Below are 55190 nucleotides of genomic sequence, written 5' to 3' on the forward strand. Positions count from 1 at the left end.
GGGAGCCGGCGCCGGCGACGGTGGCGAAGCTGGGCAGGACGTGCAGCCGGGACTCGAGGGTGTAGCGCAGTTCGTCGGGGTCGGTGGCGGGGATGCCCGCGCCGATGCCGAGGTGGTAGAGCTGCACGTCCTTGGAGGTCCAGGTGATCTCGCCGGTCCGGGGTTCGGCCGCGAGGGCCGAGGCTTCGTCGATGGGCATGGGGCTCCTGACGGTCGAGACCTCGGTGCGGCCGTCCGCACCGTCGGCCGCACCGAGGTCGTCACGGGCAGAACAGGAACGCGTTCCAGTCCGGCGGACCCTGTATAGCCCAGCGGTCCTGCGTTGTGAAGGCTCCCGGCATCGCGCCCTGACGTCGTGTCAGCTCGACCTGTCCGGGACAGCAGCGGGACATTTGTCCTGCCGGATCGCTGACAAACGCCTCTGCCGGGCAGTACCGCGCCCCGCATAGCGTCGTACGCATGACGAAGACGACTGGGACACCACCGGCGGTGTCCTTCACGGGGGCGGTCAAGACCTACGGTGCCGTGCGCGCCGTGGACGGCATCGACCTGCGGCTGGAGCACGGCGGGACGGTCGCGCTGCTCGGCCGCAACGGCGCAGGGAAGTCGACGACGATCTCGCTGCTGCTCGGCCTGAACGAGCCGGACGAGGGGGCCGTCGAGCTCTTCGGCGCGCCCCCGGAGCACGCCGTGCGCGCGGGCCGGGTGAGCGCCATGCTCCAGGAGGCGCGTGCGGTCCCCCGGGTCACCGTTCGCGAGCTGGTCTCCTTCGTGGCCGGCCGTTACCCCGACCCGATGCCCGTCGCCCGGGCCCTGGAGCTGGCCGGGATCGCGGACCTGGGCGGGCGGCGCGTGGACCGGCTCTCCGGCGGCCAGACCCAGCGGGTGCGGTTCGCCGTGGCGCTCGCCGGGAATCCCTCGCTGCTCGTGCTGGACGAGCCGACCGCCGCGCTGGACGTGGAGGCGCGGCACGCCTTCTGGGACTCGATGCGGGCCTACGCCCGGCGCGGCCACACCGTCCTGTTCTCCACTCATTACCTGGAGGAGGCGGACGCGCACGCCGACCGGATCGTCGTCATCGACCGGGGCCGGGTCGTCGCGGACGGCACGGGCGAGCAGCTGAGGCGGGCCGCGGGCGGCAACCTGGTCTCCTTCGACCTGGCGGGGCGCGGCACGGCGGGCCTGGAGCTGCTGCCCGGCGTGCGGTCGGTGGAGGTGCGCGGGGACCGGGCGCTGCTGCGCACGGACGACTCCGACGCGACCGTGATCGCCCTGGCCCGACTGGACGCGATACGGGGCCTGGAGGTCGTCCCGGCGTCGCTGGACGACGCGTTCCTCGCCCTGACCTCACGTGAGAAGGAGACGGTGTGATGTGGGACTACCTGCGGCTCGAGGTGCGCCGGACCCTGCGCGACGTGGGCTTTGTGATCGGCGGGGTCGCGATGCCGGTGATGATGTACCTGCTGTTCACCAACATCGGTGACAACGAAGGCAGTTGGAGGACCGCCTCCATGGTGGGCATGGCCGCGTACGGCGCGGTCGGCTCGGCGCTGAACACCGGCGGCGGGGTGGCCGAGGACCGGGCGATCGGCTGGCTGCGGCAGCTGAGGGTGACCCCGATGACCCCGCGCCAGGTCGTCGCCGGCCGGGCGCTGACCGGATCGGTGACCGTGCTGCCCGCGATCGTCGCGGTGCTCGCGGCGGGCGGCCTGGTCAACGGCGTGCGCCTGGCGGCCTGGCAGTGGGCGGCGATCGCGCTGCTGCTGTGGCTCGGCTCGATCCCCTTCACCCTGCTCGGGCTCGGCAACGGCTACCGGATGACCGCGCAGACCACGGGCGTGACGAACATGATCTGCAACCTGGGTCTGGCGGTGCTCGGCGGCCTGTGGTTCCCGCTGTCCCTGTTCCCGGGCTGGCTGCGCTCGGTCTCCGAGTACACCCCGACCCACCGCTTCGCCGAGCTCGGCACATCGGTGGCGGACGGTCATGCCCCGGCACTGGGCGCGATCGTCGTCCTCGCAGCCTGGCTGCTGGCGTTCGGTTCCTACGCTGTGCTGTCCTACCGCAGGACCGCGGGGAACATCTGACCGGGGGGAACGGGGGAAAGAGGGACATGTCCTGGGTGCGAAACGTCTCGTGCCGTCTCGGTGCCTGGCAGCAGGCGCGGCAGACGTGGAAAGAGGACAAGGAGCGGCTCAAGGCCGAGCAGAAGGCCGCCCGGAAGGCCGGGACGGTGCCCGAGAACCCGGGGCCGCCGCCCACCGGATTCTCCCTGCTGCCCTGGCTGCTGATGGGGATGGGCGCCTTCTCCAACCTCTTCCAGGGCAAGACCCCCAACCCGTGGATCGGCGCTCTGGGCCTGCTCGCCTTCAACTCCTGCTACATCTACGTGGTGTTCCGGGCCTTCCACAAGCAGACGCGTCAGGCCGGCTCCACACGGGCGGCGCTGGTCGTGATGGGCGTGGTGACCTTCGGCCTGGCCATCGGGTACGGCGGCAGTTGGCTGCTGTTCTTCCCGCTGCTGGGCCTTGCGACGGGAGCGGTCGTGCGAGGCCCCTGGCTCGGCAGGACGGGCCTCGCCCTCACCGCGGTCGCGGGTGCCGTCTCCTGCCTGCGCGACGGCTGGGACGGGCTGAACGTCGCCTACGGCACGTTCCTGTCGACGATGGTGACCGCGGCGATCCTGTCCCTCTCCGAGGCGGTACGGGAACTGCGCGCCGCCCGTGAGGAGCTGGCCCACCGCGCCGTGGAGCAGGAACGCCTGCGCTTCTCCCGCGACCTGCACGATCTGCTCGGCCACACGCTCTCGGTGATCGTGGTGAAGTCGGAGGCGGCCCGGCGCCTGGCCCCGCGTGACTTGGAGGCGGCGCTGGCCCAGGTGACGGACATCGAGTCGGTCGGCCGGCAGGCGCTCACCGAGATACGCGAGGCGGTGACCGGCTACCGCGAGGGCAGCCTCGGCACGGAACTGGACCGGGCCGGCTCGGCCCTGACCGCCGCCGGTATCGAGCCCGTGGTACGCCGCTCCGGTCCTCCCCTGGTCTCGCAGACCGAGGCGCTGCTGGGCTGGGTCGTGCGCGAGGCGGTCACCAACGCCGTACGGCACAGCGGCGCGACCCGCTGCGAGATCACCGTCGACGGGACCGTGGAGCGCGTCCGGCTGACGGTCGCGGACAACGGGAGCGGCGCGCCCACCGTGCCGGCCCCGGCGGGTGTCGGCGGGACCGGTCTGAAGGGCCTGACCGAACGGCTCGCGGCGGCGGGCGGCTCCCTGCGGGCAGGCCCGTCGCCGCGGGGCGGCTTCACGGTCACCGCCGAACTCCCGGTGGAGTCCGCGTCGCCCGTTCAGCCGCCCCCCTCAGTCGCCGTCCCCGGCGGCTACGGCGCCCACGGCTGACTGACCGAGAACAAGGGAGAGTCATTGATTTCCGGATGGCGTCGGCGAGTCGGCGGCACGCTCGGCCTGCGCCCCCGGACCTCGGCCCGCTGCCCGTACCCTTGGCCCGTGGACGAGATGCCCCGAAGTCACCGGCCGACGCGATGCATCCGGGTACTGCTTGCCGAGGACCAGGGCATGATGCGCGGCGCCCTCGCCCTGCTGCTCGGCATGGAGGAGGACATCGAGGTGGTCGCACAGGTCGCGGCGGGTGACGCGATCGTGGACGCCGTGCTCACCCACCGCCCGGACGTGGCGCTGCTGGACATCGAGCTCCCCGGGAAGAGCGGCCTGGACGCCGCGGCCGAGCTGCGGGAGGAGGCTCCGGGCTGCCGAGTGCTGATCCTCACCACCTTCGGGCGCCCCGGCTATCTGCGCCGCGCCCTGGAGGCGGGCGCCGCCGGCTTCCTGGTCAAGGACGGGCCGGTGGAGGAGCTGGCCGCGGCGATCCGGCGGGTGCTCACCGGCGAGACGGTCGTCGACCCGGCCCTGGCCGCGGCGGCCCTGAGCGCCGGCCCCAATCCGCTGACCGCCCGCGAGTGCGACGTGCTGAAGGCCTCCGTGGACGGGGCGACGGTCGCCGACATCGCCGCCAGGCTCCACCTCTCGGAGTCGACGGTCCGCAACTACCTCTCCTCCGCCATCGGCAAGACGGGCACCCGCAACCGCATGGAGGCGATGCGGGAGGCCCGGCAGCAGGGGTGGCTGTAGGGCCGGTTGCGGAGGTGGGTCACCCCTGGCCGGTCCGCGTCCGCGGCAGCCACGCCAGCATCAGCACGGCCCCCACCAGCAGCACGTACCCGCTCGTCCGGAACGCCTCGGCGTACCCCTCCGTGAGGGCATCGGCCGAGCCGCGTGCCCCGGTGCGCGTCGCCGCGATGGTGGACATCACCGCGAGGCCGAGGGAACCCCCCATGGTGCGCGAGGTGTTGACGAGTCCCGACACCAGTCCGGCGTCCCCCGGCGCGGCCCCCGATGTCGCGAGGGCGGCGAGCGGGGTACCCGCAAGGCCGGCGCCCAGCATCATCAGGATGCCCGGGAACATGATCGCCGTCGTGTACGAGCCGTTCGCCGTCATCGTCGACTGCCAGCCGAACCCGGCCGCCGCGATCAGCGTCCCGAGCACCGCCAGGTTCCGCGCCCCCACGCTCCGCATCACCTGCGGCGCGACCTTCGAGCCGAGCACCACGGCCAGTGAGCTGGGCACCAGGGCGAGTCCGGCGTCCAGGGGCGAGTAGCCGAGCACGTTCTGCGCGTACAGCGTCATGAAGAACCACATGCAGAACATCGCGGAGCCCGAGACGAACATGGCCGCGTTCGCCGAGGACACCGACCGCACCCGCAGCAGCTTCAGCGGCATCAGGGGCGCCTTCGCCCGCGCCTCGACGGCCAGGAAGATGCCGATGAGGGCGAGTCCGGCGGCGAGCGGCACCAGCGTCGCCGCCGCCGTCCAACCCTCGGCCTCCGTCTGCACGATCCCGTAGGCGAGCGTGCCGAGGCCCGCCGTCACCAGCAGGGCGCCCGGCAGGTCCAGGCGCCGCCCGTCCCCCGCCCGGCTCTCCACCAGCCACCGTGCCGACCCGGCCAGGACGACCGCGCCGACCGGCACGTTGATCAGCAGCACCCAGCGCCACGACAGCACGTCCACCAGCACTCCCCCGACGAGCCCGCCCGCCGCGCCGCCGCCGGCGCCCACCGCGGTCCAGGTGGCGATGGCCCGGGCCCGTGCGGCACCCTCCGGGACCGCCGCGGTGAGCAGCGTCAGCGTCGAGGGTGCGAGCACCGCCGCCCCGAGCCCCTGGACGGCCCGGCCGACCAGCAGCTCCCAGTCCTGCTGGGCCAGCCCGCCGGCGAGGGAGGCCAGCGTGAAGAGGGCGAGTCCTATGAGGAACATCCGCTTGCGTCCGTAGAGGTCCCCGGCCCGCCCGCCGAGCAGCATGAACCCGGCGAAGGCGATCGCGTACGCGTTCACCACCCACTGCAGTCCCGCCGCGCTCAGCCCGAGGTCGGCCCGCATCGACGGCAGCGCCACATTGACGACGGACACGTCGAGCACGACGAGGAACTGCCCGGCACACGCGAGCGCGACCACCACCCAGGTGGGCGGCGCGGTACGACGGGTGGGCACGGTGTCTTCGACGGCTCGCAGCATGCGCGCCATGCTCCCAACCCGGCCCCGCCGTCCGCATCGGGATTTCGCCCCAAGCCGCCTCGGGCCTGGGACGTACGACGCCCCTGGACGCGTCTCCCGACACATCCCCTGGCACGTCCCCGACGCACCCCCTGGCCCATCCCCGCCGCGTCCCCGACGCATCCCCTGGCACGTCCCCGGCGCGTCCACGGACACACCCCCTGACACGCCGTCAGCAGGCGAACCCATGACGCACGCTCAGAAACCCATGAAACGGTCAAGGATTCGTTAGTACGCCAAAGCATCGGAATAGTTGCCTGTGCATACGTGGTTCACCCACCACGTGTCGGCTCGGCTCCCCCTGTCCCGAGCGACCGTTCCGCACGACACCGACCAGGCCCGGAGGCCCCGATCCATGACGCACCCAACGACCGACCAGCCCGCACCGAGGCCGTCCGGCGCGATCGTGCCGGTGCTCGCCTTCGCGGGCATCGTGGTCGCGGTGATGCAGACGCTGCTCGTCCCGGTCATCAAGGATCTGCCCCAGCTGCTGCACACCACGCCCAGCAACGCCACCTGGGTCCTGACCTCCACCCTCCTCTCGGGCGCCGTGGCCACCCCGATCATGGGCCGTCTCGGCGACCTGTACGGCAAGCGGCGCATGCTGCTCACCAGCCTGGCCGTGATGGTGGTCGGCGCCCTGATCAGCGCCGTCACCAGCACCCTGATGCCCATGATCGTCGGCCGTACGCTCCAGGGCTTCGCGATGGGCGCGATCCCGCTCGGCATCGGCCTGATGCGTGACATGCTGCCCCGCGAGCGGCTCGGCTCGGCGATGGCCCTGATGAGCTCCTCCATCGGCGTCGGCGGCGGCCTGGCGCTGCCCGCCGCCGCCCTGGTCGCCCAGCACACGAACTGGCACGCCCTGTTCTACGGCTCCGCCGGACTCGGCGCCCTCTCCATCGTCCTCACGCTCCTCGCCGTACCGGAGTCCCCGATGCGCGCGAAGGGCTCCTTCGACCTGCTGGGCGCACTCGGCCTGTCCGCCGGTCTGGTGCTGCTCCTGCTCCCCATCACCAAGGGCAGCGACTGGGGCTGGTCCTCCGGCACCACACTCGGCCTGTTCGGCGCGTCCGTCGCGGTCCTGCTCCTGTGGGGCGTGCTCGAGCTGCGCATCAGCGCTCCGCTGGTGGACCTGCGCACCACCGCCCGCCGCGAGGTGCTGCTCACCAACCTCGCCTCGATCATGGTCGGCGTCAGCTTCTACGTCGTCTCGCTGGTCCTGCCGCAGCTGCTCCAGCTGCCCACCGCCACCGGCTACGGCCTCGGCCAGTCGATGGTCGTCGCGGGCCTGTGCGTGGCTCCGCTGGGCCTGACGATGATGTTCACCGCCCCGGTCTACGCCCGTCTGTCCGCCCGCTACGGCCCCAAGGTCACCCTGATCATCGGCCTGCTGGTCATCGCCCTCGGCTACGGCGGCGGCCTCGGCCTGATGGACGCCGCGTGGCAGACCGTGATCACCTCGGTGGTCCTGGGCGCCGGCATCGGCCTCGCCTACTCCTCGCTGCCCGCCCTGATCGTCGGCGCCGTCCCGGCCTCGGAGACGGGCGCGGCCAACGGCCTGAACACCCTGATGCGGTCCATCGGCACGTCGGTGTCCAGCGCCGTGATCGGCATGGTGCTGGCGAACACGGCGAACCACGTGAACGGTCTGGCCATGCCGACCATGCACGGCTTCCGGGTCTCCTTCCTGATCGCGACGGCCGCGGTCGCCCTCGGTCTGCTGCTCGCCCTCTTCCTGCCCGGCCGCCTCCCCGCGGCCCGGCCCCAGCTGCGCGCGAGCAGCGAGGAGGACGCGAACCTGGAGCGCGCCGAGGAGGTGCTGCGGGCCTTCCGCGGCCGGGTCCTGGACGCCGAGGGCGCCCCGGTCGCCCGCGCCAAGGTCACGCTGATCGATCGCCGGGGCCGCCAGGCGGGCGCCACGCTGTCCGCGCAGGACGGCAGCTACACGCTGGCGGTGCCGTCCGAGGGCCCGTACGTCCTGGCCGCCAGGGCCTCGGGCCACGCCCCGGTCGCCTCGTCGGCCACCCACTCGGGCGACGACCGCCCGGTGGACCTGGACCTGTCCCTTCCGGGCGAGCCGGTCCCGGTGGCGGAGGCCTGAGCAGCCCGCCCTCCACGCCACACACGCCACCCGCACCCCCCGTCGCCACGCCGCCGGGGGGTGCGGCAGCATGGGGCGTCCACACGCTCGTACGACCGAAAGGACGCCCCATGCCCGCGGCGCCCAAGCCCGAGATCCTGGCCGCGTTCGAGGCCGCGAAGGGGTTCATGCCACGGCACGAGGGGCTCGCGCTGTACGAGGCCGCCGTAGAGGCCGGGCGGCTCGGGCTGCCGCTGCTGGAGGTCGGCACGTACTGCGGCCGGTCCACGATCCTGCTCGCCGACGCGGCCCGCGCCGCCGGGGTCCCCGCGCTCACCGTCGACCACCACCGCGGCAGCGAGGAGCAGCAGCCGGGCTGGGACTACCACGACCCGGAGACGGTCGACCCCGAGGTCGGCCTGATGGACACGCTGCCCACCTTCCGGCGCACCCTGCACAGGGCCGGCCTGGAGGACCACGTGATCGCACTGGTGGGCCGTTCGCCGCAGGTGGCCAGGGTGTGGAACACCCCGCTCGGCCTGGTCTTCATCGACGGCGGCCACACCGACGAACACGCGAACGCCGACTACGAGGGCTGGGCCCCCCATGTGGCCCAGGACGGCCTCCTCGTCATCCACGACGTGTTCCCCGACCCGGAGGACGAGTTCACCGGCCAGGCCCCGTACCGTGTCTACCTGAGGGCCCTTCAGTCCGGAGAGTTCTCGGAGGTCTCGGCGGCCGACTCGCTGCGCGTCCTGCGGCGAACGCGGGCAAGGAGCGAATCGTCCCGTTAGGGTCGCAGGCATGTCGTACGTTGGACCGGACTTCGATGCCCCCGAACCCCGCCGCCGTCGGCGCGGGCCGCTGACGGTCGCGGTGGCCGCACTGGTGCCGGCGGCGCTGCTCGGCTGGCTGGTCTACGAGGCGGTGGCCGACAGCGGCGGTGGATCGGCGGGCGGGACGCCCACGACGAGGTCCGCGGGTACCGCGCCGTCCGCCGTCGCCCCGGGCTCCCCGGCCTCCCCGGCCGGTGGCGCGGACAGCGCCGAGCAGCCGGACGCGTCGTCCACCGCACGGGCCGGTTCCAAGCCGCTCGCGGGCAAGGTCGTCGTCGTCGACCCCGGACACAACCCCGGCAACGTCCACCACACGGCCGAGATCAACCGCAAGGTCGACATCGGTACGAACTCCAAGGAGTGCGACACCACCGGCACGTCCACCAACTCGGGTTACACGGAGGCCCAGTTCACCCTGGACGTGGCGCGCCGGCTGCGCACGCTCCTGGAGCAGCAGGGTGCCACGGTGAAGTTCACGCAGGACGGCGACCGGTCGTGGGGGCCGTGCGTGGACGAGCGGGCGCGGATCGGCAACGAGGCGCACGCGGACGCGGCGATCTCCCTCCACGCGGACGGCGCGGCCCAGGGCGACCGCGGCTTCCACGTCATCCTGCCGGCCTCGGTGCACAAGGGCGCCGCGGACACCCGTCGCATCGTCGGCCCCTCCCGCGACCTCGGCGAGCGCGTGGCGGGCGACTTCGTCCGCGTCACCGGGAGCGCGCCCTCCAACTACGTGGGCGACGGGACCGGTCTCGTCGTACGGAGCGATCTCGGCGGTCTCAATCTGTCAACGGTTCCCAAGGTCTTCATCGAGTGCGGCAACATGCGCGACAGCAAGGACGCGGCACAGCTGACCAGCGGATCGTGGCGGCAGAAGGCGGCGCAGGGCATCTCTGAGGGAATCGTGAGTTTCCTGCGCGGGTAGCGATCATCGGCTCCGACCCGGCGGACACCCCGACCGGGCTGACGATAGTGTCATCCCTACGATGAGGGGTCACCCCCGCGCTTCACACCGCGGCCCGAGGTCGACATGGTGACAGCGACGCCTCCTCCGACGACGAGACGACAGACGAAGGACCCGAAGTGAATATCCGCTCCCTCACGAGAGGCGACGGCGTGGTGATCGGAGCAGCGGTATTGCTGTTCATCGCGTCGTTCCTCGACATCTACTCGATCGACGGGGCGCCCAGCAGCGCGGACATCCCGAGCGCCTGGGCCAGCGGACCGCTCCTGCTGAGCGTCTTCCTGGCCGGCATCATCGGCGCCGCGCTGGTCGTCGTCGCCCACGGTCTGCCGCAGGTGCCCAAGGTCGCCGGTCTCGACCTCGGTCAGTTCGGCGTCGCCTTCACGGTCTTCGCCGCCTGGAGCGCGCTCGGCAACGTCTTCGACCCGATCGGCGGTGTCGACAACCTCGGTGGCGGCGGCAGCGTCAGCGCCGGCACCGGCCTGATCCTCGGCCTCGTCGCCACTGTCGTCATGGCCGCCGCCGCGATCGCCACGCCGCTGGTGCCGGCCCTGCAGGCCGCCCTCGTCCCGGCCCCCAAGCCCGCAGCCCCGCAGCCCTACGGCGGGCAGCCGCAGGGCGGGTACGGCTACCCGGGTGCGCAGCAGTCGCCCTACGGTCAGCCGCAGCAGGGGCAACCGTTCGGCGGGCAGCAGCCGCAGCAGACGGTTCCCGCCGCGGACTTCTCGCCGTTCTGGTTCGCGGTGCCGGTGCCGCGCCCGCTGTTCCCGGAGGACGGCTCGCCCACGCCGATCGCCGAACTGGCGCCCGGCACCTGGTACCTGGCCGTCGAGCAGCGCGGCCCCGCCCTGGTGGCGCAGACGCAGGACGGCCGCCGCGGTGTGCTCCAGGACACGAGCGGCATCCAGCGCGGCTGAGCCCCACCGCCCGTCGGCACGGCCCCTCGCCCTTCCGGGCGGGGGGCCGTTGTCGTAGAGTCGCTGCCACTCCTTGGATCTGATACTTCATCAGAGAAGTGGGTGGCGGGATGCGGCTCGGACTCGCGCTCGGCTACTGGGGTCGGGGCCCCGCGACGGACCATGTCGCGCTGGCGCGGGAGGCGGAACGGCTCGGCTACGACTCGGTGTGGACCGCCGAGTCCTGGGGGTCGGACGCGTTCACGCCGCTCACCTGGATCGCCGCGCGGACGTCGAGGATCAAGCTGGGTACGGCGGTTGCCCAGATGGCGGCCCGCTCCCCCACCACCACCGCGATGCACGCCCTCACCCTGGACCACCTCTCGGGCGGGCGCATGATGCTGGGCCTCGGCCTGTCGGGGCCGCAGGTGGTGGAGGGCTGGTACGGGCGCCCGTTCCCGAGCTCACCGCTCACCGCGACCCGCGAGTACGTCGAGGTCGTACGTCAAGTGCTGCGCCGCGAGGCGCCGGTGGAGCTGGACGGCCGCTTCCATCCCCTGCCCTACCCGGGCCCGGACGGCACCGGCCTCGGCAAGCCCCTGAAGCCGATCACGCACCCTCTGCGCGCCGACCTGCCCGTCCTGCTGGGCGCGGAGGGCCCGAAGAACGTGGCGCAGACGGTGCGGATCGCGGACGGCTGGCTGCCGCTGTACTGGTCGCCGACCCGCCCGCAGGTGTACGGGGCGGCGCCGGCCGATCTGCGTGAGGGGTTCGTCGTGGCCCCGATGACGCGGGTGAAGGTATGCGACGACGTCGCCGAAGGGCTGCTGCCGGTGAAGGCGATGCTCGGCTTCTACATCGGCGGGATGGGGCACGCGGCCCGGAACTTCCATGCCGACCTGATGGCGCGCATGGGGTACGAGGAGGAGGCGCGCCGTATCCAGCGGCTGTTCCTTCAGGGGCGGCGCGAGGAGGCGGTGCTGGCGGTGCCGGACGCCTTCGCCGATGAGATCTCGCTGGTCGGGCCGCGTGGACGCATCGCGGAGCGGCTGGAGTTGTGGCGCAAGGGCCCGGTGACGGACCTGCTGGCGCTGGCCCCGGACCCGTACACGCTGCGGGTGCTGGCCGAGCTGAACTGACCGCAGGTGGGTAGGGCACCGCCGCGGAGCGCTGCACGGCGGTGCCCCGTTGGCCCCGTCAGCCGCGTGCGAGCTGCGCGGCGGACGGGAGCTGGTTGCGGACGGGGACGCCCGCTTTCCTGGCCGCGGCCTTCACCTTGTCGACGAGGCCGGCGTAGGACGCCACGGCCGACTCGTCGCCCTTGCTCAGGCGGGACGGCAGGTCCTTGAGCCCGTCGATGCCCGGCGCGAGCGGGGCGAGGCCCTTGGCCAGCGCGGGGTCGCCCTGGGCGTTGCGTGCGGCGGCTCCGAGCCGGTTGTAGGCGAAGGTGCCGGCGAGTCCGGCCTTGGCCAGGGCGGTCCTGCGTCCCCTGGCGCCCTTCTTGAACGTACCGGCCTTCCATGGCTTCACGATCCACTCGTGGACCGCCCCGGCCGCGAGCCCCGCGTTCGCCGCGAACCGCGCCCTGGCGAACTTCTGCCGCTCCGCCGGGGTGGTCGGCGTGGGCGTGGGGACCGCGATGTACGCGGCGGCCCGCTGCGCGGCGCTCCCGTCACCGCAGGCGGCGGCACCGGCGAACAGCGCGGAGCAGAGGAAGAGCGCCACGACGAGTGGGGGTACCCCCTGCTCGAAGAGCTTGGGGGTGGGGGCACCCCCTGCTCGAAGAGCTCGGGGGAGTATCGGTGCGGGCACGGGAGCCTCCGGGACCGGGAAGCCGACTGATCCACCGACAGCTTCACCCACACCGCCCGGCCTTGCCGCCCGGGCGTGGCGATCGGGTGATCCCGGCCGCGCACGGTCGTCCCCGGACCTCCACGAGTTTGACGGGGAATCGCCGGGCAACCCGGAGGGCATGTCCCCTCGATATCGCAACGGTGCGAATCAGGCCGGTACGGTCATCGCCGTGATCGCGGACATCATGGCCGTCATCCTGGGCCTGTGGATCCTGATGTACCTGCTGAACGCGAACCCCGGCAACGATCTGGTGCAGTTCGTCCACAACGCGGCGGCATGGCTGGCCGGCTGGTCCCACGACCTGTTCACGTTCCACGAGGCGTGGGCGCGGGTGGTCGCGGGCTACGGCCTCGCCGCGGTGGTCTACCTCTTCGTGGGCCACGCCATCGCCAACCGCATCCACCGCCACTGAACGCGGCCACTGAGCGCGGCCACCGAGTGCTGCCGCTTGCCACTGAGTGCTGCCGCTGAACGCGACAGCCCTGGGGCACCCCACCGGCACCGAGCAGTCCGCGGAGCTATGGACAGCAGTCGGTGTCCAGGCCCCGGGGCAGCTGTTCGCCGCTGAAGACCGTGCAGGTCGGTTCGTCGCCGCCCAGGGCGGCCACGGCGAGCAGCAGTGAGCCGGCCGTCCAGGTGGTGAGTTCCTCGGGCCAGATCGCGCCGTCCTCGAAGACGTAGCCCGTCCAGTACAGGCCCGTCTTCGGATCCCGCAGGTGCTGGATCGACTGGAGGATCTCCAGGGCGCGGTCGGACTCGCCCATCGCCCACAGGGTCAGGGCGAGTTCGGCCGACTCGCCGCCGGTCACCCACGGGTTGGGGACGACGCAGCGCACACCGAGGCCGGGGACGACGAAACGGTCCCACTCCGCCTCGATGCGCTCCTTGGCCTCGGCGCCCGTCAGCGCGCCGCCCAGCACCGGGTAGTACCAGTCCATCGAGTAGCGGTCCTTGTCCAGGAACCGCTCCGGGTGCCGGCGTATGGCGTGCCTGAGCGCGCCCACCGCCAACTCCCAGTCCGGCTGCGGCTCCTCGCGCTGCTCGGCGATCGCGAGCGCGCAGCGCAGCGCGTGGTGGATGGAGGAGCAGCCGGTCAGCAGCGCGTCGGTGACGTCCGTGCCGTCGTCCTCCAGCTTCCAGCCGATCTGCCCGCCCGGCTGCTGCAACCGCAGCACGAACTCGACCGCCGCGTACACCGTCGGCCACATGCGGTCCAGGAACGTGTCGTCGCCGGTGGCGAGGTAGTGGTGCCAGACGCCGACGGCCACGTACGCGACGAAGTTCGTCTCACGGCCGCGGTCGGTGATCTGCTCCGGGTCGCCGTCGGCGTAGGCCGCGTACCAGGACCCGTCCTCGTTCTGGTTTCGTGCCAGCCAGTCGTAGGCCCGCTCGGCCGCCGTGTGCTCGCCCGCCGCGTCCAGCGCCATCGCCGCCTCGACGTGGTCCCACGGGTCCAGGTGGTGCCCGCGGAACCACGGTATGGCGCCGTCCTCCCGCTGTACGGCGAGGATCCCGGCGACGGTCGCGGCGGCCTGCTCGGCGGTGAGGACCCCGGGCAGGACGAGGTGTTCTGTCCGGGGGGTGGTCACTTGGCGGCCGCCTCGGAGGTCTCTGCGGTCCTGGCGCCCTCGGCGAGAGGCGGCAGGTGCGGCTTGGTCGCGTACGCCACGAAGCTCTTGCCGATCAGCGGGTTCAGCGCCTGCTCGGCGACGCGGGTGGCGAGCGGCTTCTTCATGATGTCCCAGACGAGCAGCTTGTGGTACGCGCGCACCGGCAGCGCCTTGTCGTTGTCGACGCCGAACGCGCACTTCAGCCACCAGTACGGCGAGTGCAGCGCGTGCGCGTGGTGCGTGCCGTACGGCTTCAGGCCCGCCTCCCGCATCTTCGCCAGCAGTTCGTCGGCCTTGTAGATGCGGATGTGGCCGCCCTCGACCTCGTGGTAGGCGTCGGACAGCGCCCAGCAGACCTTCTCGGGGCCGTAGCGCGGCACGGTGACGGCGATACGGCCGCCCGGCTTGAGCACCCGGACCATCTCGGCGAGGACGCCCTTGTCGTCCGGGATGTGCTCCATGACCTCAGAGATGATCACGACGTCGAAGGACTCGTCGGGGAAGGGCAGGGCGAGCGCGTCGCCCTCCATCGCCGTCGCGGTGGCGCCGGCCGGGGCCTCGCCCGCCTCCTTCATCGCCGCGAACCACTTGGCGACCTCGCGGATCTCCTCCCCGTTCCGGTCCAGCGCCACGACCTGCGCGCCGCGGCGGTAGCACTCGAACGCGTGCCGTCCGGCACCGCAGCCGAGGTCCAGGACGCGGTCGCCCGGGGCGAGCGGGAACCGGGAGAAGTCGACGGTCAGCACGTGGCCCTGCTTTCGCGGTTGGGTACGACGATGTCTTCGGCGGCGGCTGCGGGGGCGGCGACTGTTTCGGCGGCGGCGCCCCCGAGCGGGCCGAGCCGGGTCTGGGTGAGGGCGATGGCCTCGCGGTACCGCGCCACCGTCCCCTCCGCCGCCTTCGCCCAGGTGAAGTGCCGCAGCACCCGTTCGCGGCCCGCCGCGCCGAGCCGTGCCCTCAGCTCCGGGTCCGCCAGGAGCCGGCTCAGGCCCGCGGCCAGCGCCCCGGCGTCACCGGGCGGGACCGCCAGGCACGTCTCCCCGTCGCGGCCCGTGACCTCCGGTATGGCACCGCCCGTGGTGGCCACCAGCGGCGTACCGGTCGCCATCGCCTCGGCCGCGGGCAGCGAGAACCCCTCGTACAGCGACGGCACGCACGCCACCTCGGCCGACCGCACCAGGTCGACCAGCTCCGCGTCGGAGATGCCCTTCACGAACTCGACGGCGCCCTCGAGCCCGTACCGCTCGATGGCCTGAGCGACGGGCCCGTCCTCGGCGCGCTTGCCGACCACGACGAGATGCGCCCCGGGGTGCTCGGTCCGCACCTTGGCGAGCGCCTCGACGAGGAAGACGAGGCCCTTGAGCGGCACGTCCGCGCTGGAGGTGGTGACGATCCGGCCGGGCACCTGCGGCACCGACGCATCCGGCGAGAACAGGTCGGTGTCGGCGCCGATGTGGACGACGTGGACGCGGTCCCGGTCGACTCCCAGGTGGTCCACGATCTCCTGGCGGGAGGTGCCGGAGACGGTGAGCACCGACGGCAGCCGGCGCGCGACCCGCTTCTGCATGCGCGTGAACGCGTACCAGCGCCGTACGGACAGCCGCCGCCGCCAGCCCTCGGCAGCGTCCAGCTCCAACTGCCGGTCCACGGTGATGGGGTGGTGGATGGTGGTCACCAGCGGCGCGCCCACATCGCCCAGCAGGCCGTAGCCGAGCGTCTGGTTGTCGTGCACGACGTCGAAGTCGCCGCGTCGGGCGCGCAGATGGCGGCGGGCGCGCAGGGAGAACGTCAGGGGCTCGGGGAAGCCGCCGGTCCACATCGTGGCGACCTCGAGGGCGTCGATCCAGTCCCGGTACTCGTCGCGCTTGGGGGTGCGGAAGGGGTCGGGCTGGCGGTACAGGTCGAGGCTGGGCAGTTCGGTGAGGGACAGGCCCTGAAGGCCCTCGCCCTCGTCGAGCACCGGGTAGGGCTGCGCGCCGATGACCTCGACCTGGTGGCCGAGCCTGACCAGCTCACGGGAGAGGTGCCGTACGTACACGCCCTGACCGCCGCAGAACGGGTTCCCTTTGTACGTCAGGAGTGCGATGCGCAGCGGCCGGCCTCCCCCAAGTTCTCGATTGCGCTCGAACAGGGAGGGACCCCCACCGGCGGCGGAACCCCCCTCGGGACCCGCCTCCCTGCCCTCAGCGGTCACTCTCGGCCCCTTCTTCCCTGCAGTTTCCCGCGAGACTACGCGGGGACGGTAATCTAGAACAAGTTACAGACTTGATCGTTCAAGAGCCTCTGAATCTACCGGCAGGTAGCGCCACTGTGAGCGGCGGATCGGGTGATTCGCGCCACGGCCGACGCCCTGCCATGCTGTCCGACCGCCACCCCTCACCGACCTGATCATCACCCTCACCGACTGTCACGGAACGGGACCCATGCCTGCGGAAGCCAAGGTGCCAGCCAGTACCGCGAGACCGGCGGCGCAGCCGGCCTCACCTCCGCTCACCGAGCGGCAGGAGGCACGCCGCCGCAGGATCCTGCACACGAGCGCGCAGTTGGCGAGCCGGGGCGGTTTCGACGCGGTGCAGATGCGGGAAGTGGCGGAGTCCTCACAGGTGGCGCTGGGCACGCTGTACCGCTACTTCCCCTCCAAGGTGCACCTGCTGGTCGCGACCATGCAGGACCAACTGGAGCGCATGCACGGCACATTGCGGAAGAAGCCGCCGGCCGGTCGGACCGCGGCAGAGCGGGTGGCGGAGACCCTGATGCGCGCCTTCCGCGCCCTCCAGCGCGAGCCGCACCTGGCCGACGCCATGGTCCGCGCCCTCACCTTCGCCGACCGCAGCGTCTCCCCCGAGGTGGACCAGGTCTCCCGGCAGACGACGGCGATCATCCTGGACGCGATGGGCCTGGACGGCGACCCGACGCCGGACCAGCTCTCGGCGGTGCGGGTCATCGAGCACACCTGGCACTCGGCGCTGATCACCTGGCTCTCCGGCCGCGCCTCCATCGCGCAGGTGAGGATCGACATCGAGACGGTGTGCCGACTGATCGACCTCACGGACGCCCGAGCGCGCGACTAGGACACACAAGGACCACGGAACCAGGGCACGAAAAGACCTACGAGACGGGTTCCGGTCGACCTTCCGGTCTTTCGACCTTCCAGCCTGTCGACCGTCGATGTCGGCCACAGCGGAAGCCTAAACTTCACGCCCCAGTCGGCATCTCCGGTCGAGTTCCTTCACTCGCCTCGTAGGCAACTTCTAGGTTAGGACTTCTGCGGCCGGATGGAAGACCCCGAACCATGATTTTTATATTTTTTTCGGGCATATCACCCACCCGTAGCCCGGACCCGTCGCCCGGACCCGTCACCCCGCCTACTCCCCCGGCGGGAACACCGGCTCCCCGCTTCCCGCCAGCGTGATCACGATGGCCTCCACCGGGCAGTTCTCCGCCGCCTGAAGGATCTGCTCCCCCGCGTCGGCGTACGGTGTGACGGGATGGGACTGGCGGGCCGAGTCGAGGCGGAAGGCGCCGGACGCCTGGTGCACGCACTGCGCCGAGCCGATGCAGACCGAGCGGTCGACCTCGATGCGCCAACGGTCTCCCATGGGCTACGCCTCCCCGTACCCGGCCGGCAGATGGATCATCTTGTGCTCCAGGTACTCGCCGTACCCCTCGGGGCCGAACTCCCGCCCGAGCCCGGAGTTCTTGTAGCCGCCGAAGGGGCCGAGCATGTCGAGACTGAAGGTGTTCACCGAGTACGTCCCGGTACGGACCTGCCGGGCGACCTCGATGCCGTGCTCCACGTCCGCCGTCCACACGCTGCCGCTCAGCCCGTAGTCGGAGTCGTTCGCGATCTTCACGGCCTCGCTCTCGTCACCGTAGGGCAGCAGGCATATGACGGGCCCGAAGATCTCCTCCCGGGCGATCCGCATGGAGTTGTCCACGTCGCCGAAGAGCGTCGGCTCCACGTACCAGCCACGCTCCAGACCCGCGGGCCGCCCGCCGCCGGTGAGGATCTTCGCCCCCTCCTCCTGGCCGATGCGGATGTAGTCGAGGTTGCGCTGCTGCTGCCGCCGCGCCACCAGCGGCCCGACCTGCGTCGCGGGGTCCAGCGGGTCACCGACGACGAGGGCGCTCGCCGCGGCGGCGAAGGCGTCGGCGAACTCGTCGTAGCGCGAGCGCGGCACCAGGATGCGGGTCTGGGCGACGCAGGCCTGGCCGTTGTTCATCCAGGCGGCCGGGACGACCCCCGCCACGGTCGTCCCGACGTCCGCGTCCGGCAGCACCACGGCCGCCGACTTCCCACCCAGCTCCAGGGTCACGCGCGTCAGGTTCCGCGCGGCGACCTCCATGACCCGCTTGCCGGCCGCGACCGAGCCGGTGAAGGACACCTTGTCGATCCCCGAATGCCCCACGAGATACTCACTGACCTCGCGGTCCGCGGGCAGGATCGACAGCACACCCTCGGGCAGCCCGGCCTCACGGGCGATCTCACCGAGGAGGTACGCGTCGAGCGGAGACTCGGGCGACGGCTTCAGCACCACCGTGCAGCCGGTGAGCAGCGCGGGCGCGAGCTTGGCGGCGGCCACGAACTGCGGCACGTTCCACGGCACGACGGCCGCCACCACCCCGACCGGCTCGCGCCGCACCAGGATCCTCCCGAGAACGCCGTCCCGCCGTTCCTCATACGTGAAGTCGCGCGCGATCGTGATCGCCGCGTCCCACACCATCATCGCGCCGAGCGCCTGCGCGAGGACGCTCCAGGAGTACGGGGAGCCGTTCTCGCAGGAGATCACGCGGGCGATCTCCTCGTGCCGTACCGCGATCGCGTCCTTGATCCTCGTCACGACCCCGATCCGCTCGTCGAGCGCCATCCGCGGCCAGGGCCCCTCGTCGAAAGCGCGGCGCGCCACGGCGACGGCCCGGTCGACGTCCTCCCGCGAGGCGTGCGGCACCCGCCCGATGACCTCTTCCGTGTGCGGGGAGACCACCTCGATGACGTCCTCACCCAGGGGGTCGGTCAACTCCCCGCCGATGAACAGCTGTCCGTGTTCCACGAGCTCGGTCATGGCGACTGCCTCCTGCGGAGCCGGCGGTACCGTATCTGACGGCATTTCAGAACTGATACCAGTTCTGGTCCAACTAAGCCAGGTTCGGGGCCGAATAGGCCCCCACCAGCGGGTTTGCCTCATGTGGGGGTGCCGCCAAGCCGCGCCGGCCATGGCCGGCGAGACAGGCGGTGCGATCTCGGATCGTGTGTCTCGGGGCGCGCTCCGGCGCGGTCCCGGCGGGCCGAGCACGCGGCCGGACAGGCCCATTAGGCTTGGCGCTCCGACGGGCGGTCGCCCGCCGCCCGGTGCGGGGTTCGACACTCGTGCGGCTGCCCCGCACCACCACACCCGAGGACGGCAACCGAGTGTCTTTCTTCACCATCGGCCACCGCGGTGTCATGGCTGCCGAGCCGGAGAACACCCTGCGCTCCTTCCTGCGGGCCGAACGCGAGGGGCTGGACGGCATCGAACTCGACCTGCACCTGAGCAAGGACGGCCGGCTTGTCGTCATGCACGACGAGACCCTGGACCGCACGACGGACGGCTCCGGTCCGATCGCCGACCAGGAGTTGCGGAAGCTCAAGGAGCTCGACGCCGGTCTCGGCGAGCGCATCCCGACGTTCGAGGAGGTGCTGGACGCCGTCGGGCCGACGCTGCCGATCCAGGCGGAGATCAAGGACGTGGCCGCCGCCCGGTCGCTGGCCAAGGTGCTCACCGACCGCGACCTGCTGGACCGGGTCTCGGTGCTGTCGTTCCACGACGTGGCGCTGGTCGAGATCCACAACCTCCTGCCGCAGGCCCGCACCGTGCTGGTGGCAGGTCCCAGCGCGCACCGCGACACCTTCGTCGGCCGCGCCCAGAGGGTCGGTTCCACCCTGGTCAGCGTGGAGCTGCGCCAGCTGAACCGGGCCATCGTGGAGAAGTGCGGCGCCGCCGGCATCGACGTGATGGCCTGGACCGTCAACGACGAGCGCGACCTGGCACTGGCCCGGGCGCTCGGCCTGGTGGGCTGCGTGACCGACCAGCCCGGCATGAAGCGGCTGGCCGAGGCCACGGCCTGACCTCGGGACCCCTGCCGGCAACGACGGTTTTCCAGCTGGTCGGCGCAGGCCGGGGCGGAGCTTCGTCCGGCCGCTCTGATGTGAAACCAGTTCTAGTTATAGTGGGCCATGGCGAAGGGTGGGCGGGGTGGAGGCGCGATGACGACGAGTCAGGGCGGGGAGCCGGTGACACAGGTGCGCGACCACGGCGGGGGCGTACGGTCCTTCAGGGTTCCCATCCCGGACAACCCTCTCGGCCACACCCTCGTCCACCTCGTCGACACCGACCGCGGCCCGGTGCTGATCGACACCGGCTGGGACGACCCGGACTCCTGGGACGCGCTCACGCGGGGCCTGGCGGCGTGCGGCGCCTCACCCGCCGAGGTCTTCGGCGTCGTCATCACGCACCACCACCCCGACCACCACGGCCTGTCCGGCAGGGTCCGCGAGGCGTCCGGCGCGTGGGTCGCGATGCACGCGGCGGACACCGCGGTCGTACGGCGGACCCGCGAGACCCGCCCCGAGCGCTGGTACGCGTACATGGCCGACAAGCTGGCCGCGGCGGGCGCTCCCGAGGAGCACCTGGCCCCGCTGCGCGCCGCGCGCGGCCGCCGGGCCCTGCCGGGCCTCACCCCCGCGCTGCCCGACCGTGAGATCGTCCCCGGGGAACTTCTCGACCTCCCCGGGCGCCGCCTGCGCGCGATCTGGACGCCGGGGCACACTCCCGGCCACGTCTGCCTCCACCTGGAGGAGGACCACCCCGCCGGACTGCCCGGCCACGGCCGCCTGTTCTCGGGCGACCACCTCCTCCCCGAGATCACCCCGCACATCGGCCTGTACGAGGACCCGGACGACACCACCGCGACCGACCCGCTCGGCGACTACCTCGACTCCCTCGAGCGCGTAGGCCGCCTGGAGCCCGCCGAGGTGCTGCCGGCCCATCAGCACCCGTTCACCGACGCGCCGGGCCGCGTACGGGAGTTGCTGGCGCACCACGGGGAGCGGCTGACCGGGCTGCTGACCCTGCTGTCCGCCCCGCTCACCCCTTGGCAGCTCGCCGAGCGCATGGAGTGGAACCGTCCCTGGGAGCAGATCCCGTACGGCTCACGGCACATCGCGGTCGCGGAGGCCGAGGCCCATCTGCGCCGGCTGGTGAAGCTGGGCCGGGCGGAGGCGGTGGCGGGGAGCGATCCGGTGGCGTACGTGACGGCGTGAAAAAGCGCCGGCACGGCGCGTTCCGCGGCCGGTACCCAGACACATGGACGACATCGAAGACATGGAAAACATGGACCCCTTGGAACGCCTTCTGGCCGAACGCGCCTGTGAGCGCCTCGTCATCGACTTCGTCCGCCGCCTCGACCTGGGCGAGCCCTCCTCCGTGGCCGAGCTGTTCACCGAGGACGGCGTCTGGCAGTGGCCGGCACCGGGAGACGGGCGGCGGTCCGAGGGACGGGAAGCACTGCGGGAGTACTTCGGGTCACGGCCGGCGGACCGGCTCTCGCGCCGGATCATGTCCAACATCCTCGTCACGGTGACGTCGCCGGACACGGCCGAGGCCACGTCGTACTTCACGACGTACCGCGTCGACGGCTACTCCGGCGCCATGGTGCCGCCCGGCCCGCCGGTCCAGGTCGGCCACTACGAGGACACGTTCCGCAAGTCCGACGGCGCCTGGCTGCTCGCCTCGCGGACCCTCCACCTGCCCTTCGGCGGCCCGACCACACGGCTCCCGGCCGGCTGAGGCCTGTCTTCCGGATCAGCGCCGGAGCAGCGCGCGGACCAACGCCTCGGCCTCCCCGAGGGCTTCGACCTCGCGGTCGCTCATGGTGGGATTCGCCGTGCGGCGACTGCGGGCCTGCGCCAGACCCTCCTCGGTGAGCGCCGAGGCACCGGCCTGGCCCGCCGGCATGGCGCCCAGCAGTTCGCGCACGCCGTCCACGTGAGGTTCGCCGACCACGGCGGCCTGCGCCAGGATCACCGCGGACATGCCCCAGTCAAGCCCGGGCGCCCCCTCCTCGACGTTGGCCCAGTCGATGACCCTGGGGCCGTCCGCGGTCGTGATCACGTTCAGCGGGTGGGGATCGAGATGGAGGATGCGGACGGCCGGGGCGGCGGAGCGGCGGGCGGGGAGCGCGTGCAGCTCGCGCAGCAGCCGGGCGAGGATCGCGCCGGCCTCCTCGGGGCCGAGGCGGCCGGCCACGAGCGCGTCCAGCATCGTCGGGCCGTACAGCCGCTCCATCACGAGGTCGCCGCGCGTCGCAGCGCGGACGCCGGGCACAGGGTAGCCGTGGTCGCGGAGGTGCCCCATCACCAGGGCCTCGGCGGCCGCGTCCCCGTGCGGGTGCCGGTAGCGGCGCAGCACCCAGGTCCCGTCGATCTCGTACACGTCCGCACTGCGACCGGACCCGAGCAGCCTTCCGGGCTTCACGCCTGCGACCCCGGTCACATCTCCGCCCCCGTTCGTGCGGCGCGGGTCACACCGCACGATTTCGCACCGTATACCCGCTATTGGCGATAAGTGACCCAAACCGTGACGAGCCCCACGTGACCACCGTCACCTACGATGCCCGGCCGTAGATCGACTCGCATGGCATGCCTACGCCAATTGCCCGCGCGACCTGCGGTTTGAGAGCCAGGTCACACACGAGACTTTTCCGACGGGTGCGACCACAACTAGTAAAAGGGGTCATTGCGGACATCTCGCCGGCCTGCTTCTCTGGATGACGTCGCCAGGCGCCGACGAGCCCACCCGGGTCGCGGCGCCGACGCATGCCCCCCACCGCGTTCCTCGTGGTTCCGGCATGTTCGCGGCCCCCATGTACCCGAACGAAAAGGTTTCCTGTGACCGTCTCCTTCATCCGCCGCATCGCTTCCCCGAAGAAGGCCATCGCCGCCACCGCCGTCGCCGCCGCCGCCACCGGCGCGCTGCTCACCTCGGCGCCCGCCCAGGCCGCCACCCCGACCTCGGCGTCCGGCTCGGCCTCTTCCGCCCAGGCGATCGCGCACCAGATGATCCCGGACCCGGCGCAGTACGAAGCGTTCAACAAGATCGTCTCGCATGAGAGCGGCTGGAACCCCCACGCCACCAACGCCTCCTCCGGCGCCTACGGCCTGGTCCAGGCGCTGCCCGCCTCGAAGATGGCGTCCGCCGGCTCGGACTGGAAGACCAACCCGGCGACCCAGATCAAGTGGGGCCTGGACTACATGAACTCCCGCTACGGCAGCCCCGCGGCGGCGTGGAACTTCTGGTCCACCCACCACTGGTACTGATAGAGCCGGTCCACGCGACCACAGCGGTCCCGAGCGACCACACAGGTCCCACGACCGACCGCACGAAGGCGGCGGCCCCCGAATCCGGGGCCGCCGCCTTCGGCGTGTTCCGGTCAGCGGCGCACCGCGTCGAAGAACCGCACCACCTGCGGCGCCGACACGACGAACGACCCGAAGTGGTCCACCTGCCCCTGGTTCACGAGCCGCACCCGCCCGCCGTGCCCGGTGAGTCCGGCGGCGCAGCTGCGCGCGTTCCCGATCGGCACGTCGGTGTCGGCCGCCCCCGCGTACAGCCGCACCGGCACCTCGGGCTTCCAGTCGCAGGTGCCGTCGGCCGCACGCATCGCGGTCCGCAGCGCACCGCTCGGATGCCGCATCCGCTCGTGGAAAGCGGGCGTGAGCAGCTCGCTCACCCTGGGCGCCAGCGCCTTGACGACGTCCTCGTCCGCGTGGGTGCCGTCGAAGAGGGCCTCCACCCGGTCCGCATACGGGGCGCGGAACACCTCGAACGGCTTGTCGTAGAGGTGGTGCAGGCGGTTCTGCGCGACCAGCCAGTACGCGGTGTACAGCACACCACTGGTGTCGTTGACCCGGCCGTCGAACAGCGCCGGGACCTCCTGGCCCTCGATGTCGTACGGGCCGCTGACGGGCGCCAGTGCCTTGAGCCGGAACGTCCGGTCGGCCCCCTGCCGCAGCGCGCGTCCGAGCGCCATCGCGACCTGCCCGCCCTGGGAGAAGCCCGTCGCATAGACGTCGCCGGTGAGCGGCCGGCCGAGGCGGGCGGCCGCCGTACGGGCCGCGCGCAGCATGTCGACGGACGCCGTGACGGAGGAGCGGGTGTCCATGTAGGGGTGTCGGCCGGGGCCCTCGCCGAGGCCCAGATAGTCGGGCGCGGCGACGGCACGGCCGGCGCTCGCGTTCAGGTAGGAGGGGATGCGGCCGAAGTCGTCGCCCACGGAGGGGGCGTCACCGCGGTACACCATCGTGCCGTGCGTGTCCGACACCAGGTCGAGCCGGTGCGCGCCGCCGGCGGGCAGTGTGAGCAGACCGGTGGCAGTGGTGGGTTTCCCGTACGGGTCGACGGTCCGGTACGTCAGCCGGTATCCGGTCACGCCGTACCGCACGGTGTCCGTGGCGATGTCCCGGCCGGCCAGGAAGGTCCGTACGCCGGTGGCGTCCCGGGACAGGACCGGGGTAAGCGAGACGAGGGTGCCGCGACGGGGCGCTGTCGTGTCCGGCGCGTCCGGCGTGTGCGTCGCCGCGACCGCGGGGGCCGCGGCGAGGCCCGCGAGCAGGAGGGCCGCGGCGGCGGCGAGCCCGCGTCCGACCGTCCAACTCGTGTGGTTCTCTTGGTGTTTGCACGTGTCCTCACTCATGATCCGAGGCTATGGGCCGCCCCGTTCGCCCGGACATCCGAACATCCCCCGCGTCCGGGGTGTACCTGGGTACACCGCGCCCGTCCCACTGCCCGGAGGCCTCTATGAGCACTGACACACCGGTGGAGGAACCCGGAACGCGCGGACTGCGTCTGGTCCCCGCGCTCCTCGTGATGACCGTGATCAGCGGGATCGTCGACGCGGTGAGCTACCTCGGGCTCGGGCACGTCTTCACGGCGAACATGACCGGCAACGTGGTGGTGCTCGGCTTCGCCGCCGCCGGGGCGCCCGGCTTCTCCACCTCGCACGCGGTGGTCTCGCTGGGGTCGTTCCTGGTGGGGGCGGTGGCGGGCGGCCGCGCGGGCCGGCGGTACGGCGGCGGGTCACGGCGCGCCTGGGCCCGGCTGGCGCTCGCGGTCGAGGCGGTGCTGCTCGGGGCGTCGGCGGCGGTCGCCTTCATCGCGCCGGGCACCACCACGACCAGGTACACGCTGATCGCGGTGACGGCCTTCGCGATGGGGGTGCGCAACGCGACGGTACGGAAGCTGGCCGTGCCCGACCTGACGACGACCACCGTCCTCACCTCGACCCTGACCGGGCTCGCCTCGGACTCCCGGCTCGGCGGGGGCACGGGCAGGCGTTCCCGGCGCCGCGCGGCCTCGGCGATCTCACTGCTGGCGGGCGCCGTCCTGGGCGGGTGGCTGGTCGTCCACCACGGCCTGGGCTGGCCCCTGCTGCTCACGGCGGTGGCGACGGCCGTGCTCGCGGTGGTCGCGTCCGAGCGGGAGTGACGGCGTCTGCGCCGCGGCCCGCGGGGCGTCGGCGGCGCCCCGCGGGTGCCGGCGGCGCCCCGCGGGCGTCGGCAGCGCCCCGGTTCCGGTGACCACGCGTACCGCGAGCCGGTCCGGTAGGTGCCGGGCGCGGTCACCGTCAGCCGCGTGAAGCCGCCCCGGCTCAGGCACACCCCTCGGTGCGCAAGCACGGCGAGTGGGCGACCCGGACGGCGAGGCGGCCGCGCCGCGCGAGTCTCGGGGGAGGCAGGGGCGGGGCGTAGGGGTGATGCCCCTGCCTCCCTCGGGTCGGGCCGGCGGCGCCGGGAGGCCGGCGGCCCGGGTCCGTCAGCCCGCGGTGACCGGGAGCTCCTTCACGCCGTTGATCCAGGCGGAGCGCAGGCGGCGCGGGTCGCCGGCCGGTTTGATGTCCGGCATGGCGTCGGCGAGCGCGTCGAAGAGGAGGTCGATCTCCAGGACGGCCAGGGACTTGCCGAGGCAGTAGTGCGGGCCTCCGCCGCCGAAGCCGAAGTGCGGGTTGGGGTCGCGGGTGATGTCGAAGTCGTCGGGGTGGTCGAAGACCTCGGGGTCGTGGTTGGCGGAGGAGTAGAAGAGCCCCACGCGGTCGCCCTTCCTGATCTGCTTGCCGCCGAGCTCGGTGTCCTGGATGGCGGTGCGCTGGAAGGCGTTGACCGGGGTGGCCCAGCGGACGATCTCCTCGGCAGCGGTACGGGGCCGCTCCCGCTTGTAGAGGTCCCACTGGCCGGGGTGGGTGAGAAAGGCGTGCATGCCGTGCGTGATGGCGTTGCGGGTGGTCTCGTTGCCGGCGACGGCCAGCATCAGCACGAAGAACCCGAACTCGTCGGAGCTGAGGTTCCCCTCGTCCTCGGCGGCCACCAGCGTCGTCACGATGTCCTTCGCCGGGCACTGCTTGCGGTCGGCGGCCATGTTCATGGCGTACGCGATGATCTCGGTGGCCGACCGGGCGCCGACCTCCTCGGTGACGGCGTACTCGGGATCGTCGTACGCGATCATCCTGTTGGACCAGTCGAAGATCTTGGCCCGGTCGTCCTGAGGGATGCCGATCAGCTCGGCGATGGCCTGCAGCGGCAGTTCGCAGGCGACCTGGGTGACGAAGTCGAAGGGACCGTCGTGGGCGAGGGCGCCCTGCACGATGGCCCGGGCGCGGGCCCGCAGCCGCTCCTCCAGGGCCCGGATGGCGCGCGGGGTGAAGCCGCGCTGGACGATCTGGCGGACCCGGGTGTGTTCGGGCGGGTCCATGTTCAGCATGATCAGCCGCTGGGCGTCGATCGAGTCGCGCTCGATGTGCTCGTTGAACCGGATGATCGCGGTGTTGAGGGACGAGGAGAAGATCTCGGGGTGCGTGGAGACGTACTTGACGTCGGCGTGCCGGGTGACCGCCCAGTACCCCGCATCCTGGAAGCCCGCGAGCCCGGCCGGCTGGGGTATCCAGCACACCGGTTCCGCCCGGCGCAGTGCGGCGAACTCCGGCAGGGGCACGCGGTGGTGCAGCAGATCGGGATCGGTGAAGTCGAACCCGTCGGGCAGCGCGGGACAGGGCATGGGCGACCCCCACCATTCTGACGGTCTATCAGGAATTGCGGTGAAGGTAGTAACGGGTTCTACAAGCCGCAAGGGGCACGGCGCCCCGATTGCGTGCGAGACTCGTGCAGATCACGACTTCGGAGGCTGCACGACCCTTGCGGCCCTGGACGCTCTGTCAGCAAACTGCACACAGAACTAGAACGCGTACTAGTTCTGCGTGGCGGGTGGGCCGGGACGCCCGCGCCGCGCGGGTGACCGAGGAGAGGACGAGCCCCCATGGCCGCGGAACCCGTGATCGTCGAAGCCGTGCGCACCCCCATCGGCAGGCGCGGCGGCGCGCTCGCCCATCTGCACCCCGCCTACCTCCTGGGCGAGACCTACCGTGAACTCCTCGGCCGCACCGGCATCCCCGCCGACTGCGTCGAACAGATCGTCGGCGGCACGGTGACGCACGCCGGCGAGCAGTCGATGAACCCGGCGCGCACGGCGTGGCTGACGATGGGCCTGCCCTACGAGACGGCGGCGACGACGGTCGACTGCCAGTGCGGCTCGTCCCAGCAGGCGTCGCACATGGTGGCCAACATGGTCGCGGCAGGCGTGATCGACGTCGGGATCTCCTGCGGTGTGGAGTCGATGTCACGGGTGCCGCTCGGCTCGGGCTCCAAGCACGGTCCGGGCAAGCCCTTCCCCGACGAGTGGAACGTGGACCTCCCCAACCAGTTCGAGGCAGCCGAGCGGATCGCCCGCCACCGCGGCCTCACCCGCGAGAACGTGGACGCGCTGGGCCTGATCTCTCAGGAACGAGCGGCGATCGCCTGGTCGGAGGAGCGGTTCAAACGTGAGACGTTCGCCGTGCAGGTGCCGACGACGGAGGAGGAGCAGCGGGCCGGCCAGGGCATGTGGCGACTTGTCGACCGGGACGAGGGCCTTCGCGACACGTCGATGGAGGCGCTGTCCCGGCTGAAGCCGATCATGCCGACGGCGGTGCACACGGCGGGCAACTCCTCGCAGATCTCGGACGGCGCGGCCGCGATCATGTGGGCGTCGAAGCGGATGGCGCGCGCGCTGAAGCTGCGCCCGCGGGCCCGGATCGTGGCCCAGGCCCTGGTGGGTTCCGACCCGCACTTCCACCTGGACGGCCCGATCGACGCGACCAAGGCGGTACTGGGGAAGGCCGGGATGTCCCTGAGGGACATCGATCTGGTGGAGATCAACGAGGCGTTCGCGTCCGTGGTGTTGAGCTGGGCACAGGTCTTCGACCAGGACCTGGAGAAGGTGAACGTGAACGGGGGCGCGATCGCGCTGGGTCACCCGGTGGGAGCGACCGGGGCCCGGCTGATCACGACGGCACTGCACGAACTGGAGCGCACCGACAAGGAGTTCGCGCTGGTGACGATGTGCGCCGGGGGCGGGCTGGCGACCGGGACGATCATTCAGCGGTTGTAGCCGCCCAGCAGGCGAACGCCGTGAAGGCGGCCGGCGCGAGGGTGAGCACCGGTCCGGCGGGGGGCTTGGAGTCGCGTACGGCTACGGTGGCGCAGGGGGCGGCGGCGATCTCTACGCAGTTGCCGCCCTGGTCGCCGCTGTAGCTGGACTTACGCCACTGGATCCCTGCCGGCTTCGCCTTGCTCTCCATAGCGTTCCTCCATCACGCGCCGGATCAGCGTCGCCGAGTCCTTTAGGGACAGTGCGGCGGCCTGAAGATGATCGTAACGGAGCGAGCAGTCTTTGACGGTGTCCGGATTGGCGGTTGGATGCCCGCTGCCGTACCCCTCGGTGTAGACGATGGTCGGATCGCTCGCGAATCGATAGACGTCGAACGGGCCTTGAAGTCCCGCATGCGCTCCGGCCGAAAACGGCAGCACCTGGATGTTGATCAGAGGGTTGTTGTCGAAGGACAACAGGTGGCCCAGTTGCTCCCGCATGGTCTCGAGGCAATCGATCTCCAGGTGCAGGGCGGCCTCGGAGAGGTGTGCTCCACGTTCGCCGCGCCTCGTCGGTCCTCCCGCCGCATCGGTCCCGTATGTCCCGTTTCGCCGGTCGCTGCCCCGACTCTATGAGGTTCCCGCCCCCCTCACTGTGGGACGCGGGCAACCCGGGGCAACCCCCTCACCCGGAGGTCCGCTCCCCCCTTCAGCAGCATGGCGACCGGGCGCGGACGGTTCGGTTCCGGCTTCGGTACGCGAGATGGATCACAGAATGACCGGCGGCCGAACGGGCACAGCGGACCCGTCGCCCCTGGACATCGCGTTTTTCGCGCTCTGGGCGATGGACCGGCTACGGTCCGTTATGGCGGCAAGTTCCCTTATGGTCGTTTTTGGGTCGGCCCTCACGGCCGGCCCCCGGCCCGTCCCTCGTGCGGCAGGCCCCGGCTCGGCCCCGTGTGCGGCCTCCGGCCCGCCGTACGAGACGCAGCAGACGTACGACGACGTACGAGGCGTACGAACAGACACGAAGACGTGCGAACAGGTATCAGGCGTACACCCTCGTACGCCCTGACGACGGCGGGCCCCGTCCTTGTCCCCGTCGAAAGGCAGGCGAGCGGAATCTTGCCGACCGTCGCTCCACCCTCAGTATCCGACGCACCCCCGTCCACCGATCGCCCGAAGGCCACGGTCACCGATCCGGCGCTGGTCAAGCGCGCCGTACAGGCCGCCGCGCTCGGCAACGCCATGGAGTGGTTCGACTTCGGCGTCTACAGCTACATCGCGGTCACGCTGGGCAAGGTGTTCTTCCCGTCCGGCAACTCCACCGCGCAGTTGCTGTCCACCTTCGGCGCGTTCGCCGCGGCCTTCCTGGTCCGCCCGCTCGGCGGCATGGTCTTCGGGCCGCTCGGCGACCGCGTCGGGCGGCAGAAGGTGCTCGCCGTCACCATGATCATGATGGCGATCGGCACGTTCTCGATCGGCCTGATCCCGTCCTACGCGGCGATCGGCGTCGGCGCGCCGGCCCTGCTGCTCGTGGCCCGGCTGGTGCAGGGCTTCTCGACCGGTGGCGAGTACGCGGGCGCGTCCACGTTCATCGCCGAGTACGCGCCGGACAAGAGGCGCGGCTTCCTCGGGAGCTGGCTCGAGTTCGGCACGCTCGCCGGATACATCGGCGGCGCGGGCCTGGTCACCCTGATGACGGCCCTGCTGTCCTCCGAGGACCTGGTGTCCTGGGGCTGGCGGATCCCGTTCCTGATCGCCGGTCCGATGGGCGTCATCGGGCTCTACCTGCGGCTGCGCCTGGAGGAGACCCCGGCGTTCGCGGCCGAGGTGGAGAAGGCCGAGGCCGCCAGGCCCAAGGTGCCGCTGCGCGAGATGATCACCGGCCAGTGGAAGATGCTGCTGCTGTGCATGGGGCTGGTGCTCGTCTTCAACGTCACCGACTACATGCTGCTGTCCTACATGCCGAGCTATCTGACCAGTGAGCTGAAGTACGACGAGACGCACGGGCTGCTGGTCGTGCTCGCCGTGATGGCGCTGATGATGATCGTGCAGCCGTTCGTGGGCGCGCTGACCGACCGGGTCGGCCGCCGTCCGGTGATCGCGGCGGGGTGCGCGGGCTTCCTGTTCCTGTCCGTCCCGGCCATCCTGCTGATCCGCCAGGGCAGTCTGCTCGCGGTCGCGCTCGGCATGGGTGCGCTGGGTCTGCTGCTGGTCTGCTTCACGGCGGCCATGCCGTCCGCCCTGCCGGCCCTCTTCCCGACCCGCGTCCGCTACGGCTCGCTGTCGATCGGCTTCAACGTCTCGGTGTCGCTGTTCGGCGGCACGACCCCGCTGGTGGTCACGGCGCTGATCGGCGCGACCGGGAACATGATGATGCCCGCCTACTACATGATGGCGGCGGCCGTGATCGGCGGTGCCGCGGTGTGGTTCATGGCCGAGTCGGCGGGCCGCCCGCTGCCGGGTTCGGCACCGTCGCTGGAGCGGGGCGCGAAGCGCTGATCCGGTCCACCTGAGCCGACTCCCGGGTGACGTGCCGCTCGACAGTGCGGCACGTCACCCGACTGGTGGAAATCGGCTGACACGCCACCCTGCCCTGGCTATATTCGTTAGCGAGCCTAGTTAGGTGATCTAACCAGCCATATGAAAGGCATGGTGCATGAGCACAGCGCAACAGCTCTGGGACGACGTCGACGCCTACTTCACGGACCTGCTCGCCCCCGAGGACGAGGCGCTCACCGCGGCCCTGCGGGACAGCGACGCCGCGGGACTGCCGCACATCAACGTGGCGCCGAACCAGGGCAAGCTGCTCCAGCTCCTGGCCCGGATCCAGGGCGCCCGCCGCATCCTGGAGATCGGCACGCTCGGCGGGTACAGCACGATCTGGCTGGGCCGCGCCCTGCCCCCGGACGGCCGGCTGATCACGCTGGAGTACCGGGCCGAGCACGCGGAGGTCGCCCGCCGGAATCTGGAACGAGCGGGCCTCGCCGGGATCACGGAGGTGCGCGTCGGTCCGGCGCTGGAGTCGCTGCCCAAGCTGGCCGAGGAACAGCCCGAGCCGTTCGACCTGGTGTTCATCGACGCGGACAAGGTCAACAACGCGCGCTACGTCGAGTGGGCGCTGAAACTGACCCGCCCCGGCAGCCTGATCGTCCTCGACAACGTGGTGCGCGGCGGCCAGGTCACCGACGCGGGCAGCGAGGACCCGAGCGTGCGGGGGACCCGGGCCGCGCTGGAACTGATGGCCTCGAACCCGAAGTTGAGCGCGACGGCGGTGCAGACGGTGGGCAGCAAGGGGCACGACGGGTTCGCGCTGGCCCGGGTGGTGGGCTGACCACCCGGGCGGTCCTCAGGCCTCCTGGTAGAAGCCCACGTTGACGCTGCGCGGGGCGGTGCGGTCCTGGATGACCAGCTCACCGGGGGCGCCCTGCGGGAGCTGGACCGCCCCGCCGTAGGGCAGGGGCTGCGCGGGGTGCCCGGCGAGGGTGAGCAGGACCTCTGAGGAGGGGTCGGGCTGGGAGCCGCGCAGCCAGGTGACCTGCCAGACACCGTCGGGGCCGCACTGGAACTCCAGATGGACGCGGGAGACGAACAGCCAGTCGTCGGGGGTCGCCAGCCGGCACACGGACCTGTCCCGGCCCACCCGCAGCACGGTGCCCGGGTCGCTGGGCGCGTCGGCCATCTGCATGCCGGCCGTCGCCCCGGCGTCCGCCGCGGAGACCGAGGCCATGGTGAGTTCGAGCACGTGCGCTCCTTCTGGTGCGGCGGTTCAAGTGTGCTGCGGTCCGGCCCGATTGGCGTGCCGCGCCGGAATGATAATTCGCCCGATCGCCCTGCCGGGTGACGTCGCGCACAATGAACCCATGACCGAGCGCAAGCCACCCGGTGTCAGCTTCGAGTCGTTCGCCGACAAGCAGATCCGTGACGCCCAGGCACGAGGCGAGTTCTCGAACCTCGCCGGCGCGGGCGAGCCGTCACCGGCCGTCAGCGACACGGCGTACGACGAGCTGTGGTGGATCAAGCGCAAGATGGCCCGCGAGGGGATCTCGGTCCTGCCGCCGACGCTGGCCCTGCGCAAGGAGGCGGAGGACACGCTGGCGGAGGCCGCTCGGGCACCGTCGGAGCGGGTGGCACGGCGACTGGTCGAGCAGTTGAACGTGAAGATCCGCGACATGATGTTCAAGCCGCCGCCTGGCCCGCCGCTGGGCCTGAAGCCGTACGACGTGGAGGCCGTCGTCGAGGAGTGGCGCGAACGCCACAGGGGTCGCTCGGGAGCGGGCTGAGCGCCCGGAAGAGGGGCCGGGAAGGCGGCAGGCCGACCACAGCGGCCGTCCAGCCGGGCGGCCGCCGGGCCGGCGCGGTGACACAGCGAGCGGGGCCGACCCGGAGGTGTCGTCCGGGTCGGCCCCGCCCGGCGGGGGCCGCTCGCATTCCGGGCGGGCCCCGCTCGCCCCGGGGGCCGCTCACATGTTCAGCAGCCGCTCCGCCGTCGCCCGGTAGTCCCGGAGCGCCAGTCGCAGCTGTTCCGTGTCGCCCGTCGGGTGGGCGGCGTCGCCCGTTTCCTGCCAGGACGCCTTCAGGGTCCGGCGCCGGGAGGACACGGCCTCCGCGAGGCGCGAGGCGACCTCCTGGACCACCTGGTCCGCCTCCTCCACGGCCTCCTTGGGCCGGTCGACGAACCTGCCGACCGCGTGCTGCAACCGCAGCTCGAACTTGTCGCACTCGTCGCGCGGCAGCAGCCGGGGCTCCCGCGAGGAGTCCGCCGGGGACGGCCGGGACTCGCCGGTATCCGGCCGGAACTCCGCCGCCGACCGGGGCTCACCCGTCCCGGGCCGGTACTCGCCCGCGACCCGGGACTCCCCTGCCTCCGGCCGGAACTCCGCGCCCGACCGGCGCTCACCCGTCTCGGGCCTGAACTCCGCCGCCGACCGGGGCTCTCCGGTGTCGGGCCGACGCCCCGTCGCTTCCGGGCGTTCGGCGGCGCCGCCCGGTGTCCATTCCGTCATCGCCCTCAACTCCCCTTCACATGCTGCCTGTGGAACGCCCACGGCAGACGGGACGGCCCGGCGTTGCCGGCGGCGTGCCGGGGCGTCTTCTCGGTGGGGCCGACCGACTGCCGGCGTGGGGGTGCCACCAGGTCCTCGAAGAGCGCACGCGCCTCCAGCATGGCCTCACGCATCTCCTCCGTGTCCGAGCCGTCCGCGGAGATGCCGGTGTCCGGGGTGTGGGCGGCCCGGTGCAGCCGGCGGTAGCCGTGGACGTGGTGGGCGTGGTGCACGGACAGCGCGTCGAGCTGCTCCTCGTAGCGTGCGCCGTCCGGGAAGCCCCGCATGCCCGCCAGCTCGGCGAGCAGGCGGTCCGCCTCGGCCACCGCCTCACCCGGGGAGTCGACGAAGCGCTCCTGCGCGGCCGCCCAGCGCGCCGCGTACCGTTCGCGCTCGGCCGGCTCCAGAGGGTGCTCGTTCAGCGCGCCGTACTTGTTCAGCCGCTCGGACAGTTCGCGCTCCGCGGCCTTGGTGTCGCCGTCGTGTCGGGCCACGGTCCGCTCGTACTCCGGTCCGAAGCGGCGCTTCAGGCTCCGACCGCCGACCGCGCCCCGGGCCTTCGGGGACACGGCGGCAGCGCCCGCGAGGGCGGCCGCCACGATCACGATCACGATCAGAGCGATGATCCAGCCTGTGGACATGAGTGCCTTCCGGGGTTGCCTTCAGGTCTTACGGCCCGGCGGGCCGTCTCCCGCCCGGGTTGCCCGGACGGCCGCCCCCAAACGAGCCGCCCGGCCCCGTGCCGCCGCACGGCCCGGGAGGGGCGCACGTAATTCGTTTGCGTGCCCCACCCGGGCCCTTTGGAGAATGTGCCGCATGAGCTGGACCATCGCCCCGGAACCCTTCGACTCCCCGGTCGCCGCCGCGCTGTGGCGGGCGTACTACACGGAGGTCAGCGACCGCTGGTACCTGTTGCACGAGGGGCGTCGCACGCAGGCTGACGAGCTGGAGCGCGAGATCGCCGCCGACAGGGGCGACTACCTGGCGCCTCCCGGCGGTGTGCTGCTGGTGGCCCGTCATGACGGCCGCCCGGCGGGCATGGCGGGCGTACGCCTGATGGATCCGGCGACCGCCGAGCTCAAGCGGGTCTTCGTGCACCCGGACGTGCGTGGCAAGGGCGGCGCCCCGCTCCTGGTGACCGCCGCCGAGGATGCGGCCCGCGCGCTGGGCGCCGGGCGGATGGTGCTCGACACCCGCAACGATCTGGTGGAGGCCCGCGCCCTGTACGCGCGCCTGGGATACGAGGAGACAGCGCCGTACAACGACAACGACTACGCGGAGCACTGGTTCGCCAAGCAGCTGACCTGAGCGACCCGCCCTAGACGGCCCGGCCGAGCTGTCGCGGCGTCGTCGAGCCGTTGTGCGGGCGTTCCGCGTCCGAGCCGCACAGTTCCGCGTTCAGTTCCTGGACCAGCTTGATCAGGTCGGTCGGACGGTCGGGGCCCCACCAGTCGCCGAGCAGTTCGGCCAGGGACTCCTCACGCGCCTCGGCGAGGCGGTCGGCGACCTCGCGCCCCTGTTCGGTCAGCACCAGGTCGAGCCCTTCGCGCACGCCGAGGCGCCGCTCCTCCACCTGCCGTGCGGCGGCGATGATGACGGGCAGCGGAACCGAGCTGCGCTCGGCGAGCAGCGCCGGCTCGGCCCAGCCGTGCTTCTTGATCCGCAGCAGCAGCCAGCTCGTCGCGGGCAGCAGGTCGTACCCGGCCCGCCTGGTGATCTTCTCGTAGATCTGCCGGCGCCCCTCCCGGGAGCCGAGCAGGGACAGCGCGCGACTGGCCTCCTCGTACGACGAGCGGTGCACCGGATTGCTCGCCAGGGTCTCCGACACGTCCGGTGCCGTGACCGAGCCGCGCAGCTTGTCCTCGCGCAGGAACCAGGCCAGGACGAAGCCGAGGAGGGCGACCGGTGCGGCGTAGAGGAAGACGTCGGTGATGGAGGAGGAGAACGCGTGCAGCACGGAGGGCCGGGCGGTGGGCGGCAGGGCCGCGATACCGCGCGGGTCGGCCTTCAGGGCGGCCGGGGTGACGCCCGGCGGGAGCGGATGCCCGGCGAGCGCGGCCACGAGCTTGTCGGCGAGGCGGCCCGCGAAGATCGTGCCGAAGACGGCCACGCCGAACGAGGCGCCGATGGAGCGGAAGAAGGTGGCGCCGGAGGTGGCGACGCCCAGGTCCTCGTAGGCGACGGCGTTCTGCACGATCAGCACCAGCACCTGCATGACGAGGCCGAGGCCGAGGCCGAAGACGAAGAAGTAGCCGCTCATCTCGGCGGTGCTGCTGTTCTCGGTGAGCCGGTGCAGCAGGAGCAGGCCGATGGTGGTGACGCCGGTGCCCGCGATCGGGAACACCTTCCAGCGGCCGGTGCGGCTGACGATCTGGCCGGAGGCGGTGGAGGACAGCAGCATGCCGGCCACCATCGGCAGCATGTGCACACCGGACAGGGTGGGGCTGATGCCGTGGACGATCTGCAGGAACGTCGGCAGGTACGTCATCGCGCCGAACATCGCGAAGCCGACGATGAAGCTGATGACGGCGGAGAGCGTGAAGGTGCGGACGCGGAAGAGCTTCAGCGGAAGGACGGGCTCGGCGGCGCGGCGTTCGACGAGGAGGAACGCCACGAGCAGCACGCCGCCGAGGGCGGCCAGGCCGGCGATCTGCGGTGAGCCCCAGGCCCAGGTGGTGCCGCCGAGCGAGGCGACGAGGACCAGGCAGGTGGCGACGGAGGCGATGAGGAGGGTGCCGAGGTAGTCGATGACGTGCCGTTCGGCCTTTCGTGGGATGCGCAGGGCCGTGGCGATCACGGCGAGGGCGACCGCACCGACGGGCAGGTTGACGTAGAAGACCCAGCGCCAGCTGAGGTGCTGGGTGAACAGGCCGCCGAGCAGCGGGCCGAGGACGCTGGTCGCACCGAAGACGGCACCGAAGAGGCCCTGGTAGCGGCCCCGTTCCCGGGGCGGGACGATGTCGCCGACGATCGCCATCGACAGCACGATGAGCCCACCGCCGCCGAGCCCCTGCAGGGCGCGGAAGCCGATCAGCTCGGGCATGTTGCGCGCCATGCCGCACAGCGCGGAGCCGATCAGGAAGAGCACGATCGCGGCCTGGAACAGCTTCTTGCGCCCGTACTGGTCGCCGAGCTTGCCCCACAGGGGCGTGGCCGCGGTGGAGGCGAGCAGATAGGCGGTGACCACCCAGGACAGATGCTCCAGACCGCCGAGGTCGCTGACGATGGTGGGCAGCGCGGTGGAGACGATCGTCTGGTCGAGGGCGGCCAGCAGCATGCCGAGCAGCAGTGCGCCGATGGACACGAGGACGCCGCCGTGCACGCTGTCGTCGCCGGGCGCGTGGCGTGCGGCGACGGAGCTCGCGGGCGTGCCCGCACCGGTCCCGGTGCCGGGACGCGTGCCCTTCCCTGCCGCCCTGCCCTGGGTGTCATCGGTCATGAAGGCCTCCCGTGGACGGTCGTACGACCTCCGTGCGCTGTCGTCCATCGTGCACTCTCATCGTGGTGGGTGTGACCTGTTATGGCCTGTTGAGTCCTGATGGGAGGGAGGAATTCCGGGGGCTGCAGGGAGATTCCGTGAGGGAGATCTGCATAATTTCTGGGATTCGGCGGGGAGGGGACCCACGCGTGAACGGACCGAACGGACAGGCCTGTCCGCAGTGCGCGGCACCGCGACGAGGGGACGGCACACCGTCGTGCGGATGCACCCGGCGGGCGGCCGAGGCACTCCAGGAGGCGCGCACGGCGGAGGCGGCAGCGGCGGAGGACTTCGACCCGCTGCGCATCAGGCCGTATGTGGAGCTGGGGGACGAGACGGTACGGCTGGGCGCGGTACCGGAGGAGCCGGGCGCGACGGTACGACCGGGCGCGGTACCGGAGGAGCCGGACGCGACGGTACGACCGGGCGCGGTACCGGAGGAGCCGGACGCGACGGTACGACCGGGCGCCGTATCGGACGAGCCGGACGCGACGGTGCGGTCGGCTGCCGTACCGGAGGTGACGACGGCTCTCCCGGCCGTGCCCCACGTGGAGGACCGGGCCGCCGTGCCCGCGGACGCCGAGCTGCGGCCCCGGCGCCTGCGGCGCGCTGTCCTGCTGGCCACCGGGGGTGCGATGGTCGCGGTCGTGGCGGCGGCAGGTTACGCGAGCGGGCTGTTCTCCTACGACCCTCCGAAGCGGGACGGTGCGCTGCCGCAGGAGATACGGGCGAGCGTGCCGGAGGCGTCGTCGCCGGCCGGTACGTCGGCGCCGGCCGCAACGGTGTCCGCGGCGGCGCCCCCGCCGAGCAGGAAGCCCTCGCCGAGTACGAGCCCGTCGCCGTCGCCGTCACCGTCGAGCCCGTCCCCCACGCCGTCCACGTCGCCGACCCCGAGCGGCACACCGACGACCGCACCGCCCACCGCGACGGCGTCCCCGGGCACGCACGCCCAGCCCCAGCGCAGCGCCTCCGTCCTCCGCCCCGGCGACGAGGGCCCGGAGGTCAGGGAACTGCAGCTCCGCCTGCGTCAACTGGGCCTGTACCTGGGCCCCGCGAACGGCACCTACGACGCCCAGGTGGAGAGCGCGGTCCGCAACTACCAGCTCAGCCGGGGCATCACACAGGACGAGCCGGGGGTGTACGGCGCGGCAACGAGAGCAAGGCTGGAATCGGAAACGACGCGGCCGTAGTCCACGGCTTCCGCCGCGAGGCCGGGCCCCGTCGTCGCAACTCCCGTGCGCGAGCGGACCGTCAGGCGAGGTGGAGCCGTATCGTGCCGTCCCCGGCGGTGTCCACCCGCACCCCGGTCAGGTCCGGCACCAGCGCGTCCGGTCCGTGCAGCCCCGCGCGGGGGCCGACCCCCACCACCCGCATCCCCGCGGCGCGTCCCGCCGCGATGCCCGCGCCCGAGTCCTCGAAGACCACGCAGTCCTCCGGGGCCACGCCCAGTTCCGCGGCGCCTTTCAGGAAGCCCTCGGGGTCGGGCTTGCTCGCACCGACCGACTCGGCGGTGATCCGTACCGGCGGCAGTTCCAGACCCGCCGCCGCCATCCTCGCGGTCGACAGGGCCACGTCGGCCGAGGTCACGAGCGCGTGCGGCAGCTCCCGCAGCGAGTCCAGGAACTCCCGGGCCCCGGGGATCGCCACGACCCCGTCCATGTCCGACGTCTCCTCGGCGAGCATGCGGGCATTGTCCGCCAGGTTCTGCTCGACGGGCCGGTCGGGCAGCAGCAGCGCCATCGAGGCGTGACCCTGCCGCCCGTGCACCACCTTCATCACCTCGTCGCCGTTCAGACCTTGCCGGTCGGCCCAGCGGCGCCAGATCCGCTCCACGACGGCGTCGGAGTTGACGAGGGTGCCGTCCATGTCCAGCAGGAGGGCGCGGGCGGTGAGCACGGTGGTGGCCGTCATCGGCAGCTCCAAGACACGGCGGAGGGGCCGCGCGTGCGGGCCCCGCAGGGACAAGGCGGCCCCGCCCGCCGGTCAGGGGTAACGGGCGGGAGCCACTTTGTTCCTACACGGTACAAAACCCGGCGGGATCCCGCCACCGCTCCCACGAAGACGTCACCAGCCGTTCGCCGCCCGGCCACCCCCGCCGGGCCCGTCGGCGTCACCGGGCCACGGCCTCGTACAGGCTCCACGCCCCGAGCGCCAGCATCACCAGCGCCGCGATCTTCGTGATCAGTCCCAGCGGCACCCGCTTCATCAGCGCCTTGCCGCCCACGATGCCGAGTCCCGCGACCGCCCACAGCCCGAGCACCGCGCCGAGACCCACGGACAGCGGGTCGTCGTAACGGGCCGCGAGGTTCGCCGTCATGATCTGGGTCAGGTCGCCGAACTCCGCGACCAGGATGAGCATGAAGCCCGTTCCGGCCACCTTCCAGAAGGACTGGTCCTCCGGCTTGCGGATCTCCTCCTCCCCGTCCCCCTTCTTCAGCAGCAGCATCGCCGCGCCGCCCAGGAAGAGCACACCCGTCAGCGCGTGCACGAGCCGCTGCGGCAGCAGGGTCAGCGCGCTGCCCGCCGCGACGGCGAGCACGACGTGCAGCGTGAAGGCGGCGGCGACGCCCGCGAAGACGTAGGAGGCGCGGTACCGAGTGCCGAGGACGAGTCCGGCGAGGGCCGTCTTGTCCGGCAGTTCGGCCAGGAAGATGACACCGAAGACGAGCGCCAGGACGGTGATGCTGATCAAGGTTCCTCAATCGGTCGGGGCCGCCCCACCGAGAGTGCTGTGAACGCTTCGACACCTCGGCACGGCAGCACACGGATCGCCCGCTGCCGTACGGCACGGGCGTGCACTGCTTGCCGAAGGTCTCGCTGGCCGACCCCTGATCGAGGTCCGCCTCCGGGCGCCGGCTCAGCGGAGCTGAGCAGTGTGTCGACGGTCCGGCGAAGAGCTACTCCCCTTCTGCGCCGCCCATCGTACGGGACGGGACAACCCACACCAAAGGGCGCCGGTCACACCGCCGGCTCCGCCGCACCCCTTGTCGTGTCATGTCCGCGTCATTAGCTTCTTACCAAACACACACCTGGAGGCAACACTCCCCCGCGAGCATTCCCTCGCTCGCACCTCAACACCCCCACACGACAAGGAAGTTGGCATGCCCAAGGTCTACGCGCGTCGACGCGTCAGCATACTCGCCGCTCTTACCGGCCTCATAGCCTGCGTCGGCCTCTTCAACGGTCCGACCGCCTCCGCCGCCCTCCCCACCCCGGTCAGCGCCGCCACCGCCCGCAGCTACCTCGCCTCGCTCACGGTGGCCACCGAGAACCGCACCGGCTACAGCCGCGACCTCTTCCCGACCTGGATCACCATCAGCGGCACCTGCAACACCCGCGAGTACATCCTCAAGCGCGACGGCTCCAACGTCGTCACCGACTCCTCCTGCGCCGCCACCAGCGGCAGCTGGTACTCCCCGTACGACGGCGCGACCTGGTACGCCGCCTCCGACGTCGACATCGACCACCTGGTCCCGCTCGCCGAGGCCTGGGACTCCGGCGCGAGCAAGTGGACGACGTCCCAGCGCCAGGCCTTCGCCAACGACATCACCCGTCCGCAGCTCCTCGCCGTCACCGACAACGTCAACCAGGCAAAAGGCGACCAGGACCCGGCCACCTGGGTTCCGTCCCGGTCGTCGTACGTCTGCACCTACGTCCGCGCCTGGGTGCAGGTGAAGTACTACTACGACCTCTCCGTCGACTCCGCCGAGAAGAGCGCGCTGCAGAACTACCTCGCGAGTTGCTGAGCCGCCCCGCGGGCCCCGAGCCCGGCGGGCCCGCCGACGCGCCGGGGACGCGGAACCACCGCCCCGCCCCCGGCCGCGCCGCGCGGGCGACCCGCGGTTCGGCGAGCGGCTCGGCGAGCGGTTCCGCGAGCGGTTCGACCTGATCTGTCGTCAGAACCCTTCAGCTGCCTGCTCGTTGAGGAACGCAATCGCGACAGGATGCGAAACGGATCAGCCATCGACCGGATGTTGAACTTGCAAGTATTGATTAGGCCTGCCTAACCTGTGGGCTCACTCGGTTTCCGTCCCCCAGACCGGTCCGTTCGCGGACCGGACAAGACCGAAGGAGCCCCCCACATGACCGCACGCCTCAACCGGGCGCAGCCCTACGCCCTCGGACTGTTCCGCATCGTCGTCGGCCTGCTCTTCGCCTGCCACGGCGCCGCCTCACTGTTCGGCGTCCTCGGCGGCGCTGCGGGCACCGACGGCGGCACCGTCCCGACCGGGACCTGGCCCTTCTGGTACGCCGCGGTGATCCAGCTGGTCGCCGGCGCCCTGATCCTGGTCGGCCTCGGCACCCGGGGTGCCGCGTTCATAGCGTCCGGCTCGATGGCGTACGCGTACTTCGACGTGCACCAGTCCCACGCCCTGTGGCCGATCCAGAACGGCGGCGAGCTGCCGGTGCTGTTCTGCTGGGCCTTCCTCCTGCTGGTCTTCACCGGCTCCGGGGCGCTCGGCCTGGACCGCCTGTTCGCCTCCCGGTCGGCGGCCGGCGAGAAGGAGCGGGCTTCGGAGCCCGTCGCGGCCTGACCGAGTTCCGTACGGACGGCGGCGCCCGCTTGCGGGCGCCGCCGGCGTGTCCGGCGTGTCCGGCCTGTCCGGCCTGTCCGGCCTGTCCGGCCTGTCCGGCCTGTCCGGCGTGCCGACCTGCCCGGCCTGTCCGGCGTGCCGACCTGCCCGGCCTGCACCGCGACCGCTTCGGGTGTCGTCCAACGGGTGCGGGCGACCGCCTCACCAGCCCCCTGAGCACCGCCAGTCACACCGGCCGCGTACGCTGTACGGCTGTCGAAGGCCGCCGGCTGCCGCTCCCCCGCCACATCGCGGCACGTGGTCGCCGTTGGGGAGTCGTACGGGGAGTTCCGGTGATGGAGAGCGTGGGGTCGCTGGCCGGTGGCCCCTGGATCTACCCCGTGGTGGCCGTGTCGGTCCTGCTGGACGTCTTCCTGCCGCTGCTGCCGAGCGGCGTGCTGGTGATCACGGCGGCCACGGCGGCGGCCGCCGGTTCCGCCGTCGCGCGGACACCGGACATCGTCGGGCTCACGCTGTGCGCGGCCACGGCATCGGTCCTCGGCGACCTGGTGGCGTACGGCGTGGCCTGGCGCGGCGGTGAGCGTCTGGACCGCGCCATCGCCCGCTCCCGCCGCCTGCGGCACGCACAGGAACGCCTCGGTGCGGCACTCGCGCGCGGCGGCGGTGCGCTGGTGATCGTCGCCCGGTTCGCGCCCGCGGGACGCTCACTCGTCTCGCTCGGCGCGGGCGCCGCCCACCGCCGCGCCCGCGAGTTCCTGCCCTGGTCGGCGCTGGCGGGCATCGCCTGGGCCGTCTACAGCGTGGCCCTCGGCTACCTGGGCGCCCAGTGGCTGGGCGCGAGCTGGCTGGCGACCGGTGTCTCGGTGGCGGCCCTGTTCGCGGCGGGTGCGGGCGCGACCCACCTCATGCGCGGCCCGGCGCCGTCGAAGTAGCCTGCCGGGGCTGCCCGCCACGCACCTCCAGGCCGGCGAGCAGTTCCGCGGTCGCCTCGGCGACCGCGTCCACCGCGTGCTCGAACACCTCGCGGTTGTGGGCGGCCGGGGCGCGGAACCCGGAGACCTTGCGCACGAACTGGAGCGCGGCGGCGCGGATCTCCTCCTCCGTGGCCTCTTCGGGCAGGGCGGGCGGGCGGAGCGTCTTGATGCTGCGGCACATGACTCCAGTGTGGCCTGCCCGCCCCGCTGGGCGAGAAGGGTTTCCGCTTCCGCCGGCGTCAGACCGCGTGCGTCTTGGCCAGCAGCTCCAGGACCTCGGCCGTCGTGCCGGACTCGCCCAGGCGCGGGAAGATCCGCTCGAGGCTGTTCCGGTGCGCCTCCGGGGAGGCGTCGGCCATGGCGTCGGTGGCCAGCGTGACGTGGTAGCCGTGCTCGTACGCGGCCCGTGCGGTGGACTCCACGCCGATGCTGGTGGCGATGCCGGTCAGCACGATCTGGGTGACGCCGCGGCGGCGCAGCTGGACGTCGAGGTCGGTGCCGTGGAAGGCGCCCCAGTTGTGCTTGGTGACGTGGACGTCGCCGGGGTGGCCGGCGAGTTCGTCGACGACGAGGTCCCAGCCCTCGGAGAAGGCGCGGGCGCCGCGCTGCTGGTCGGTGCGTCCGGGGACGGCGTCGGAGCCGTCGGCGGCGAAGGAGACCCGGACCAGGACCACCGGCAGGTTCCGGGCCCGGAACGCGTCCGCGAGCTCGACGGTGCGGGCGACCACCTCGGAGCCGGTGTGGGGCTGGGTGGGCATCCCCACGATGCCGTTCTGGAGGTCGATCACGACGAGGGCGGTGCGCGGGTCGAGCGTGGTGAGAGCCATGGTCAGGCCTTTCGCGTGGTGGGGGTGGAAGCGGGCAGGGAGCGGTCGGGCGGGGCCGGCGGCACGGGCAGGACGGATCCCGCCGATCCCGCCGTCATGAACGGAGTTCCGGCATCACGGCTGGGTCAGCCGTTCCAGGAGGGAGAGCGCGGCGAGGACGGTCTGCCGCTCCTCCTCGCTGTAGCGGTCCTGCAGGGCGCGGGCGAGCCACTCCTGCCGGGCCTGCCGGTCGCCCTCGACGCGCTCCCGGCCGGCCTCGGTGAGGGTGACCAACTGGCGGCGGCCGTCGTCGGGGTCGGGGCTGCGCCGGATCAGGCCGTGCTGTTCGAGGACGGCGAGGGTGGCGGCCATCGACTGCGGCCTCACACCCTCGGCGGACGCCAGGGTGCTGGCAGTGGCGGCACCGCCCTTGCCGACCAGGGTGAGCGCGGACACCTGGGAGGGTGTCAGGTCGTCGTCCCCGGCCACCTCGCGTATACGTCGCCGCAGTCGGCTGACGACCACCCGCAGATCACGCGCCGCACGGGCGGCGGACTCGGAGACGCCTTCCGGGTTGTGGTCCATGGGCTCACGCTAGATCCGCCAGGCAAAGCTGTCCAGTTCGAACTGAACAGGTTTACCTGAAGATTGGCTGAGGCCACATCCCCGGCCGGCCCGTGATCAACGAGACGGACGTCCGTTCGAGTGAACCGAGGGAAGAGGGTCGCCCCCGAAAATCGAACAGGCGTAGCATTGGCCTGTGGCTGCGAGCTATGAGTTTCCGAGTGACCTCCTGGCCGGCCAGGAGGAGTTGCATCAGGTCCGGGCAGAGCTCCTGGCCCTGCTGAAGCGGCTGCCGTGGTCGGTGGAACCGCTGGACGGATTCAGCGACGACGCCGGCTGGCGCAAGGTGGAGCGCCCCGCCTCCCCGGGTTGGACCCAGGACGAACAGGCGGAGGTGGAAAAGCTCCGCCGGCGCGAGCGGGAACTCGCGGTGTTCGTCTCCTGCCACCGCTTCTGGGACGAGGTGGCGACCGAGGACAGGATGGACGCACGGACGCGCCTGAAGCACGTGCACGAGGACGAGAGGAACGAGCAGAAGGAGAACTGAACGCGAAGACCCCGGCGGAAGCGGCCGGGGTCTTCGGGTTTCGCGTGACGGGGAGCCGCGGGCGGCGCTGTGCGGCCGGCCGCCCATCAACCACCTCAACGGCCCGGTGCGCCGACCGGATCCGACTTCACGACACCCGCACCTGGCGCGGTGTCATCGATAGTCCTCCGGGTGGCCCTGCATCCAAGCATTGATCTTGTCGCGCGTGCCGGTGAGCAGGCTCTGGTGCTTCTTGAGGTTCTCGAAGGACCTGTCGTCGCCGAGTTCGGCCCGCAGTTTCGCGATCCACCCGAGGGGTTCCCGGAAGTGTTCAGGCCCCTGAGGGTCGGCTTTCATCGCCTCGTCGAGACTGCCGAGCTCATCGAGCACGCGCCCCAGGAAGTACTCGCAGTTCCCCGGGGTCGTGCACCCGTCGTTGTAGGTGGCCTGAAGCCGGGCGAACACATCGCGGACCTTCTCCGCACTCGGTGCCGGTTCCGCCGTGCTCGGGGCGGACGGCTCCTGGGTCGTGGGGACCGACGCCGCCCGGCGGACAGCACGGGCGGGCGACTCCTCGTCGGCGGACGTCCTACCCGGGCCGCTGGAACAGGAGAGCAACAATGACGCCAGGACCACGACGAGCGTGGAGCCGCCGAAAGCCTGCCGTGCGCGCGTGCTGATCATGCCGCGTACGACTCCTCGGCGGGCTCCCTGGTTGTGCCGCCTGCCGGAAGTGCGCTGCGATTGCCAGTTCGGACCGGGTTTGGAATACCCCCGGGGGGTATATCGTTCGGTGGAGCAAAGACCCGAGCGTGCGAGGGGAAACGAGCGATGGACCACAGCGCACATGAGCACGTGCACGAGCATCACGATCACCATGCACCCGGCACCCCCTGGCGCACGGCCGCACAAGCCACGCTGCACTGCCTGACCGGCTGCGCCATCGGCGAAGTCCTCGGCATGGTCATCGGCACCGCCGCCGGCCTGCACAACGCGGCCACCGTCGTCATCTCGACAGCGCTGGCCTTCGTCTTCGGCTACGCGCTCACCATGCGCGGCGTGCTGCGCGCCGGGCTGCCGCTCCGGCAGGCGCTCAAGGTCGCGCTGGCCGCAGACACCGTGTCCATCGCCGTGATGGAACTCATCGACAACACCGTCATGGTGGGCGTCCCCGGGGCCATGGACGCCGGTCTCGGCCAGATCCTCTTCTGGGCTTCGCTCGGCCTTTCCCTGGCCCTGGCCTTCGTACTGACCACCCCGGTCAACCGGTGGATGATCGGCCGCGGCAAGGGCCACGCGGTCGTCCACGCCTACCACTGACCCCGCGCCCGACACGGAAGAGCCCCGGAAGCGGCCTGCACAGGCACTTCCGGGACTCTGCCGCGATCATCCGGTGGGCGCGGACGGTTTCGAACCGCCGACATCCTGCTTGTAAGGCAGGCGCTCTACCGCTGAGCTACGCACCCGAGACGAGTCGACAGCCTACATTGCCGTAGGGGATGCCTCGCAAACCCGTAACCGGGGGGATATCCCCACCCCCGATCCGGGAGCACGCCGGATGCTGCCGAGAGCCGTGGCTCCGTACCGTCGAAGCACTTCGGCGTTGAGGGCATCCGGCCCTCCGGCTCTCAGGGGGAACATCATGGCTCGTACGACGGTGCTCGCGCAGCGCACCCGGGTGGTCGCCGTGGCGGGGAGCGCCGCCGTGCTCATCGGCACCGTCGCCGCCTGCGGGAACGACGCCCGCGACGACCCGCACCCGGACCACGCGGCCTTCGCGCTGCACGGCCGTACGCTCACCGTCGACTCCGACGACTCGGCGTTGGAGATCGTCTCGGCCGATGTGGACAAGGTGCAGGTCACCCGTTGGTTCCGCGGGACGGTCGTGGTGGGTGGGGATCCGCGCGTGACGTGGGCCATGAAGGGCGACCGGCTCGTGCTGCGGCTGAAGTGCTCGGGGATCGTCGCGGACTGTTCCGCCCGGCATCGGATAGAGGTGCCGCGCGGGGTCGCCGTCACGGTGGAGGACGGTGACGGGAGCGTGCGGGCGGAGGGCTTCGCCACGGCGCTGGACATCCGGACGCGGGACGGGTCGGTGCGGGTGAGCGATTCCACGGGACCGCTGGCGCTCGCCAGCGACGACGGGTCGGTGCGCGCGACGGGCGTGCGGTCGCGGCGTGTGCGGGCGACCACGAACGACGGGTCGGTGAGCCTGGAGTTCCGTGACGTGCCCGACCGGGTGGAGTCGAGCAGCCACGACGGGTCGGTCGCCATCGCGCTGCCGCACAGCACGTACCGTGTGTCGACGCACTCCGCCGACGGCTCCGTCCATGTGTCCGTCCCGACGGAGTCGAAGAGCTCCCACCTGATCGACGCCCGGACCCGTGACGGGTCGGTCAGCGTACGGGCGGCGGGCTGAGCCGGCCGTCACCGGCACGGTGCGTCGCCGACCGGCCGTCGCGGGTACCGCCGCGAACCGACCGCCATGAGTCCGGCCGCACCTCGAACCGACCGGCCCGTGTGTTCGTCCTCTACCGGTGGGAGAATGACACCGGGCAGGGTGGATCACGGTACGGGAGAGGGATGTGACGGCGACACCACGGCAGGAGTCCGACCGCGTCGCTCGGCCCGTCCCCGGAGTCCTCCTCCTCCCTCTCCTCGTCACCCTCGTCCTCCCCGCCGCCTTCGCCTCGGGCGGTACCCGGCGGTGGTTCGGGGGGCGGGGCGAGGCTCAGCGGGCCGAGGCGCAGGGGGCCAAGGACGCGGCCGCCGAAGCGTTCTACGAGTTGGACACCGCTCAGCGGGATGTGCGGATCTCCGTCGAGACGATCACCGCTGTGGACGACTCCCCGGCCGCTCGCCGTGCCCTCGCCGACTTCGAGGCGCTCGGGCGGCGGATCGACGAGGTCAGTCACCGGTACATCCAGGCCGTGGACGCGCATGATCTCGACCGGGTGGATCTGGAGGCCTCCGCCGCTTCCCGGGCCCGGGCGGATCTCACCGCCGCCAAGGACGAGCTGGTCCGGGTCAAGCAGGAGCTGGATCGATTCGCCCAGGGTCTCGGGCCGCTGCTCGGCAAGGCCGAGACCCAACTGGCTCGTCTGGCCCCGGCCGTGGAGCGCGCCCGGCAGACGCTGCTCGCCGCCAGCAATGCCCTGGACGGGGTACGGGGTTCCGGGCTGAAGGCCGACGACCTGGCCGCCCGGCTGGCCGCCCTCGGCCCGGAGCTGACCAAGCTGAACCAGGGCGCGGGGCAACACGGGGTGCAGCAGACGCTGGAGCGTGCCGAGCGGGTCACGCGGGAGGCGGCGGCGGTTCGGGCCGAGGCCGAGCGGCTGCCGGAGAAGGCGGCCGAGATCGACCGCCGGTTGGTGTCGTTGCGCACCCGGGCAGAGGCGCTGACCACGCGGGCCGGGCAGGTCGAGCCCGTGCTGAGCGAGCTGCGGCGCAGGTTCACGGCGGCCTGCTGGCAGGATCTCCAGCATGTGCCGGAGCAGGCCGTGGAGAACGTACGGCAGGCGGAGCTCAAACTGCGGCAGGCGCAGGGCGCGCGTGATGCACAGCGCTGGGCGGACGCCACCTCGCTGCTGTCGACCGTGCGGGCGCTGCTGAACACCACCGACGAGGCCGTGTCGGCCGCCGGGGAGCGCCTGCGGCGGCTCAACGCCGTGCAGAAGGATCCGGAACAGGAGATCGAGCGCACCCGGTTCGCGATCCGGGACGCGCAGCGGCTGGCGATGGCGGGGCGTACGACGCCCGATCCGCGGCACGCCCGCCCGCTGGACGACTCGGTGGCGCGGTTGGAGCGCGCGATCGCCACACTGGAGGGCCGCCACCCGGACTACTGGCACTTCCTGACGGAGACCGAGGCGGTGCGGCAGGCGGTCGCCCAGGTCGTGACGCGGATCCGGGAGGAGCGGGGAGCCGGCCACTGATCCGGCCCCCGCCCCGGAGGACCACCGGTCAGGTGCGGTAGGCGTAGTAGTACGCGTTCGGGTAGGAGGCGATGAGGCTCGCCACCGACCTGCGGAGGGTGTTGTTGGAGTGGTACGTCACGTACGGGACGCCGCCGCTCTTGTAGGTGACGATCATCGTGTGGTCCTTGGACCCGTCCCGGTCGAAGTCCATCTGGAGCACGTCGCCGACTTCGAGCTGGTAGACGTTGGCGAGCGGCTTGGTCCGCTTGGAGTTCTGGGCGAACCAGGACCACTCGTTGACGCCGACGAACGAGTCCGACTGGATGTCGGCGTTGCCGAACCACTTCGTGTAGTCGTACACGTAGCCGGGAACGTGCTTCCAGCCGCCCGCCTTCAGGGACTGGCTGACGAAGTTGGTGCAGTCGCCGCCCGCGCCGTGCCCGTTGTAGTCCGGGTAGTCCTTGTTGTAGACCTTCCAGTACTTCTCGGCGTAGGCCGCCATGGCCTTGTAGTTGTAGGCGGTGCCGGTCTTCGGGACGGCGACCGGGTTGCGGGTCGTGGCCGCGCGCGGGGCGTTCGGCATGCCGCCGTCGTCCGCGGTGGTGGGCGCCTTGACGGACGGCTTGGACAGCGTGTTCACCGCCATGCCCGCGTCGGTGTCGCGGATGCCGGTCAGCTGCCAGGTGCCCTGCCGGTCGGCCTGGAACGTCAGCTGGTGGTGGGCCTGGAAGCCGGTGGTCTGCGGGCCGTTGCCGGCCTTCTCGTACGTCAGGGTGGTGGTTTCGGTGACGTCGACCGTGGCGTGCCGGCCCTTCACCCGTGTCCGGTCCAGCGAGACCGTGGTGTCGGCCTTGCTGTACTTCTCGCCCAGCGCGGCGAGGCGGGACTTGCGGCCGCGCAGCGTGGACAGGGCGGAGTCCTCCTGGTGCGACAGCGTGGACGACAGGCGTACGTCGCCGGAGAAGCGGGACGCCAGGGGCGTGCCCCGTCCGCTGTCGCTCTTGTCGACCAGGGCGTCCGTACGGTCGGTGAAGACCGCGTCCGCCAGCCGCTGGAAGGTGGCCCTGGTCCCCGGGTCCACCGTGGGTTCCGCGACGCTCGCCGCGTTCGCGCCCCAGTTGGGCAGCAGTGCGGCGCCGGCGACGACCGATGCGGCGGCCGCGGTGACTATGGTCGCGCGGCGCCGCTTACGGCTCAATCTTCTTGATTTCAATGATGTTCCCCTCTAACACCGGTACTCCGATACCGGGGGCCGCATCTTCGCACGCCGTGTGTGGCTTGTGTGAAGGGGGTGCCCCAAGAGGCTTGGCGGAACGCCCGGTTGTCACTTCACGACGGCCGACCAGTCCGGCGACTGCCCCGGGTCGAGGGCGCGGAGCCGCTCGAGGGTGGCGGGCTTCTGCACGTCCAGCCAGTCGGTCAGCTCCTTGAACGACACGCATTTGACGCCGTTCTTCGTGCAGACGTTCTTGACGACCTGGTCGATGGCCTTCATGTAGATGTCGCCGTTCCAGTCCTCGAAGTGGTTTCCGATGAACAGGGGCGCCCGGCTGCCGTAGTAGACGCGGTTGAAGCCGGCCATGTAGGAGTCGACGGTCTGCCGCTCCCACTGGGCGTACTTCGCGGGGTCGCCTTTGGTCTCGCCCTTGGACTGGTTGTAGAGGAAGTTGAAGTCCATTGACAGGCCCTGGTACTTGCCGCCCTCGTAGGGGAGCATCTGCAGCGGGAAGTCCCATATGCCGTTCTTCTTCGCCGGCCATATCTGGAAGTCGCCCGGGGAGCTGGCGTCGTAGCGCCAGCCGTAGCTCTTGATGGCCTTCAGCAGGTTCGGCTGGCCCTCCAGGCAGGGTGCGCGGCCGCCGGTGACCTCCCTCTGGAAGTCGAAGGGCAGCGGCGGGATGTTCTTGGAGCCGGTGTTGGTCTTCCAGTTCTCCACGAAGGAGTAGAACTGGTCGATCTCGCTCTTCCACTCCTCCACGCTCCAGTCGCCGCCGCCCTTGGCGCCGCAGAAGTGGCCGTTGAAGTGGGTGCCGATCTCGTTGCCCTGTTCGTACGCCAGGCGCAGTTGCTGCACGGTGTCGCGGATGTGCTCGTCGGAGGCGTAGTCGATCGCCGCGGAGCCCACCGGGTGCTGCGGCGGGTGGTAGAGGTCCTTCTTGCTCTTGGGCAGCAGGTAGATGCCGGTGAGGAAGAAGGTCATGTGGGCGTTGTACTGCTCGGCCATCTCCCGGTAGTGGGAGAAGAGGTGGTCGTCGCCCTCCAGTGCGCCGTCCCAGGAGAAGACGACGAACTGGGGTGGTTTCTCACCGGGCTTGAGCGGTTTTGGCTTCAACTGGTCTTTCTGCGGCCCGGTGTACGAGGTGGAGCCGTCACCGATGATCTGCGTCTTGCCGTCCCACTTGGGTGGCTGGGTGGGCCGGGGAGTGAATCCTCTGCCGATGCTCTTGCCGGCGTCCGCCGTAGCGGTCGCCGCGGTGCTGTCCGGCCGGGACACCGCCAGGAAGGTCACCGTCACCGACGCGACGGCGAGGAGCGCGGCCAGCGTCATGAAGCTCGGGCGGCTCTTCCACTGGTCGATGCGGGACGAGCGAGGGCGGCGGCGCCGGCCGTTTCTCGTGGTCATGGGCGGCTCGTTCTCCGAGGAGGAAGGTGGGGGGTTGCATGCTCGGCCGGTGGCGTCAGCCGAGCGGACTCATGGCCGCGGACCAGATGCCGTAGGGGGCGCCGTCGTTCGGCGTGCCGGCGACTCCCTTCAACGGCAGTGGTTCGAGGCTCTTGGACAGGTCCATGCGGTAGGCGACCACCGCGGTGGACACGGACCGGGCCGTGCCCACGTACCAAGAGGCCGTGTCGTCCTGGGTGGTTCCGGCCTTCCCGGCGACCTGCGCGGAGGCGTCCGCCGCGTCCGGGTGGGCGGCGCGGAAGGAATCCGTGAGCGCCTCGGTGACCTCCCCGGCCACCTGGGCACTCACCGCGCGGCGGGGCTTCGGCGCGTTCAGGGACACCGTGGCGCCGTTGCGGGTGACGCGCCGCACCGAGTACGGCTCGGTGTGCGTGCCGCCCGCGGCGAACGTGGTGTATCCGCTCGCCATCCGGATGGCGCTCGGCGTGGAGTTGCCCAGGGACAGCGCGGGCACCTGTGGTCCCATGCTGTCGGGCAGCAGCCCGGCCGCCTCCGCCGTTTCGCGCACCTTGTCGAGGCCGGTGTCCATGCCGAGTTGCATGAACGGCGTGTTCACCGACCGGGCGAGGGCCTGGCGCAGGGTGATGTGCCCGTACGACTTGTTTCCGTCGTTGTGGGCGGAGACCTTCTTGCCGCTGCGGTCCCAGTACGGCCCCTCGGGGGTGGTGACGGGGATGTTGTCACGGCCGTCGTAGACCGACTCCGGGGTGACCGGGGTCGCGGGGCCGCCGCGCGTCGTGTGGACACCGTGTTCGAGGCCGGCGGCGTAGACGAACGGCAGGAAGGCCGAACCGGCCGGGACGGTGGCCGCGTTGGACTCGTTGTACCCCTGGGTGCGGTGGTCGGGGCCGCCGTAGACGGCCAGGATCCGGCCGTCGGTACTCACCGAGGCGGCGCCGAAGTGGGCGGTCGGCGCGGTGTCCGGGTGGTCCTTCCGCGCCTGCTTGCGGGCCTTGTTGACGGCGTCGGTGAGCGCGCTCTCCCGTTTGCGGTCGAAGGTGGTGTAGATCTGGTAGCCGCCCAGGTCGAACTGCTGGTCGGAGATGTGCGCGGCCTTCTTGGCGTAACTCGACGCCAGCTCCACCAGGTAGTCGCTCTGCTGACCGGTGTCGTAGAGCGGGTTCTGCTTCAGCGGCTCGGGGAAGGTCGTGTACTTGGCCCGCTCGGCCTTCGACAGCTTGCCGATCTTGACCATGCGGTCGAGGATCCACTTCCACCGTTCGACGGCCCGGTGGTGGTTGGCCTTGCCGAGGGTGGGGTCGTAGAGGCCGGCGCCCTTGAGCAGGGAGGCGAGGAAGGCGGCCTGGCTCGCGTCGAGCTGGCTCACCTCCTTGCCGTAATAGGCCTGGGAGGCGCGCTGGATGCCGTAGGTGCCGCGGCCGAACCAGCTGGTGTTGAGATATCCCTCGAGGATTTTGTCCTTGGGCATCCTGTCGTCGAGCTTGAGGGCGATCACCGCCTCGGTGAATTTGCGGCTGATGGTCTGGTTCTGCGTCAGATAGACGTTCTTCACATACTGCTGGGTGATGGTGGAACCGCCTTCGGTGTCACCCTCGCCGACCGTCTTCCACAGGGCGCGGGTGATGCCTTTGGCGGATATGCCGGGGTCGGAGTAGAAGCTCTCGTTCTCCGCCGCCAGCACCGCCCAGCGGACCTGCTCGGGTATGTCCTTCAGCGGCATGGCCTGACGCTGCACCCAGCCGGTGCGGGCCATGGGCGTGCCGTCGGACCAGAAGTAGACGTTGTCCTGCTGGGTGGCGTACGAGTTGAGGTTGTCCGGTATGTCGGTGACGGCGTACGCGACGACCAGGAACACGCTGCTCAGGCCGAAAGAGGTGAGCACGGCGCCGAGCCACTGCCGCCATGAGGGCATCCAGCGGCGCCAGCCGACGCGGCCGGGCCGCGGATAGACGGGCCTGAGTTTGCGGGCGTACGGCGCGAGCCGCCGGGCGTACGGGGTCAACCGCTGGGCGTACGGGGTCAGTTTGCGGACGTACGGCGTCAGGTACGAGGTGACACGAGTGAGGACGGAGGGGCGTGCGGCCTTGCGCCGCGCGCTGCGAGACGTGGGCGCCTCCGGCGGGCGGGGCATCCGCAGTTGCATGGTCTCGTCCGGCGCCTCGGGCCTGACGGCCTTCAACTGCATGGTCTCGTCCGGAGCCGGGTGCGCCACGGCCTTCAACTGCATGGTCTCGTCCGGCGCGAGGGGCCTGACGGCCTTCAACTGCGCGGTCCGGTCCGGCGCCGCGGGTTCGGCGGCCCTCAACTGCGTTGCGCCATCGGCGTCGGAAGGCGCCCCGGCTTTCAACTGCAGGGTGACGTCCGGGTCGAAGGGCGCCTGCGACGGGTCGTCGGCCCCGGTGCGGCGGTCCGTACGAGGGTCCGGACGGCCGCCGTCCTGGCTAGCCACGGCACGCCCCGGTGTGCGGACGGCCCTGGGACGGCCTGTCACCTGTTCGATGCCATGCCTCGGTCACGACTGCGTCTCCCTCCGCACTCGGAATTGCACGCGCGGGTTGATGCAGCGGCCGGACATGCGGCAGCGAGCCCCCCTCCCCGACCTTGCGGCTCATCGCGGCTTCCTTAAATTAGCAGCGACCTTTGTGATGTCCTCGATCAGGTACCGGCCGGTACATGGTCACGGAGAGAATATTAAGGAGATCTCGAGGAGATCGTGCGGCATTCACAAAGCGGTGCGGGCGCCGGAAGTCCTGTGATCGCCGGTGAGCGCCCGTTAATCTGTGCACATGCCACGCTATGAGTACCGCTGCCGTACCTGCGGCGACACGTTCGAACTGAGCCGTCCCATGGCGGAGTCCTCCGCCCCCGCGAACTGCCCGCAGGGCCACGACGACACGGTGAAGCTGCTGTCCACCGTGGCGGTGGGCGGCACGGCCTCCGCCCCGGCGCCGGCACCGAGGGCGGGTGGTGGCTCGGGGGGGCGGCTGCTGCGGCGGTGGTTGCTGCGGCTGAAGGGCCGTCAGGGGCGGCTGCAGCGGGCTGAGATGCCGTCAGCGGCGGCTGCCCCGGGCCGAGGCGCCGTCAGCGGCAGCTACAGCGGGCTGAGATGCCGTCAGCGGCGGCGGGCCAGGGTCAGGCCGTCCGCGATCGACACCATCACGCTGTCCACCCGCTCGTCCGCCTTCACATGGGCGTTGAAGTCCCTGATCGCCCCGGCGAGCCCGGTGGCGTCCGGGTCCGTCACGCCGCCGTGGAAGAAGACGTTGTCGACCACCAGCAGGCCGCCGGGGCGCATCCTGGGCACCAGTTCGTCCCAGTAGGCGGCGTAGTTGTCCTTGTCCGCGTCGATGAACGCCATGTCGATGTGCGGCTCGGACGGCAGCCCCCGCAGGGTCTGAAGCGCGGGGGCGATCCGCAGCTCGATCCGGTCGGCCACGCCCGCCTTCTCCCACGCCTCCCGCGCGTGCCGCGTCCACTCCTCGGAGACGTCGCAGGTCAGCAGCGTCCCACCGGGCGGCAGCGCCTGCGCCATGGACAGCGCCGACAGCCCGGTGAAGGTCCCGACCTCGACGATCCGGCGCGCCCCGGTCAGCCGCACCAGGAAGGTCAGGAGCGGCCCCTGCTCCTCGGCGACCTGCTTGCCGGCCACCAGCGGAAGCTGCGTGTGCGTGACCTCGACGAGCATCCGCTGCACCGGGTCGAGCGGCGGGTTGTGGCCGAGCATGTACCCGTACAGCTCGTCCGTCAGCGGCGTCCCGTTCCCCTTGGCCACCCGGCCCTCCTCTGGCTCGGCCCCCGCGACGCCGGGGGTTCCCGCCTCCCCTCCACCGTAGCCTCGAAGGTCCCCGTGCCGGGACCGGTCACGCCTCCTTGGTCGCCTTCAGGAACTCCCGCAGGATCCGCTCCCCGGCCACCACGCCCCGCTCCGGCAACGCGCCGATCCCGGGGGCCGTCCAGCCGGTGTCGGCCAGTTCGCCGTGGCCCGGGCGCCAGCCGCGGTCCGCGGCGAGCAGCAGGTCGGCGTCGAGCAGCGAGTCCCCGGCGGCCAGCGTGAGCGTGGCGCCGGTGCGGCGGGCGACCTCGCGCACGGCCGCGCTCTTGGTGAGCGGCTTGGGGACCGCGTAGATCTTGCGGCCCTGCAGCGACACCGTCCAGCCACGGTTCTCCGCCCAGACGGCCAGTTCCTTCACCCACTCCTCGGGCAGCAGCTCCCGCTCGACGACGAGGTAGGCGAACAGGTCCTCCGCGATCCGGTGCTTGCGCACCCAGGCCGGGTCGGCGGTGGCCGCCAGGTGCTCGCGCACCTCGGCCAGCGGCGCGCATTCGTCCGCCAGCCG

The 55190-nt window shown here is 71.6% G+C and carries 56 protein-coding genes, 1 tRNA gene and 2 pseudogenes (2 of these 59 only partly in view); 30 read left to right on the top strand and 29 right to left on the bottom strand.

Translation table 11 applies throughout. The annotated features are described in order from the left end of the window. Positions 1-199 carry the start of a MaoC/PaaZ C-terminal domain-containing protein gene (locus SY2F82_RS01800; RefSeq protein ID WP_200417129.1) on the bottom strand. Its footprint begins 692 nt before the window's first position, so 199 of the gene's 891 nt are visible here — the first part of the coding sequence; it begins with the start codon at positions 197-199; its stop codon lies beyond the left edge, outside the window. Between the two features lie 260 nt (positions 200-459). On the opposite strand from SY2F82_RS01800, the gene SY2F82_RS01805 reads away from it, so the two are divergent. The 4 genes from SY2F82_RS01805 to SY2F82_RS01820 all read left to right on the top strand — a co-directional run bounded on the left by SY2F82_RS01805 (position 460) and on the right by SY2F82_RS01820 (position 4147). After that, positions 460-1371 carry an ABC transporter ATP-binding protein gene (locus SY2F82_RS01805; RefSeq protein ID WP_200417130.1) on the top strand — a complete coding sequence of 304 codons (912 nt, stop codon included), beginning with the start codon at positions 460-462 and terminating at the stop codon, positions 1369-1371. Then, positions 1371-2087, top strand: a complete 717-nt coding sequence (locus tag SY2F82_RS01810) for an ABC transporter permease (protein WP_200417766.1) — start codon at positions 1371-1373, stop codon at positions 2085-2087. The genes SY2F82_RS01805 and SY2F82_RS01810 overlap by 1 nt, the downstream gene beginning before the upstream one ends. A 26-nt stretch (positions 2088-2113) precedes the next feature. Continuing rightward, entirely contained in the window at positions 2114-3397 is a 1284-nt protein-coding gene (locus SY2F82_RS01815) for a sensor histidine kinase (RefSeq protein ID WP_200417131.1), read from the top strand. Positions 3398-3514: 117 nt separating this feature from the next. Then, positions 3515-4147 (top strand): response regulator transcription factor, encoded by a 633-nt coding sequence (locus SY2F82_RS01820; protein WP_200417767.1) that lies wholly within the window; start codon positions 3515-3517, stop codon positions 4145-4147. 19 nt (positions 4148-4166) lie between these two features. Here the strand turns inward: SY2F82_RS01820 and SY2F82_RS01825 are convergent, their stop codons facing one another. After that, positions 4167-5588, bottom strand: coding sequence for an MFS transporter (locus SY2F82_RS01825; protein ID WP_374707110.1), 1422 nt, complete (start codon positions 5586-5588; stop codon positions 4167-4169). Between the two features lie 394 nt (positions 5589-5982). Here SY2F82_RS01825 and SY2F82_RS01830 point away from each other — a divergent pair, with 394 nt between their 5' ends. The 5 genes from SY2F82_RS01830 to SY2F82_RS01850 all read left to right on the top strand — a co-directional run bounded on the left by SY2F82_RS01830 (position 5983) and on the right by SY2F82_RS01850 (position 11545). Continuing rightward, on the top strand, positions 5983-7731 hold the full coding sequence (locus SY2F82_RS01830; RefSeq protein ID WP_200417133.1) for an MFS transporter: 1749 nt from the start codon (positions 5983-5985) through the stop codon (positions 7729-7731). 110 nt (positions 7732-7841) lie between these two features. Then, the gene (locus SY2F82_RS01835; protein WP_200417134.1) at positions 7842-8504 is read left to right on the top strand and encodes a class I SAM-dependent methyltransferase; all 663 of its coding nucleotides are present in this window, start codon (positions 7842-7844) and stop codon (positions 8502-8504) included. Positions 8505-8514: 10 nt separating this feature from the next. Continuing rightward, complete coding sequence (locus SY2F82_RS01840; protein WP_200417135.1) at positions 8515-9471, top strand: N-acetylmuramoyl-L-alanine amidase; 957 nt, start codon at positions 8515-8517, stop codon at positions 9469-9471. 158 nt (positions 9472-9629) lie between these two features. Beyond that, on the top strand, positions 9630-10427 hold the full coding sequence (locus SY2F82_RS01845; protein ID WP_200417136.1) for a DUF5336 domain-containing protein: 798 nt from the start codon (positions 9630-9632) through the stop codon (positions 10425-10427). A gap of 110 nt (positions 10428-10537) precedes the next feature. Continuing rightward, on the top strand, positions 10538-11545 hold the full coding sequence (locus SY2F82_RS01850; protein ID WP_200417137.1) for an LLM class F420-dependent oxidoreductase: 1008 nt from the start codon (positions 10538-10540) through the stop codon (positions 11543-11545). A 58-nt stretch (positions 11546-11603) separates the two neighbouring features. Here the strand turns inward: SY2F82_RS01850 and SY2F82_RS01855 are convergent, their stop codons facing one another. Further along, positions 11604-12131 (bottom strand): hypothetical protein, encoded by a 528-nt coding sequence (locus SY2F82_RS01855; protein WP_200417138.1) that lies wholly within the window; start codon positions 12129-12131, stop codon positions 11604-11606. Positions 12132-12378: 247 nt separating this feature from the next. Between SY2F82_RS01855 and SY2F82_RS01860 the strand changes: the two genes are divergently transcribed. Further along, the gene (locus SY2F82_RS01860; protein ID WP_103841859.1) at positions 12379-12672 is read left to right on the top strand and encodes a hypothetical protein; all 294 of its coding nucleotides are present in this window, start codon (positions 12379-12381) and stop codon (positions 12670-12672) included. A 106-nt stretch (positions 12673-12778) separates the two neighbouring features. Here the strand turns inward: SY2F82_RS01860 and SY2F82_RS01865 are convergent, their stop codons facing one another. Genes SY2F82_RS01865 through SY2F82_RS01875 form a run of 3 tightly spaced genes read right to left on the bottom strand, consistent with a single transcriptional unit; the run spans position 12779 to position 16064 of the window. Beyond that, positions 12779-13849, bottom strand: coding sequence for a prenyltransferase/squalene oxidase repeat-containing protein (locus tag SY2F82_RS01865; RefSeq protein ID WP_200417139.1), 1071 nt, complete (start codon positions 13847-13849; stop codon positions 12779-12781). Beyond that, a complete protein-coding gene (locus tag SY2F82_RS01870; RefSeq protein WP_200417140.1) occupies positions 13846-14616 on the bottom strand; it encodes a class I SAM-dependent methyltransferase in 771 nt (256 codons plus the stop codon). Before SY2F82_RS01870 ends, SY2F82_RS01865 begins: the two co-directional genes overlap by 4 nt. After that, entirely contained in the window at positions 14610-16064 is a 1455-nt protein-coding gene (locus SY2F82_RS01875) for a glycosyltransferase family 4 protein (protein WP_374707111.1), read from the bottom strand. The genes SY2F82_RS01870 and SY2F82_RS01875 overlap by 7 nt, the downstream gene beginning before the upstream one ends. Positions 16065-16293: 229 nt before the next feature. Here SY2F82_RS01875 and SY2F82_RS01880 point away from each other — a divergent pair, with 229 nt between their 5' ends. Continuing rightward, the gene (locus SY2F82_RS01880) at positions 16294-16941 is read left to right on the top strand and encodes a TetR family transcriptional regulator (RefSeq protein WP_200417141.1); all 648 of its coding nucleotides are present in this window, start codon (positions 16294-16296) and stop codon (positions 16939-16941) included. Positions 16942-17235: 294 nt separating this feature from the next. On the opposite strand, the gene SY2F82_RS01885 is transcribed toward SY2F82_RS01880, so the two are convergent. Continuing rightward, a complete protein-coding gene (locus SY2F82_RS01885) occupies positions 17236-17469 on the bottom strand; it encodes a ferredoxin (RefSeq protein WP_200417142.1) in 234 nt (77 codons plus the stop codon). 3 nt (positions 17470-17472) lie between these two features. Next, the gene (locus SY2F82_RS01890) at positions 17473-18933 is read right to left on the bottom strand and encodes an aldehyde dehydrogenase (RefSeq protein WP_200417143.1); all 1461 of its coding nucleotides are present in this window, start codon (positions 18931-18933) and stop codon (positions 17473-17475) included. 347 nt (positions 18934-19280) lie between these two features. Between SY2F82_RS01890 and SY2F82_RS01895 the strand changes: the two genes are divergently transcribed. The 3 genes from SY2F82_RS01895 to SY2F82_RS01905 all read left to right on the top strand — a co-directional run bounded on the left by SY2F82_RS01895 (position 19281) and on the right by SY2F82_RS01905 (position 21696). Next, a complete protein-coding gene (locus SY2F82_RS01895) occupies positions 19281-19976 on the top strand; it encodes a glycerophosphodiester phosphodiesterase family protein (protein WP_200417144.1) in 696 nt (231 codons plus the stop codon). Between the two features lie 165 nt (positions 19977-20141). After that, positions 20142-21170, top strand: a complete 1029-nt coding sequence (locus SY2F82_RS01900; protein ID WP_200417769.1) for an MBL fold metallo-hydrolase — start codon at positions 20142-20144, stop codon at positions 21168-21170. 70 nt (positions 21171-21240) lie between these two features. Then, positions 21241-21696: a nuclear transport factor 2 family protein gene (locus tag SY2F82_RS01905; protein WP_200417770.1), complete on the top strand. Its 456-nt coding sequence runs from the start codon at positions 21241-21243 to the stop codon at positions 21694-21696. 15 nt (positions 21697-21711) lie between these two features. Here the strand turns inward: SY2F82_RS01905 and SY2F82_RS01910 are convergent, their stop codons facing one another. Continuing rightward, positions 21712-22383 (bottom strand): phosphotransferase, encoded by a 672-nt coding sequence (locus tag SY2F82_RS01910; protein ID WP_200417145.1) that lies wholly within the window; start codon positions 22381-22383, stop codon positions 21712-21714. Between the two features lie 413 nt (positions 22384-22796). Between SY2F82_RS01910 and SY2F82_RS01915 the strand changes: the two genes are divergently transcribed. Beyond that, positions 22797-23225, top strand: coding sequence for a transglycosylase SLT domain-containing protein (locus SY2F82_RS01915; protein ID WP_200417146.1), 429 nt, complete (start codon positions 22797-22799; stop codon positions 23223-23225). Between the two features lie 113 nt (positions 23226-23338). Here the strand turns inward: SY2F82_RS01915 and SY2F82_RS01920 are convergent, their stop codons facing one another. Beyond that, the gene (locus SY2F82_RS01920; RefSeq protein WP_200417147.1) at positions 23339-24601 is read right to left on the bottom strand and encodes an alpha/beta hydrolase; all 1263 of its coding nucleotides are present in this window, start codon (positions 24599-24601) and stop codon (positions 23339-23341) included. A gap of 104 nt (positions 24602-24705) precedes the next feature. On the opposite strand from SY2F82_RS01920, the gene SY2F82_RS01925 reads away from it, so the two are divergent. Next, positions 24706-25392 (top strand): YoaK family protein, encoded by a 687-nt coding sequence (locus SY2F82_RS01925; RefSeq protein ID WP_200417148.1) that lies wholly within the window; start codon positions 24706-24708, stop codon positions 25390-25392. 327 nt (positions 25393-25719) lie between these two features. Here SY2F82_RS01925 and SY2F82_RS01930 read toward each other — a convergent pair whose 3' ends face one another. Further along, on the bottom strand, positions 25720-26955 hold the full coding sequence (locus SY2F82_RS01930; RefSeq protein WP_200417149.1) for a cytochrome P450: 1236 nt from the start codon (positions 26953-26955) through the stop codon (positions 25720-25722). A 258-nt stretch (positions 26956-27213) separates the two neighbouring features. Between SY2F82_RS01930 and SY2F82_RS01935 the strand changes: the two genes are divergently transcribed. Next, positions 27214-28383, top strand: coding sequence for a steroid 3-ketoacyl-CoA thiolase (locus SY2F82_RS01935; protein ID WP_200417150.1), 1170 nt, complete (start codon positions 27214-27216; stop codon positions 28381-28383). Here the strand turns inward: SY2F82_RS01935 and SY2F82_RS01940 are convergent. Beyond that, positions 28367-28573: a DUF397 domain-containing protein gene (locus SY2F82_RS01940; protein ID WP_200417151.1), complete on the bottom strand. Its 207-nt coding sequence runs from the start codon at positions 28571-28573 to the stop codon at positions 28367-28369. The genes SY2F82_RS01935 and SY2F82_RS01940 overlap by 17 nt on opposite strands. Further along, positions 28533-28907, bottom strand: a pseudogene (locus tag SY2F82_RS01945) (DUF5753 domain-containing protein); the annotation flags it as partial. The pseudogene SY2F82_RS01945 and the gene SY2F82_RS01940, both read right to left, overlap by 41 nt. Before the next feature lie 579 nt (positions 28908-29486). Here SY2F82_RS01945 and proP point away from each other — a divergent pair. Both proP and SY2F82_RS01955 read left to right on the top strand, forming a co-directional pair. Continuing rightward, positions 29487-30866 (top strand): glycine betaine/L-proline transporter ProP, encoded by a 1380-nt coding sequence (gene proP / locus SY2F82_RS01950; protein ID WP_200417152.1) that lies wholly within the window; start codon positions 29487-29489, stop codon positions 30864-30866. A gap of 157 nt (positions 30867-31023) precedes the next feature. Beyond that, a complete protein-coding gene (locus SY2F82_RS01955) occupies positions 31024-31698 on the top strand; it encodes an O-methyltransferase (protein WP_200417153.1) in 675 nt (224 codons plus the stop codon). Positions 31699-31713: 15 nt separating this feature from the next. Here SY2F82_RS01955 and SY2F82_RS01960 read toward each other — a convergent pair whose 3' ends face one another. Further along, entirely contained in the window at positions 31714-32109 is a 396-nt protein-coding gene (locus SY2F82_RS01960; RefSeq protein ID WP_200417154.1) for an FHA domain-containing protein, read from the bottom strand. 118 nt (positions 32110-32227) lie between these two features. Between SY2F82_RS01960 and SY2F82_RS01965 the strand changes: the two genes are divergently transcribed. Next, positions 32228-32647, top strand: coding sequence for a DUF1992 domain-containing protein (locus SY2F82_RS01965; protein ID WP_200417155.1), 420 nt, complete (start codon positions 32228-32230; stop codon positions 32645-32647). Positions 32648-32827: 180 nt separating this feature from the next. Here the strand turns inward: SY2F82_RS01965 and SY2F82_RS01970 are convergent, their stop codons facing one another. Both SY2F82_RS01970 and SY2F82_RS01975 read right to left on the bottom strand, forming a co-directional pair. Next, positions 32828-33370, bottom strand: coding sequence for a hypothetical protein (locus tag SY2F82_RS01970; RefSeq protein ID WP_200417156.1), 543 nt, complete (start codon positions 33368-33370; stop codon positions 32828-32830). A gap of 5 nt (positions 33371-33375) precedes the next feature. Further along, a complete protein-coding gene (locus SY2F82_RS01975; protein WP_200417157.1) occupies positions 33376-34050 on the bottom strand; it encodes a hypothetical protein in 675 nt (224 codons plus the stop codon). A 175-nt stretch (positions 34051-34225) separates the two neighbouring features. Between SY2F82_RS01975 and SY2F82_RS01980 the strand changes: the two genes are divergently transcribed. Beyond that, on the top strand, positions 34226-34717 hold the full coding sequence (locus tag SY2F82_RS01980; RefSeq protein ID WP_200417158.1) for a GNAT family N-acetyltransferase: 492 nt from the start codon (positions 34226-34228) through the stop codon (positions 34715-34717). Between the two features lie 10 nt (positions 34718-34727). On the opposite strand, the gene SY2F82_RS01985 is transcribed toward SY2F82_RS01980, so the two are convergent. Then, the gene (locus tag SY2F82_RS01985; RefSeq protein WP_200417159.1) at positions 34728-36848 is read right to left on the bottom strand and encodes an MDR family MFS transporter; all 2121 of its coding nucleotides are present in this window, start codon (positions 36846-36848) and stop codon (positions 34728-34730) included. A 188-nt stretch (positions 36849-37036) separates the two neighbouring features. On the opposite strand from SY2F82_RS01985, the gene SY2F82_RS01990 reads away from it, so the two are divergent. Further along, positions 37037-38077, top strand: a complete 1041-nt coding sequence (locus tag SY2F82_RS01990; protein ID WP_236041048.1) for a peptidoglycan-binding protein — start codon at positions 37037-37039, stop codon at positions 38075-38077. A 61-nt stretch (positions 38078-38138) separates the two neighbouring features. Here SY2F82_RS01990 and SY2F82_RS01995 read toward each other — a convergent pair whose 3' ends face one another. Next, positions 38139-38798 carry an HAD-IA family hydrolase gene (locus SY2F82_RS01995; RefSeq protein ID WP_200417161.1) on the bottom strand — a complete coding sequence of 220 codons (660 nt, stop codon included), beginning with the start codon at positions 38796-38798 and terminating at the stop codon, positions 38139-38141. Positions 38799-38997: 199 nt separating this feature from the next. Next, positions 38998-39579: a TMEM165/GDT1 family protein gene (locus SY2F82_RS02000; protein ID WP_200417162.1), complete on the bottom strand. Its 582-nt coding sequence runs from the start codon at positions 39577-39579 to the stop codon at positions 38998-39000. A gap of 409 nt (positions 39580-39988) precedes the next feature. On the opposite strand from SY2F82_RS02000, the gene SY2F82_RS02005 reads away from it, so the two are divergent. The 3 genes from SY2F82_RS02005 (at position 39989) to SY2F82_RS02015 (ending at position 42354) form a co-directional block, all read left to right on the top strand. Then, positions 39989-40633 carry an HNH endonuclease family protein gene (locus tag SY2F82_RS02005; protein ID WP_200417163.1) on the top strand — a complete coding sequence of 215 codons (645 nt, stop codon included), beginning with the start codon at positions 39989-39991 and terminating at the stop codon, positions 40631-40633. Positions 40634-40969: 336 nt separating this feature from the next. Beyond that, positions 40970-41422: a DoxX family protein gene (locus SY2F82_RS02010; RefSeq protein WP_200417164.1), complete on the top strand. Its 453-nt coding sequence runs from the start codon at positions 40970-40972 to the stop codon at positions 41420-41422. 335 nt (positions 41423-41757) lie between these two features. Next, positions 41758-42354, top strand: coding sequence for a DedA family protein (locus SY2F82_RS02015; RefSeq protein ID WP_374707112.1), 597 nt, complete (start codon positions 41758-41760; stop codon positions 42352-42354). Here the strand turns inward: SY2F82_RS02015 and SY2F82_RS02020 are convergent. The 3 genes from SY2F82_RS02020 to SY2F82_RS02030 all read right to left on the bottom strand — a co-directional run bounded on the left by SY2F82_RS02020 (position 42326) and on the right by SY2F82_RS02030 (position 43787). Next, positions 42326-42577 carry a DUF2277 domain-containing protein gene (locus SY2F82_RS02020; protein WP_200417166.1) on the bottom strand — a complete coding sequence of 84 codons (252 nt, stop codon included), beginning with the start codon at positions 42575-42577 and terminating at the stop codon, positions 42326-42328. The two genes, SY2F82_RS02015 and SY2F82_RS02020, sit on opposite strands and share 29 nt — an antisense overlap. Positions 42578-42635: 58 nt before the next feature. Beyond that, positions 42636-43223, bottom strand: coding sequence for a hydrolase (locus SY2F82_RS02025; RefSeq protein WP_200417167.1), 588 nt, complete (start codon positions 43221-43223; stop codon positions 42636-42638). Between the two features lie 114 nt (positions 43224-43337). After that, on the bottom strand, positions 43338-43787 hold the full coding sequence (locus SY2F82_RS02030; protein ID WP_200417168.1) for a MarR family transcriptional regulator: 450 nt from the start codon (positions 43785-43787) through the stop codon (positions 43338-43340). A 175-nt stretch (positions 43788-43962) separates the two neighbouring features. Between SY2F82_RS02030 and SY2F82_RS02035 the strand changes: the two genes are divergently transcribed. Next, positions 43963-44313, top strand: coding sequence for a hypothetical protein (locus SY2F82_RS02035; RefSeq protein ID WP_200417169.1), 351 nt, complete (start codon positions 43963-43965; stop codon positions 44311-44313). Between the two features lie 153 nt (positions 44314-44466). Here SY2F82_RS02035 and SY2F82_RS02040 read toward each other — a convergent pair whose 3' ends face one another. Continuing rightward, positions 44467-44976 (bottom strand): hypothetical protein, encoded by a 510-nt coding sequence (locus tag SY2F82_RS02040; RefSeq protein ID WP_200417170.1) that lies wholly within the window; start codon positions 44974-44976, stop codon positions 44467-44469. Positions 44977-45123: 147 nt separating this feature from the next. On the opposite strand from SY2F82_RS02040, the gene SY2F82_RS02045 reads away from it, so the two are divergent. After that, positions 45124-45612, top strand: a complete 489-nt coding sequence (locus SY2F82_RS02045; RefSeq protein WP_200417171.1) for a DUF4396 domain-containing protein — start codon at positions 45124-45126, stop codon at positions 45610-45612. Between the two features lie 74 nt (positions 45613-45686). On the opposite strand, the gene SY2F82_RS02050 is transcribed toward SY2F82_RS02045, so the two are convergent. Beyond that, positions 45687-45758: transfer RNA gene (locus SY2F82_RS02050), tRNA-Val, on the bottom strand. Between the two features lie 176 nt (positions 45759-45934). On the opposite strand from SY2F82_RS02050, the gene SY2F82_RS02055 reads away from it, so the two are divergent. Together SY2F82_RS02055 and SY2F82_RS02060 are read left to right on the top strand one after the other, a co-directional pair. Further along, positions 45935-46711, top strand: a complete 777-nt coding sequence (locus SY2F82_RS02055; RefSeq protein ID WP_200417172.1) for a DUF4097 family beta strand repeat-containing protein — start codon at positions 45935-45937, stop codon at positions 46709-46711. 166 nt (positions 46712-46877) lie between these two features. Beyond that, positions 46878-48227, top strand: a complete 1350-nt coding sequence (locus SY2F82_RS02060) for a hypothetical protein (RefSeq protein ID WP_200417173.1) — start codon at positions 46878-46880, stop codon at positions 48225-48227. Positions 48228-48255: 28 nt separating this feature from the next. Here SY2F82_RS02060 and SY2F82_RS02065 read toward each other — a convergent pair whose 3' ends face one another. The 3 genes from SY2F82_RS02065 to SY2F82_RS02075 all read right to left on the bottom strand — a co-directional run bounded on the left by SY2F82_RS02065 (position 48256) and on the right by SY2F82_RS02075 (position 53080). Further along, a complete protein-coding gene (locus SY2F82_RS02065) occupies positions 48256-49407 on the bottom strand; it encodes an amidase domain-containing protein (protein WP_236041049.1) in 1152 nt (383 codons plus the stop codon). 126 nt (positions 49408-49533) lie between these two features. Continuing rightward, positions 49534-50832, bottom strand: a complete 1299-nt coding sequence (locus SY2F82_RS02070; RefSeq protein WP_200417175.1) for a hypothetical protein — start codon at positions 50830-50832, stop codon at positions 49534-49536. 55 nt (positions 50833-50887) lie between these two features. Beyond that, a complete protein-coding gene (locus SY2F82_RS02075) occupies positions 50888-53080 on the bottom strand; it encodes a transglycosylase domain-containing protein (RefSeq protein ID WP_200417771.1) in 2193 nt (730 codons plus the stop codon). Positions 53081-53639: 559 nt separating this feature from the next. Here SY2F82_RS02075 and SY2F82_RS02080 point away from each other — a divergent pair. Beyond that, a pseudogene (locus tag SY2F82_RS02080) lies at positions 53640-53865 on the top strand (zinc ribbon domain-containing protein). Between the two features lie 100 nt (positions 53866-53965). Here the strand turns inward: SY2F82_RS02080 and SY2F82_RS02085 are convergent. Both SY2F82_RS02085 and SY2F82_RS02090 read right to left on the bottom strand, forming a co-directional pair. Then, on the bottom strand, positions 53966-54625 hold the full coding sequence (locus tag SY2F82_RS02085) for an O-methyltransferase (protein WP_200417176.1): 660 nt from the start codon (positions 54623-54625) through the stop codon (positions 53966-53968). 88 nt (positions 54626-54713) lie between these two features. Beyond that, on the bottom strand, positions 54714-55190 hold the 3' portion of the coding sequence (locus SY2F82_RS02090) for an HAD family hydrolase (RefSeq protein ID WP_200417177.1). Its footprint extends 336 nt past the window's final position; the window shows 477 of its 813 coding nt (coding positions 337-813); its start codon lies off the right edge, out of view; its stop codon occupies positions 54714-54716.

It is taken from the genome of Streptomyces sp. Y2F8-2, assembly GCF_014905555.1.
Taxonomy (GTDB): Bacteria; Actinomycetota; Actinomycetes; order Streptomycetales; family Streptomycetaceae; genus Streptomyces; species Streptomyces cynarae.

Coding starts and splice junctions, on each gene's coding strand:
- SY2F82_RS02075 (WP_200417771.1), bottom strand. CDS start 53,080: ATGCAGTTGAAGGCCGTGGCGCACCCGGCTCCGGACGAGACCATGCAG.
- SY2F82_RS01955 (WP_200417153.1), top strand. CDS start 31,024: ATGAGCACAGCGCAACAGCTCTGGGACGACGTCGACGCCTACTTCACG.
- SY2F82_RS01930 (WP_200417149.1), bottom strand. CDS start 26,955: ATGCCCTGTCCCGCGCTGCCCGACGGGTTCGACTTCACCGATCCCGAT.
- SY2F82_RS01830 (WP_200417133.1), top strand. CDS start 5,983: ATGACGCACCCAACGACCGACCAGCCCGCACCGAGGCCGTCCGGCGCG.
- SY2F82_RS02010 (WP_200417164.1), top strand. CDS start 40,970: ATGACCGCACGCCTCAACCGGGCGCAGCCCTACGCCCTCGGACTGTTC.
- SY2F82_RS01890 (WP_200417143.1), bottom strand. CDS start 18,933: ATGACCGAGCTCGTGGAACACGGACAGCTGTTCATCGGCGGGGAGTTG.
- SY2F82_RS01820 (WP_200417767.1), top strand. CDS start 3,515: ATGCCCCGAAGTCACCGGCCGACGCGATGCATCCGGGTACTGCTTGCC.
- SY2F82_RS01880 (WP_200417141.1), top strand. CDS start 16,294: ATGCCTGCGGAAGCCAAGGTGCCAGCCAGTACCGCGAGACCGGCGGCG.
- SY2F82_RS01905 (WP_200417770.1), top strand. CDS start 21,241: ATGGACCCCTTGGAACGCCTTCTGGCCGAACGCGCCTGTGAGCGCCTC.
- SY2F82_RS02015 (WP_374707112.1), top strand. CDS start 41,758: ATGGAGAGCGTGGGGTCGCTGGCCGGTGGCCCCTGGATCTACCCCGTG.
- SY2F82_RS02045 (WP_200417171.1), top strand. CDS start 45,124: ATGGACCACAGCGCACATGAGCACGTGCACGAGCATCACGATCACCAT.
- SY2F82_RS02040 (WP_200417170.1), bottom strand. CDS start 44,976: ATGATCAGCACGCGCGCACGGCAGGCTTTCGGCGGCTCCACGCTCGTC.
- SY2F82_RS01940 (WP_200417151.1), bottom strand. CDS start 28,573: ATGGAGAGCAAGGCGAAGCCGGCAGGGATCCAGTGGCGTAAGTCCAGC.
- SY2F82_RS01835 (WP_200417134.1), top strand. CDS start 7,842: ATGCCCGCGGCGCCCAAGCCCGAGATCCTGGCCGCGTTCGAGGCCGCG.
- SY2F82_RS01850 (WP_200417137.1), top strand. CDS start 10,538: ATGCGGCTCGGACTCGCGCTCGGCTACTGGGGTCGGGGCCCCGCGACG.
- SY2F82_RS01935 (WP_200417150.1), top strand. CDS start 27,214: ATGGCCGCGGAACCCGTGATCGTCGAAGCCGTGCGCACCCCCATCGGC.
- SY2F82_RS01975 (WP_200417157.1), bottom strand. CDS start 34,050: ATGTCCACAGGCTGGATCATCGCTCTGATCGTGATCGTGATCGTGGCG.
- SY2F82_RS01970 (WP_200417156.1), bottom strand. CDS start 33,370: ATGACGGAATGGACACCGGGCGGCGCCGCCGAACGCCCGGAAGCGACG.
- SY2F82_RS01920 (WP_200417147.1), bottom strand. CDS start 24,601: ATGAGTGAGGACACGTGCAAACACCAAGAGAACCACACGAGTTGGACG.
- SY2F82_RS01965 (WP_200417155.1), top strand. CDS start 32,228: ATGACCGAGCGCAAGCCACCCGGTGTCAGCTTCGAGTCGTTCGCCGAC.
- SY2F82_RS02055 (WP_200417172.1), top strand. CDS start 45,935: ATGGCTCGTACGACGGTGCTCGCGCAGCGCACCCGGGTGGTCGCCGTG.
- SY2F82_RS01985 (WP_200417159.1), bottom strand. CDS start 36,848: ATGACCGATGACACCCAGGGCAGGGCGGCAGGGAAGGGCACGCGTCCC.
- SY2F82_RS02030 (WP_200417168.1), bottom strand. CDS start 43,787: ATGGACCACAACCCGGAAGGCGTCTCCGAGTCCGCCGCCCGTGCGGCG.
- SY2F82_RS01885 (WP_200417142.1), bottom strand. CDS start 17,469: ATGGGAGACCGTTGGCGCATCGAGGTCGACCGCTCGGTCTGCATCGGC.
- SY2F82_RS01805 (WP_200417130.1), top strand. CDS start 460: ATGACGAAGACGACTGGGACACCACCGGCGGTGTCCTTCACGGGGGCG.
- SY2F82_RS02025 (WP_200417167.1), bottom strand. CDS start 43,223: ATGGCTCTCACCACGCTCGACCCGCGCACCGCCCTCGTCGTGATCGAC.
- SY2F82_RS01825 (WP_374707110.1), bottom strand. CDS start 5,588: ATGCTGCGAGCCGTCGAAGACACCGTGCCCACCCGTCGTACCGCGCCG.
- SY2F82_RS01860 (WP_103841859.1), top strand. CDS start 12,379: ATGTCCCCTCGATATCGCAACGGTGCGAATCAGGCCGGTACGGTCATC.
- SY2F82_RS01840 (WP_200417135.1), top strand. CDS start 8,515: ATGTCGTACGTTGGACCGGACTTCGATGCCCCCGAACCCCGCCGCCGT.
- SY2F82_RS01815 (WP_200417131.1), top strand. CDS start 2,114: ATGTCCTGGGTGCGAAACGTCTCGTGCCGTCTCGGTGCCTGGCAGCAG.
- SY2F82_RS02005 (WP_200417163.1), top strand. CDS start 39,989: ATGCCCAAGGTCTACGCGCGTCGACGCGTCAGCATACTCGCCGCTCTT.
- SY2F82_RS01810 (WP_200417766.1), top strand. CDS start 1,371: ATGTGGGACTACCTGCGGCTCGAGGTGCGCCGGACCCTGCGCGACGTG.
- SY2F82_RS01925 (WP_200417148.1), top strand. CDS start 24,706: ATGAGCACTGACACACCGGTGGAGGAACCCGGAACGCGCGGACTGCGT.
- SY2F82_RS02020 (WP_200417166.1), bottom strand. CDS start 42,577: ATGTGCCGCAGCATCAAGACGCTCCGCCCGCCCGCCCTGCCCGAAGAG.
- SY2F82_RS01980 (WP_200417158.1), top strand. CDS start 34,226: ATGAGCTGGACCATCGCCCCGGAACCCTTCGACTCCCCGGTCGCCGCC.
- SY2F82_RS01995 (WP_200417161.1), bottom strand. CDS start 38,798: ATGACGGCCACCACCGTGCTCACCGCCCGCGCCCTCCTGCTGGACATG.
- SY2F82_RS02070 (WP_200417175.1), bottom strand. CDS start 50,832: ATGACCACGAGAAACGGCCGGCGCCGCCGCCCTCGCTCGTCCCGCATC.